The organism is Pseudomonas syringae (assembly GCF_002157375.1).
Taxonomy (GTDB): Bacteria; Pseudomonadota; Gammaproteobacteria; order Pseudomonadales; family Pseudomonadaceae; genus Aquipseudomonas; species Aquipseudomonas syringae_T.
Window position 1 is genome coordinate 169404 of sequence record NZ_MTSA01000009.1, and the last position, 57019, is coordinate 226422.

56 protein-coding genes (2 of these 56 only partly in view) are annotated in these 57019 nt (G+C 58.7%); 28 read left to right on the plus strand and 28 right to left on the minus strand.

Annotated elements, in window-relative coordinates:
- Positions 1 to 411: the 5' portion of an ester cyclase gene (locus BW686_RS13590; protein ID WP_084917519.1), read on the minus strand. Its footprint begins 6 nt before the window's first position; 411 of the gene's 417 nt are visible here — the first part of the coding sequence; the start codon lies at positions 409 to 411; its stop codon lies beyond the left edge, outside the window.
- A 200-nt stretch (positions 412 to 611) separates the two neighbouring features.
- Here BW686_RS13590 and BW686_RS13595 point away from each other — a divergent pair, with 200 nt between their 5' ends.
- Together BW686_RS13595 and BW686_RS13600 are read left to right on the plus strand one after the other, a co-directional pair.
- A complete protein-coding gene (locus tag BW686_RS13595) occupies positions 612 to 2036 on the plus strand; it encodes a sugar porter family MFS transporter (protein ID WP_084917522.1) in 1425 nt (474 codons plus the stop codon).
- 28 nt (positions 2037 to 2064) lie between these two features.
- On the plus strand, positions 2065 to 2445 hold the full coding sequence (locus tag BW686_RS13600) for a glyoxalase superfamily protein (protein WP_084917525.1): 381 nt from the start codon (positions 2065 to 2067) through the stop codon (positions 2443 to 2445).
- 74 nt (positions 2446 to 2519) lie between these two features.
- On the opposite strand, the gene BW686_RS13605 is transcribed toward BW686_RS13600, so the two are convergent.
- A complete protein-coding gene (locus BW686_RS13605; RefSeq protein WP_024680906.1) occupies positions 2520 to 2753 on the minus strand; it encodes an integrase in 234 nt (77 codons plus the stop codon).
- Positions 2754 to 3038: 285 nt separating this feature from the next.
- Here BW686_RS13605 and atzF point away from each other — a divergent pair, with 285 nt between their 5' ends.
- The 10 genes from atzF to BW686_RS13655 are packed head-to-tail and all read left to right on the plus strand — an operon-like array spanning position 3039 to position 13022.
- Positions 3039 to 4844: an allophanate hydrolase gene (gene atzF, locus BW686_RS13610; protein ID WP_084917528.1), complete on the plus strand. Its 1806-nt coding sequence runs from the start codon at positions 3039 to 3041 to the stop codon at positions 4842 to 4844.
- A 14-nt stretch (positions 4845 to 4858) separates the two neighbouring features.
- On the plus strand, positions 4859 to 5968 hold the full coding sequence (locus tag BW686_RS13615; protein ID WP_084917531.1) for a BMP family ABC transporter substrate-binding protein: 1110 nt from the start codon (positions 4859 to 4861) through the stop codon (positions 5966 to 5968).
- A 9-nt stretch (positions 5969 to 5977) separates the two neighbouring features.
- On the plus strand, positions 5978 to 7087 hold the full coding sequence (locus BW686_RS13620) for an ABC transporter permease (protein ID WP_084917534.1): 1110 nt from the start codon (positions 5978 to 5980) through the stop codon (positions 7085 to 7087).
- Positions 7080 to 8000, plus strand: a complete 921-nt coding sequence (locus BW686_RS13625) for an ABC transporter permease (RefSeq protein ID WP_084917537.1) — start codon at positions 7080 to 7082, stop codon at positions 7998 to 8000. The genes BW686_RS13620 and BW686_RS13625 overlap by 8 nt, the downstream gene beginning before the upstream one ends.
- Positions 8001 to 8024: 24 nt before the next feature.
- On the plus strand, positions 8025 to 9053 hold the full coding sequence (locus BW686_RS13630) for a formamidase (protein ID WP_084917540.1): 1029 nt from the start codon (positions 8025 to 8027) through the stop codon (positions 9051 to 9053).
- The gene (gene biuH, locus BW686_RS13635) at positions 9046 to 9732 is read left to right on the plus strand and encodes a biuret amidohydrolase (protein ID WP_084917543.1); all 687 of its coding nucleotides are present in this window, start codon (positions 9046 to 9048) and stop codon (positions 9730 to 9732) included. Before BW686_RS13630 ends, biuH begins: the two co-directional genes overlap by 8 nt.
- Before the next feature lie 2 nt (positions 9733 to 9734).
- On the plus strand, positions 9735 to 11270 hold the full coding sequence (locus BW686_RS13640) for an ABC transporter ATP-binding protein (protein ID WP_084917546.1): 1536 nt from the start codon (positions 9735 to 9737) through the stop codon (positions 11268 to 11270).
- Positions 11267 to 11944 (plus strand): cysteine hydrolase family protein, encoded by a 678-nt coding sequence (locus BW686_RS13645; RefSeq protein WP_084917548.1) that lies wholly within the window; start codon positions 11267 to 11269, stop codon positions 11942 to 11944. Before BW686_RS13640 ends, BW686_RS13645 begins: the two co-directional genes overlap by 4 nt.
- Complete coding sequence (gene hpxZ, locus BW686_RS13650) at positions 11944 to 12339, plus strand: oxalurate catabolism protein HpxZ (protein WP_084917550.1); 396 nt, start codon at positions 11944 to 11946, stop codon at positions 12337 to 12339. Before BW686_RS13645 ends, hpxZ begins: the two co-directional genes overlap by 1 nt.
- A complete protein-coding gene (locus tag BW686_RS13655; protein WP_084917553.1) occupies positions 12336 to 13022 on the plus strand; it encodes a GntR family transcriptional regulator in 687 nt (228 codons plus the stop codon). The genes hpxZ and BW686_RS13655 overlap by 4 nt, the downstream gene beginning before the upstream one ends.
- Positions 13023 to 13033: 11 nt before the next feature.
- On the opposite strand, the gene BW686_RS13660 is transcribed toward BW686_RS13655, so the two are convergent.
- Positions 13034 to 14155 (minus strand): HWE histidine kinase domain-containing protein, encoded by a 1122-nt coding sequence (locus tag BW686_RS13660; protein ID WP_084917556.1) that lies wholly within the window; start codon positions 14153 to 14155, stop codon positions 13034 to 13036.
- Positions 14156 to 14317: 162 nt separating this feature from the next.
- On the opposite strand from BW686_RS13660, the gene BW686_RS13665 reads away from it, so the two are divergent.
- Together BW686_RS13665 and BW686_RS13670 are read left to right on the plus strand one after the other, a co-directional pair.
- Positions 14318 to 14614, plus strand: a complete 297-nt coding sequence (locus tag BW686_RS13665) for a hypothetical protein (protein ID WP_084917558.1) — start codon at positions 14318 to 14320, stop codon at positions 14612 to 14614.
- A gap of 286 nt (positions 14615 to 14900) precedes the next feature.
- Positions 14901 to 17147 carry a putative bifunctional diguanylate cyclase/phosphodiesterase gene (locus BW686_RS13670; RefSeq protein WP_084917561.1) on the plus strand — a complete coding sequence of 749 codons (2247 nt, stop codon included), beginning with the start codon at positions 14901 to 14903 and terminating at the stop codon, positions 17145 to 17147.
- 24 nt (positions 17148 to 17171) lie between these two features.
- Here BW686_RS13670 and BW686_RS13675 read toward each other — a convergent pair whose 3' ends face one another.
- The 3 genes from BW686_RS13675 to BW686_RS13685 form a co-directional block, all read right to left on the minus strand.
- Positions 17172 to 17915: a zeta toxin family protein gene (locus tag BW686_RS13675; RefSeq protein ID WP_084917564.1), complete on the minus strand. Its 744-nt coding sequence runs from the start codon at positions 17913 to 17915 to the stop codon at positions 17172 to 17174.
- A complete protein-coding gene (locus BW686_RS13680; protein ID WP_084917567.1) occupies positions 17902 to 18174 on the minus strand; it encodes a hypothetical protein in 273 nt (90 codons plus the stop codon). Before BW686_RS13680 ends, BW686_RS13675 begins: the two co-directional genes overlap by 14 nt.
- 173 nt (positions 18175 to 18347) lie before the next feature.
- The gene (locus tag BW686_RS13685; RefSeq protein WP_084917671.1) at positions 18348 to 19718 is read right to left on the minus strand and encodes a GntT/GntP/DsdX family permease; all 1371 of its coding nucleotides are present in this window, start codon (positions 19716 to 19718) and stop codon (positions 18348 to 18350) included.
- A 362-nt stretch (positions 19719 to 20080) separates the two neighbouring features.
- Here BW686_RS13685 and BW686_RS13690 point away from each other — a divergent pair, with 362 nt between their 5' ends.
- Positions 20081 to 21358 carry a sensor domain-containing diguanylate cyclase gene (locus BW686_RS13690; RefSeq protein ID WP_084917570.1) on the plus strand — a complete coding sequence of 426 codons (1278 nt, stop codon included), beginning with the start codon at positions 20081 to 20083 and terminating at the stop codon, positions 21356 to 21358.
- Positions 21359 to 21390: 32 nt separating this feature from the next.
- Here the strand turns inward: BW686_RS13690 and BW686_RS13695 are convergent, their stop codons facing one another.
- Complete coding sequence (locus BW686_RS13695) at positions 21391 to 22407, minus strand: SMP-30/gluconolactonase/LRE family protein (protein WP_084917572.1); 1017 nt, start codon at positions 22405 to 22407, stop codon at positions 21391 to 21393.
- A 359-nt stretch (positions 22408 to 22766) separates the two neighbouring features.
- Between BW686_RS13695 and BW686_RS13705 the strand changes: the two genes are divergently transcribed.
- Together BW686_RS13705 and BW686_RS13710 are read left to right on the plus strand one after the other, a co-directional pair.
- Positions 22767 to 22976 carry a DUF2945 domain-containing protein gene (locus BW686_RS13705; protein WP_084917577.1) on the plus strand — a complete coding sequence of 70 codons (210 nt, stop codon included), beginning with the start codon at positions 22767 to 22769 and terminating at the stop codon, positions 22974 to 22976.
- Positions 22977 to 23158: 182 nt separating this feature from the next.
- The gene (locus BW686_RS13710) at positions 23159 to 24394 is read left to right on the plus strand and encodes a DUF1835 domain-containing protein (protein ID WP_084917579.1); all 1236 of its coding nucleotides are present in this window, start codon (positions 23159 to 23161) and stop codon (positions 24392 to 24394) included.
- 120 nt (positions 24395 to 24514) lie between these two features.
- Here the strand turns inward: BW686_RS13710 and sodC are convergent, their stop codons facing one another.
- The 3 genes from sodC to BW686_RS13725 form a co-directional block, all read right to left on the minus strand.
- On the minus strand, positions 24515 to 25033 hold the full coding sequence (sodC, locus tag BW686_RS13715) for a superoxide dismutase family protein (RefSeq protein ID WP_084917673.1): 519 nt from the start codon (positions 25031 to 25033) through the stop codon (positions 24515 to 24517).
- 253 nt (positions 25034 to 25286) lie between these two features.
- Positions 25287 to 26297 (minus strand): zinc-dependent alcohol dehydrogenase family protein, encoded by a 1011-nt coding sequence (locus tag BW686_RS13720; protein WP_084917581.1) that lies wholly within the window; start codon positions 26295 to 26297, stop codon positions 25287 to 25289.
- Between the two features lie 56 nt (positions 26298 to 26353).
- Entirely contained in the window at positions 26354 to 26662 is a 309-nt protein-coding gene (locus BW686_RS13725; RefSeq protein ID WP_084917583.1) for an ArsR/SmtB family transcription factor, read from the minus strand.
- 144 nt (positions 26663 to 26806) lie between these two features.
- On the opposite strand from BW686_RS13725, the gene BW686_RS13730 reads away from it, so the two are divergent.
- Positions 26807 to 27595, plus strand: coding sequence for a transporter substrate-binding domain-containing protein (locus BW686_RS13730; RefSeq protein WP_084917585.1), 789 nt, complete (start codon positions 26807 to 26809; stop codon positions 27593 to 27595).
- Between the two features lie 106 nt (positions 27596 to 27701).
- Positions 27702 to 28697 carry an ATPase gene (locus tag BW686_RS13735; protein ID WP_084917587.1) on the plus strand — a complete coding sequence of 332 codons (996 nt, stop codon included), beginning with the start codon at positions 27702 to 27704 and terminating at the stop codon, positions 28695 to 28697.
- Positions 28698 to 28831: 134 nt separating this feature from the next.
- Here the strand turns inward: BW686_RS13735 and BW686_RS13740 are convergent, their stop codons facing one another.
- From BW686_RS13740 to BW686_RS13785, 9 genes are all read right to left on the minus strand, one after another.
- The gene (locus tag BW686_RS13740; RefSeq protein ID WP_084917589.1) at positions 28832 to 29851 is read right to left on the minus strand and encodes a branched-chain amino acid aminotransferase; all 1020 of its coding nucleotides are present in this window, start codon (positions 29849 to 29851) and stop codon (positions 28832 to 28834) included.
- Positions 29852 to 30011: 160 nt separating this feature from the next.
- Positions 30012 to 30644 carry a CatB-related O-acetyltransferase gene (locus BW686_RS13745; RefSeq protein ID WP_084917591.1) on the minus strand — a complete coding sequence of 211 codons (633 nt, stop codon included), beginning with the start codon at positions 30642 to 30644 and terminating at the stop codon, positions 30012 to 30014.
- 43 nt (positions 30645 to 30687) lie between these two features.
- Positions 30688 to 31572 (minus strand): glycosyltransferase family 2 protein, encoded by an 885-nt coding sequence (locus BW686_RS13750; RefSeq protein WP_084917594.1) that lies wholly within the window; start codon positions 31570 to 31572, stop codon positions 30688 to 30690.
- Between the two features lie 240 nt (positions 31573 to 31812).
- A complete protein-coding gene (cyoE, locus tag BW686_RS13755) occupies positions 31813 to 32700 on the minus strand; it encodes a heme o synthase (protein WP_084917597.1) in 888 nt (295 codons plus the stop codon).
- A 10-nt stretch (positions 32701 to 32710) separates the two neighbouring features.
- Entirely contained in the window at positions 32711 to 33043 is a 333-nt protein-coding gene (gene cyoD / locus BW686_RS13760; protein ID WP_002552345.1) for a cytochrome o ubiquinol oxidase subunit IV, read from the minus strand.
- Positions 33043 to 33675, minus strand: a complete 633-nt coding sequence (locus BW686_RS13765; protein WP_084917599.1) for a cytochrome o ubiquinol oxidase subunit III — start codon at positions 33673 to 33675, stop codon at positions 33043 to 33045. The genes cyoD and BW686_RS13765 overlap by 1 nt, the downstream gene beginning before the upstream one ends.
- 2 nt (positions 33676 to 33677) lie before the next feature.
- Positions 33678 to 35690 (minus strand): cytochrome o ubiquinol oxidase subunit I, encoded by a 2013-nt coding sequence (gene cyoB / locus BW686_RS13770; RefSeq protein WP_084917602.1) that lies wholly within the window; start codon positions 35688 to 35690, stop codon positions 33678 to 33680.
- Between the two features lie 3 nt (positions 35691 to 35693).
- Positions 35694 to 36635 carry a ubiquinol oxidase subunit II gene (gene cyoA / locus BW686_RS13775; RefSeq protein ID WP_084917605.1) on the minus strand — a complete coding sequence of 314 codons (942 nt, stop codon included), beginning with the start codon at positions 36633 to 36635 and terminating at the stop codon, positions 35694 to 35696.
- 464 nt (positions 36636 to 37099) lie between these two features.
- Complete coding sequence (locus tag BW686_RS13785) at positions 37100 to 37609, minus strand: disulfide bond formation protein B (RefSeq protein WP_084917608.1); 510 nt, start codon at positions 37607 to 37609, stop codon at positions 37100 to 37102.
- A 598-nt stretch (positions 37610 to 38207) separates the two neighbouring features.
- Here BW686_RS13785 and BW686_RS13790 point away from each other — a divergent pair.
- The 3 genes from BW686_RS13790 (at position 38208) to BW686_RS13800 (ending at position 40510) form a co-directional block, all read left to right on the plus strand.
- Positions 38208 to 39104, plus strand: coding sequence for a chemotaxis protein (locus tag BW686_RS13790; protein ID WP_084917611.1), 897 nt, complete (start codon positions 38208 to 38210; stop codon positions 39102 to 39104).
- Between the two features lie 65 nt (positions 39105 to 39169).
- Complete coding sequence (locus tag BW686_RS13795) at positions 39170 to 39643, plus strand: GNAT family N-acetyltransferase (RefSeq protein WP_084917614.1); 474 nt, start codon at positions 39170 to 39172, stop codon at positions 39641 to 39643.
- A 114-nt stretch (positions 39644 to 39757) separates the two neighbouring features.
- Positions 39758 to 40510, plus strand: coding sequence for a YkgJ family cysteine cluster protein (locus tag BW686_RS13800; RefSeq protein ID WP_084917617.1), 753 nt, complete (start codon positions 39758 to 39760; stop codon positions 40508 to 40510).
- A gap of 17 nt (positions 40511 to 40527) precedes the next feature.
- Here BW686_RS13800 and BW686_RS13805 read toward each other — a convergent pair whose 3' ends face one another.
- The 7 genes from BW686_RS13805 to BW686_RS27315 form a co-directional block, all read right to left on the minus strand.
- On the minus strand, positions 40528 to 40752 hold the full coding sequence (locus BW686_RS13805; protein WP_084917620.1) for a hypothetical protein: 225 nt from the start codon (positions 40750 to 40752) through the stop codon (positions 40528 to 40530).
- 104 nt (positions 40753 to 40856) lie between these two features.
- Positions 40857 to 41849 carry a fimbrial protein gene (locus BW686_RS13810; protein WP_084917622.1) on the minus strand — a complete coding sequence of 331 codons (993 nt, stop codon included), beginning with the start codon at positions 41847 to 41849 and terminating at the stop codon, positions 40857 to 40859.
- 1 nt (position 41850) lies between these two features.
- Entirely contained in the window at positions 41851 to 42633 is a 783-nt protein-coding gene (locus tag BW686_RS13815; protein WP_084917624.1) for a fimbrial biogenesis chaperone, read from the minus strand.
- The gene (locus tag BW686_RS13820; protein WP_256898411.1) at positions 42630 to 45101 is read right to left on the minus strand and encodes a fimbria/pilus outer membrane usher protein; all 2472 of its coding nucleotides are present in this window, start codon (positions 45099 to 45101) and stop codon (positions 42630 to 42632) included. Before BW686_RS13820 ends, BW686_RS13815 begins: the two co-directional genes overlap by 4 nt.
- Positions 45102 to 45303: 202 nt before the next feature.
- The gene (locus tag BW686_RS13825) at positions 45304 to 46059 is read right to left on the minus strand and encodes a fimbrial biogenesis chaperone (protein WP_084917629.1); all 756 of its coding nucleotides are present in this window, start codon (positions 46057 to 46059) and stop codon (positions 45304 to 45306) included.
- A gap of 62 nt (positions 46060 to 46121) precedes the next feature.
- The gene (locus BW686_RS13830; protein WP_084917632.1) at positions 46122 to 46706 is read right to left on the minus strand and encodes a fimbrial protein; all 585 of its coding nucleotides are present in this window, start codon (positions 46704 to 46706) and stop codon (positions 46122 to 46124) included.
- Positions 46707 to 47001: 295 nt separating this feature from the next.
- Entirely contained in the window at positions 47002 to 47382 is a 381-nt protein-coding gene (locus BW686_RS27315; RefSeq protein WP_084917634.1) for a hypothetical protein, read from the minus strand.
- 289 nt (positions 47383 to 47671) lie between these two features.
- Between BW686_RS27315 and BW686_RS13840 the strand changes: the two genes are divergently transcribed.
- The 5 genes from BW686_RS13840 to BW686_RS13860 all read left to right on the plus strand — a co-directional run bounded on the left by BW686_RS13840 (position 47672) and on the right by BW686_RS13860 (position 55661).
- A complete protein-coding gene (locus tag BW686_RS13840) occupies positions 47672 to 48838 on the plus strand; it encodes an efflux RND transporter periplasmic adaptor subunit (RefSeq protein WP_084917637.1) in 1167 nt (388 codons plus the stop codon).
- Positions 48835 to 51939, plus strand: a complete 3105-nt coding sequence (locus BW686_RS13845) for a multidrug efflux RND transporter permease subunit (protein ID WP_084917639.1) — start codon at positions 48835 to 48837, stop codon at positions 51937 to 51939. The genes BW686_RS13840 and BW686_RS13845 overlap by 4 nt, the downstream gene beginning before the upstream one ends.
- 10 nt (positions 51940 to 51949) lie before the next feature.
- Entirely contained in the window at positions 51950 to 52627 is a 678-nt protein-coding gene (locus BW686_RS13850; RefSeq protein WP_002552331.1) for a heavy metal response regulator transcription factor, read from the plus strand.
- Entirely contained in the window at positions 52617 to 53981 is a 1365-nt protein-coding gene (locus BW686_RS13855) for a heavy metal sensor histidine kinase (RefSeq protein ID WP_084917641.1), read from the plus strand. Before BW686_RS13850 ends, BW686_RS13855 begins: the two co-directional genes overlap by 11 nt.
- A 147-nt stretch (positions 53982 to 54128) precedes the next feature.
- Positions 54129 to 55661: a sensor domain-containing diguanylate cyclase gene (locus BW686_RS13860; RefSeq protein WP_084917643.1), complete on the plus strand. Its 1533-nt coding sequence runs from the start codon at positions 54129 to 54131 to the stop codon at positions 55659 to 55661.
- Between the two features lie 68 nt (positions 55662 to 55729).
- On the opposite strand, the gene BW686_RS13865 is transcribed toward BW686_RS13860, so the two are convergent.
- Positions 55730 to 56200, minus strand: a complete 471-nt coding sequence (locus BW686_RS13865; RefSeq protein WP_084917646.1) for a PA2169 family four-helix-bundle protein — start codon at positions 56198 to 56200, stop codon at positions 55730 to 55732.
- Between the two features lie 217 nt (positions 56201 to 56417).
- On the opposite strand from BW686_RS13865, the gene BW686_RS13870 reads away from it, so the two are divergent.
- A complete protein-coding gene (locus tag BW686_RS13870; protein ID WP_007248394.1) occupies positions 56418 to 56657 on the plus strand; it encodes a DUF3820 family protein in 240 nt (79 codons plus the stop codon).
- 152 nt (positions 56658 to 56809) lie between these two features.
- Here the strand turns inward: BW686_RS13870 and BW686_RS13875 are convergent, their stop codons facing one another.
- Positions 56810 to 57019: the final stretch of a bifunctional 4-hydroxy-2-oxoglutarate aldolase/2-dehydro-3-deoxy-phosphogluconate aldolase gene (locus tag BW686_RS13875; RefSeq protein ID WP_084917649.1), read on the minus strand. 465 nt of this gene lie beyond the right edge of the window; only the last 210 of its 675 coding nucleotides appear in the window; its start codon lies off the right edge, out of view; it ends in the stop codon at positions 56810 to 56812.

Here is a 57019-nt window from a genome sequence, read left to right on the forward strand (position 1 = left end):
GCTTCTGTCACCGGGGGCTGGCGCTGACTCTCCACGAAGTTCGCGCTCCACTGCGGCCTTGTCAATGATCGACCAGACGTCGCTGATCCTGCCGTCGCAAAACGTGTACAACACATTTTCTGAAAAGGTGATGCGCCGCCCGTCTGCCTCAAGCCCCAGAAAGCGGCCTTGTGGCGAGCAGTTGAACACCAGCCGGGCAGCCACGTGCGAGGCATCAACGACCAGCAGGTCAATGACAAAACGCAGGTCGGGAATGAGGCTGACATCGGCTTCCAGCATCTTCCGGTAGCCGCACACACTGATCTTTTCACCGTTGTAACGCACATCGTCGTCAACGAAGTGGCCCAGGTCATGCCAGCGACGGTCGTTCAGGCATGCGATATAAGCGCGATAGTGCTCGTCCAGATTCATTATTTTCTGACCCTTTGCGAAATGTTCAAGGCATGCCGGTGCGGCATATGACGTCAAACCGTTGGACAGCGCGCAGCGCTGAACTCATCACGATTCTTTATCCAACCGTGTTTGCAGGGAACTAGCACGGCAGACATCGCCCTAAGCCTGACATCTATGTACTGGCGCGACGCTGGTTTCAAGCGAAGGACTTCAGATTCATGTCTTCAGGTAGCACTTCATCATCAGCGGCTGATCTACAAGGTCGGCAAAACATCTCACCCAACAGGCTCATTTTCATCTCCGTGCTGGTGGCAACCATGGGCGCGCTCGCGTTCGGTTACGACACCGGCATCATTGCGGGTGCCCTGCCCTTCATGACGCTGCCTGTCGATCAGGGCGGGCTGGGTCTGGATGCCTACAGCGAAGGGATGGTCACCGCTTCGCTGATCGTCGGCGCGGCATTTGGCTCACTTGCCAGCGGCTACATCTCGGACCGTTTCGGGCGACGTCTGACGCTGCGTCTGCTGTCGGTGCTGTTCATCGCCGGTGCGCTGGGCACCGCCATCGCGCCCTCCATCCCGTTCATGGTCGCTGCGCGCTTCCTGCTGGGTATCGCAGTGGGCGGCGGCTCGGCAACGGTGCCGGTGTTCATCGCCGAAATCGCCGGGCCATCGCGTCGTGCGCGGCTGGTCAGCCGCAACGAACTGATGATCGTCAGCGGCCAGTTGCTCGCCTACGTGCTCAGCGCGGTCATGGCGGCGTTGCTGCACACACCGGGTATCTGGCGCTACATGCTGGCCATTGCGATGGTGCCGGGCGTGCTGCTACTGGTCGGCACATTCTTCGTACCGCCTTCGCCACGCTGGCTGGCGTCCAAGGGACGTTTTGACGAAGCGCAGGAAGTGCTGGGGCAGTTGCGCACCAACAAGGAAGACGCGCAGCGCGAAGTGGACGAGATGAAAGCTCAGGACGAACAGGCTCGCAACCGTCCAAAAGCAAGAGAACTGCTGCGCCAGCGTTGGGTCATCAAGTTGTTGCTGATCGGCATAGGCCTGGGCTTCACCGCGCAGTTAACGGGTGTGAACGCGTTCATGTATTACACCCCGATCATCCTCAAGAACACCGGGATGGGCACCAACGCCGCACTGACCGCCACCATCGGCAACGGCGTGGTCTCGGTCATTGCGACCTTGTTGGGGATCTGGGCCATTGGCCGTTACGGGCGTCGGCACTTGTTGATGACCGGCCTGGTGATCGTGATCCTGATGCAGGCAGCGCTGGGTTGCGTGTTGCAATTCATGCCGCAGAACCTGACTCAGAGCTACACGGCCCTCGCTTGCATTCTGGTGTTTCTGCTGTTCATGCAGATGTGCATTTCCCCGGTGTACTGGCTGCTGATGTCAGAGCTGTTCCCGATGCAGGTGCGTGGATTGCTGACGGGCACAGCGGTATCGATGCAGTGGCTGTTCAACGCATCGGTGGCGTTTACCTTCCCGATTGCAGTCGATACTATCGGCAACCCGACGTTCTTTATCTTCGCGGCCATCAACGTCGGCTCGCTGATCTTCGTGTTCCTGTGCCTTCCGGAAACCAAAGGGAAGTCGCTTGAACAGATCGAGAAACACTTGAAGAAAGAGCTTTGACCAGCACTGACCCACTAAAGGAATAGACATGTCTGTAACCGAGCAAGCCGGTGTCACGTTCAACAGTGCCATCCCGATCCTGCGGATGTTCGATGAGCGCAAAGCGCGTGAGTTCTACCTCGACTTTCTCGGTTTCAGTGTCGAATTCGAACATCGTTTCGAGGCCGACCTGCCGCTGTACCTGAGCATCAGCCGCAACGGGCTGCATTTGCATCTTTCCGAACATCACGGCGATGCCTGCCCGGGTGCGGCGGTGTTCGTACCGACCCAAAACATCGAACAGCTGCGCGATGAGCTGATTGGCAAGCAGTACGGGTATGCGCGCCCGGACATTGTTCAGCAGGGCTGGGGCAAGGTGCTGGAAGTCTGTGATCCTTTCGGCAACCGGATCAGGTTTTGCGAGGGCTGAGATAACGTCTGGCGCGACCATCAACCTGATCGCGCCAGAATATTGCTCTACGACGCTTAATCAACGGCACCGAATCAACGCAGGATGAACACCGCCGCTATTGCCACCACGGCCACCACGCCAAACACCATGCGTGCTATCCAGGGCGCGGTCAGCCAGACACCGGTCGCACCGGCTATCTGACCGACGTTTTTCTCTGTCAGCCGGAAACGAGATTCGGGCTCACGGAACGGGTTGCCACAATGAGGGCAGGCATAAGCCTTGTCGGAAATACGGGCAGAGCATTCGGGACAATCGATCATACTCATTGCACAACCTCAACGTTGGCTGAACCGGGTATCAAAAAGACTGCATATTTCGCATTTTGTTCTGAGCCTGCTGAAAAAGCAGGTGAAACAGACTCACCCCTGCGCCGGTTAAACCTGTGACCCATCGTTGGGCAGCGTGATGCTTTCAGGCGCAACGATGACGCATAAAAGTGCCAAGCACAGTTGCCCAAGCGCTCTTCACCCCTCTTGAATCAACGTTTAGCCAACCTTGGCCCATTACGTGCAAATGTGTTTTTCATCTTGTATACATGAATGAACACCACCATGATCGCACTCGATATTTCTGAGCTTCAGTCAGCGTTACGCTCGGGCACAACGACCTTGGCAACGCTTGTGCAAACCCTGACGGCGCACATTGATGCAGATGATCGCCCGGAAGTCTGGATTTATCGTGTGCCTGCTGCGGACCTTTTTGACAGGGCGGCAGCGCTGGAACGTATGGCCGATGCATTGGGCGACGCGGTTTACGAACGGCTCCCGCTGTTCGGCGTGCCGTTTGCGGTCAAGGACAATTTCGACGTGGCAGGGCTGCCAACCACGGCGGCATGCCCGGCCTTCGCCTATGTCGCCAAGGAAAGCGCTCATGTTGTAGAGCGGTTGCTCGACAGCGGCGCGATTCTGATCGGCAAGACCAACCTCGATCAGTTCGCGACAGGCCTGGTAGGCGTTCGCTCGCCTTACGGTGCGGTGCGCAACGCTCATGATCCGGCCTATGTGAGCGGCGGTTCCAGCTCGGGGTCGGCGGTGGCGGTGGCGCGCGGCTACGTCAGTTTTGCACTGGGCACCGACACCGCAGGGTCGGGGCGAGTGCCCGCAGGCTTCAATGGCATCGTCGGGCTCAAGCCCAGCCTGGGCCTGTTCAGCAGTCGCGGTGTCGTGCCCGCCTGCCGCACGCTGGACTGCCCGTCGATCTTTGCCACGGACGTGATGCAAGCCTGGCAGGTGGCGCAGGTCATTGCCGTCTGCGATCCGCTGGATCCGGGCAGCGTGGCCGTGCAAGCCTTGCCGGTGCAGCGCCGGACCAGGCGTGTGGCGGTTGCCCGGCAGTGTGAGTTTTTTGGCGATACTCAGGCGCAGGCGGCGTATTCAAAAGCGCTGGCAGCCCTGCATGACGACCCGTTGCTGACCATCAAAGAGATCGACTTTGACGTTTTCGCCGAAGCGGCGGCCCTGCTTTATCAAGGCCCGTGGGTGGCTGAACGCCGGGCAGCGGTCGGCAGGTTCTTTACCCAGAACGCCGCTGATGTCCACCCGGTGGTACGCGGCATCCTGCAAAGCGCTGCGTCCTTCGATGCCGTCGACACATTCAACGCCCGCTATCGTCTGGCCGACCTGACGCGGGCCGCCGAGCAGTTACTGGCCGATGTCGACGCACTGGTGGTGCCGACCGCACCGTGCATGCCGACCATCGACGCGGTGCTGAAAAACCCGGTCGAACTCAATTCACACCTCGGCTACTACACCAACTTCGTCAACCTGATGAACATGTGCGCCATCGCCATGCCGGCAACCGCGCGCGCTGACGGCTTGCCTGCGGGCATCACCTTGATCGGGCCAGCGGGTGCCGATCAGCGTCTGGCAGAAATCGCCGCAGGCTGGCAATCACGGTTTGGCAAGGCAGACCAGAGTGAAGCCATCGCGATGGCGCCCCTGCCCTACAACAGCCCGACGGTTCAGGTGGCCGTGGTCGGCGCGCACCTGGTCGGTCAGCCGCTCAACTGGCAACTGCTCGAAGGCAGTGCCCGCCTGCTGCGCACCACCACAACCAGCGCGGATTACCGCCTGTATGCACTGGCCGGCACCTCTCCGCCAAAACCGGGCCTGGTGCGAGTCGCAGCCGAAGGCGCGAGCATCGAGGTCGAGGTCTGGGAAATGCCGATGAGCCAGTTCGGGGCCTTTGTCGCCGCGATTCCTGCGCCGCTGGGCATCGGTTCCCTGCAACTGGCTGACGGGGCGTGGGTCAAGGGCTTCATCTGCGAACCGGGCGGCCTTGAAGGCGCGCTGGATATCACGAATTTCAAAGGCTGGCGTGCCTACCGCGCCGCGCAAACATCTTCCACCGCTCATTGATCAGGGGTAGCACCATGTCGAATGTTGATCGTCGCAGTTTCATCAAGTTGGCGGGCATTATCGGCCTGAGCGCGGCGCTGCCTTTCGGGCGCGCCTATTCAGCCGATGCACCGCTGGTGGTCGGGTTCATCTACGTCGGCGCTCGCGACGACTTCGGTTATAACCAGGCCCACGCCCAGGCTGCCGCCATTATCAAGACGCTGCCCAACGTCAAAGTGATCGAGGAAGAAAACGTCCCGGAAACCGTGGCTGTGCAGAAGACCATGGAAGCCATGATCCGCCAGGACGGCGCGACGCTGATTTTCCCGACCTCGTTCGGCTACTTCGAACCGCACGTGGTCAAGGTCGCCAAAAAATACCCGGACGTGCGTTTCGCGCACTGCGGCGGCCTCTGGCAGAAAGGTCGCGACCCGATGAACGCGGGCAGCTTTTTCGGTTACATCGACGAAGCTCAATACCTGAACGGCGTGATTGCCGGGCACATGAGCAAGAGCAAAAAGCTCGGTTTTGTGGCCGCCAAGCCGGTGCCGCAGGTGCTGCGCAACCTCAATGCCTTCGCCATGGGCGCGCGCTCGGTGGACCCGAGCATCGTCACCACGGTGATTTTCACTGGCGACTGGTCGTTGCCGGTCAAGGAAGCCGAAGCGGCCAACGGCTTGATCGACCAAGGCTGTGACGTACTGACCTGCCACGTCGATGGCCCCAAAGTGATTGTCGAAACCGCTGAAAAACGCGGTGTCATGACCTGCGGCTACCACGCCAGCCAGGCTGCACTGGCGCCCAAAGGCTACCTGACCGGTGCCGAATGGAATTGGGAAACCCCTTATCGCGCCCACGTCGCAGCGGCCCAGAGCGGCGCACCGATGATCAATTTCCTGCGCGGCGGCCTCAAGGAAGGCTTCGTCAAGACGTCTGCCTACGGACCGGCCGTCAGCGCCCCCGCAAAACAACAGGCGGACGCCATCAAGGCGCAAATGCTGGCGGGCCAGTTCGTGATCTTCAAAGGCCCGCTCAAGGACAACAAAGGGTCCGTGGTGATTGCCGATGGCGTAGCACTCACCCAGACCGACATCGCTCTGGAGAGCATGAATTACCTGGTCGAAGGTGTGCTTGGCCAGATCTGAGGAACGTTCATGAGTCCATCCACACGCCTGCGTCGCGTTATCAGCGCGCTATTGCCGGGGCTGCCTACGCTGCTGGCCGTGTTTTCCTCGTGCGTGCTGTTCGGGCTGTTTCTGGCGGTTCAGGGCAAGCCCGCCTGGCAGGCGCTGCAACTGGTCGGTGAAGGCGCGTTCGGTTCGTGGTTTGCGCTGGAAAACACCTTGCAACGCGCAGCGCCGCTGATGCTGACCGCGCTCTGCGTCGCCCTGCCCGCAAGGGCCGGGCTGATCATCATCGGCGGCGAAGGCGCGCTGGTACTCGGCGGACTGGCGGCGGCGGTCATGCCGTTGTGGCTGGGACATCTGCCTGCCGGGCTGATGCTGGTCTGCATGGCACTTGCGGCGATGAGCGTGGGTGCGTTGTGGATCGGCTTGAGTGGCCTGATGCGCCAGCGCCGTGGGGTCAACGAGACGATCAGCAGCCTGCTGCTTTCCTACATCGCTCTGGCGCTGTTCCGACAACTGGTGGAAGGCCCGCTGCGCGATCCGGCCAGCCTGAACAAGCCCTCTACTCCGCCGCTGGACGATGCCTATCTGGTCGGCACCCTCAGTGATGGTTTTGAAGTGCATTGGGGGCTGGTGGCGGGTGTGGTCGCCTGTTTGCTGGCGTATGTGCTGGTACACCACAGCATCAAGGGCTTTGCGCTCGCGGTGGTCGGCGGCAACGTGCGCACGGCATTGATGATCGGCTTGCCCGTGGACCGCCTGATTCTGCTCAGTTGCCTGTTGGGCGGCGCGGCGGCGGGTCTGGCCGGCATGTTCGAGGTCACGGCGGTGCAAGGCAGCGCAAATGCTGCGCTGATTGCAGGCTACGGCACCAGCGGCATTCTGGTCGCCTTCGCTGCTCGTCATCATCCGCTGGCCATTATCGTCTGCGCCATTTTGCTGGGAGGGCTGGAAGCCAGCGGTGGACTGCTGCAGCGCAGGCTTGGCCTGCCGGATGCGACCACACTGATTCTGGAAGGGCTGCTGTTCACCAACCTGCTGCTGTGGGAAGCCCTCGGCGGGCGCATCGCAGCCTGGAAAATCAGGCTGACGACGCCGCACACGCAGGCGAATAAAGGAGCGCTACAACGTGGCTGATATCGACCTGGGCACCTTTCTACTCGCGCTGCTGGCCGGGGCAATCCGTGTCGGCACGCCGTTTCTGTTCGTCAGCCTGGGCGAGTGCCTGACCGAGAAAAGCGGCCGGATCAACCTCGGGCTGGAAGGCATTCTGGTGGCCGGGGCGATGTCCGGCTATGCCGTGGCGTGCCTGAGCGGCTCGGCCTGGCTGGGCGTCGGCGCTGCTGCCGGGGTCGGAATTGTGCTGGGCCTGTTGCACGGCCTGGCCTGCTCGCTGCCTCGGGTCAACGACATTGCGTTCGGCATCGCACTGATTCTGCTCGGAACCGGGCTGGCGTTCTTTCTCGGTAAAGCGTTTATCCAGCCACAAGCGCCCATGCTGCCGTCGCTGGCCTTGGGTGCCTGGAGCGACGAGGAACGCGTGCGTTCGGCGCTGAACATCAATGTGCTGTTCTTTGTCGGCGCTGCGCTGGCGTTCGTTCTGCACTGGGGGCTGCGCACCACCCGTTGGGGGCTGATGCTGCGGCTGGTCGGCGACCATGCCGACACCGCACAGGCGCTGGGCTATCGCCCGCTCAAGGTACGCATTCTGGCCACGGCCGTCGGCGGCGGGCTGGCCGGCATTGGCGGGGCCTATCTGTCGCTCTACTACCCCGGCAGCTGGAACGAAGGGTTGTCCAGCGGTCAGGGCCTGATGGCGGTGGCACTGGTGATTTTTGCGCGCTGGCGGCCATTGGCGTGCCTGTGGGCGTCGCTGCTGTTCGGTGCCGCTGGCGCCATCGGCCCGGCCTTGCAAGCCGTGGGCATCAGCGCCGGCTATTACCTGTTTGCCGCCGCGCCTTATGCACTGACGCTGGTGGTGATGTACGCCACCTGCCGCCGTGGCCGCACGCTGAACGGCGCACCCGGCGAACTCAGCCTGACGCGATGAACTGATCTTTCGAGGAGGCATGACATGGCCAGTGGTCTTGGTGGTTTGAACAAGTCGCCCAACGGCGTGGTGATCGGTCTGGCGCAACTGGCGCTGCCCGATCCCCACACGCGCGAGGCGTTGTGGGCGCAGACGCAGAAAGTGGTCGGCATGGTGGCCAAGGCGCGGCGCAGCAATCCGGGCATGGACCTGATCGTGTTTCCTGAATACTCCCTGCACGGCCTGTCGATGAGCACCGCGCCGGAGATCATGTGCAGCCTCGACGGGCCGGAAGTCATGGCGCTGCGCGAGGCGTGCAAGGAGCACCGGATCTGGGGCTGTTTCTCGATCATGGAGGCCAACCCCCACGGCAACCCGTTCAACAGCGGCCTAATCGTCAATGACCTTGGCGAAATTCGCCTGTACTACCGCAAGCTGCATCCGTGGGTGCCGGTCGAACCGTGGGAGCCGGGCGATCTCGGCATACCGGTCTGCGACGGCCCGCGCGGCAGCACGCTGGCGCTGATCATCTGCCACGACGGCATGTTTCCGGAAATGGCCCGCGAGTGCGCCTACAAAGGCGCCGACATCATGCTGCGCACCGCCGGTTACACCGCACCGATCCGTCATGCGTGGAAAATCACCAATCAGAGCAACGCGTTCACCAACCTCATGCAAACCGCGAGCGTCTGTATGTGCGGCTCCGACGGCACGTTCGATTCGATGGGCGAAGCCATGTTTGTCGACTTCGACGGCACGGTGATGGCCGAAGGGGGTGGCCGGGCGGACGAAATCGTCTGCTGCGAACTGCGCCCCGATCTGGTCCGCGAGGCCCGGGTGCATTGGGGTGTCGAAAACAATGTCTATCAGTTCGGCCATCGCGGTTATGTGGCGGTCAAGGGCGGCGCCCGCGATTGCCCTTACACCTACATGCACGACCTGACCAAAGGCCAGTACCGTCTGCCCTGGGAGAACGACGTGGCGCACACCGACGGCAGCGCCTGCGGTTTTGCCGCCCCCGAACGCGAATTCAAACCCGTCCCCAGCAGCTGGAAGGAGTCACGCCATGAGTGAACATCATATTGCTTCGGCGCCCTACCCCTGGCCCTGGAACGGCCAACTGCATGCGCACAACACTGCATTGATCGTGATCGACATGCAGACGGATTTCTGCGGCGTCGGTGGCTACGTGGACAGCATGGGCTATGACCTGGCGCTGACCCGCGCGCCCATCCAGCCGATCAAGGCCTTGCTGGCCGTGATGCGGCCGCTGGGTTTCACCATCATCCACACCCGCGAAGGCCATCGCCCGGACCTCAGTGACCTGCCGGCCAACAAACGCTGGCGCTCGCAGCGCATCGGCGCCGGAATCGGCGATCCCGGCCCGTGCGGGAAGATTCTGGTACGTGGCGAACCGGGCTGGGAAATCATCGACGAGCTGGCACCGCTGCCCGGCGAAATCGTGATCGACAAGCCCGGCAAAGGCTCGTTCTGCGCAACCGACCTGGAGCTGATCCTGCGCACACGCGGCATCGACAACCTGATCCTGACCGGCATTACCACGGACGTGTGCGTCCACACCACAATGCGCGAAGCGAATGACCGTGGCTTTGAATGCCTGCTGCTCGAAGATTGCTGCGGCGCCACCGACCCCGCCAACCATGCCGCAGCACTGAGCATGGTCAAGATGCAGGGCGGGGTATTCGGTGCGGTGGGCCATTCCTCGATGCTTTGCGACCTGTGGGGAGCCTGAACATGCGCGCCCCGAGCCTGGAAACGATTGGTGCCAGCAAGTCTTTCGGCAGTTTTTGCGCACTGGACGAGGTGTCATTCAAGGTCCGCGCCGGGACGGTCCATGCCCTGCTCGGTGAGAACGGCGCCGGCAAGAGCACACTCGTCAAAGGCATCATCGGTTACAGCCCGCTGCAATCAGGCAGCATTCTGGTCGATAACCGGGAGCAGACGATCAACAGCCCGCGCGACTCTCATCACTTGCAGATCGGCATGGTGTATCAACACTTCACCGTCGCGCCGGGCCTGAGTGTCGCCGAAAATCTGGTGCTGTCGCGGGGTGATCTGCCGTGGCGCATCAACTGGGCCAGCGAGCACGAACGCCTGGAAGCCTTCATGGCGAGCATGCCGTTCCGGCTCGACATTCACCGACAGGTGAGCAGCCTCGCCGCCGGGGAAAAACAGAAGCTGGAGATTCTCAAACAGCTGTATCTGGAGCGGCGACTGGTCATTCTTGACGAGCCTACCTCGGTGCTCACGCCCCAGGAAGCCGATGAAGTACTGGGCCTGATGCAGGCGATGGCGCACCGTGGCGATCTCACGGTGCTGATGATCACCCACAAGTTTCGCGAAGTCAGCACTTACGCCGATGACGTTACCGTGCTGCGCAAAGGCCGTTGGGTCGGCACGGCAGCCGTGGCCGACACCACCACTCAGCAAATGGCCGCCTGGATGATGGGCGAAGCACAGGTCTGTGGCGTGAGCACTGATCGTCCGGTATCGGCGCCCGGCGCGCCGCAGTTGCAGGTCGAACGCCTGGACGTGCCGGGCGACAAGGGGACGCTGGCCGTGAAAAACCTGTCTCTGGCGGTGTACCCGGGGGAAATTGTCGGGATCGCGGGTATCTCCGGCAATGGTCAGCGCGAACTCACCGAAGCGCTGCTCGGTCAGCGCTCATTCAGTGCCGGCCAGATACGGGTCGACGGCCAGCCTTACCACGCACGGCGTGAGCAGATGCAGCGTCTGCGCGTGTTCAGTCTGCCCGAAGAACCCTTGCGCAATGCCTGCATCGGCAGCTTCAGCGTGGCTGACAATCTGGCCCTGCGCAACTTTGACCAGCCGCCCTTGTGCCGTCAGGGCTGGCGCCTTGATCGTCGTGCGATAGACGCACAGGCGCGCACGTTGATCGAGCAGTTTCAGGTCTCGCCCAACGACCCGAACCGGCCGATCGGCACCTTGTCCGGGGGTAACGTGCAGCGCGCCGTGCTGGCCCGCGAATTGCCCCGTGACGTCGCCGTGCTGGTCGTTGCCAACCCGGTGTTCGGCCTGGATTTCGCCAGTGTGGCGCTTATCCATCAGCGCCTGATCGATGCCCGCAACAGCGGCACAGCGGTGCTGCTGCTCAGCGAGGACCTGGACGAACTGCTCAGCCTGGCCGACCGGATCGTGGTCATTCACGACGGCGAGCTGGTCTTTGAAACCCGTGCAGCGGCCGCTGACCGTACCGAACTGGGCCGTCACATGGCCGGTGCCGAACAGCCTTCGCAGGCGTCGGCATGATCAGTCTAAGTGCGCACCCCGACCGCTTCACTTTCGAGCCATCGCGCACTGCGGTGGTGATTATCGACATGCAGCGTGATTTTCTTGAACCCGGCGGCTTTGGTGCCGCGCTGGGCAACGACGTCACGCTGCTGCAAGCCATCGTGCCCGCCGTGCAGAACCTGCTGACGCTGGCTCGCGAACAGGGTCTTGCCGTGATTCATACCCGCGAGTCACACCACCCGGACCTGTCCGATTGCCCGCCGGCCAAAATTGAACACGGCTCGCCGGGATTTCGTATCGGCGACCCCGGCCCGATGGGGCGTATCCTGATTCGCGGCGAGCCCGGCAATCAGATCATCGAGGCCCTGACGCCGCTGGCCGGCGAGTGGATCATCGACAAACCGGGCAAGGGCATGTTCTTCGCCACCGACCTTCATCGGCGGCTGAGCGATGCCGGTATCACGCACCTGATCTTCGCCGGCGTCACCACCGAAGTCTGCGTGCAGACCAGCATGCGCGAAGCCTGCGACCGGGGTTATCGCTGCCTGCTGATCGAAGACGCCACCGAAAGCTACTTTCCCGCCTTCAAACAGGCCACCCTGGACATGATCACCGCGCAAGGTGCCATTGTCGGACGAGTCGCCTCGCTTGCCGACCTGCAACAGGCGCTGCTTACAAGGAGTACGCACTGATGGACATCAACCTTCCCCACGTGGTCGCCGAAGTGACCCACGCCTTCACTGACTACGAACGCGCCCTGCTGGCCAATGAACTGACCACGCTGGATGCGTATTTCTGGCATTCGGAACAGACCGTCCGCTATGGCGTGGCCGAGAATCTGCACGGCGCCGACGCCATCGCGCAGTATCGACGTCAGTGTCAGCCGATCGGACCCGGCCGAACGTTGCTGCGTACGGTGGTGAGCACCTTCGGAGAGGACTTCGCCACGGTCAGCACCGAATTTCACGATGGCGTGACTCAGCGTCTGGGGCGGCAAATGCAGACCTGGGCACGCCTGGAAGGCGGCTGGAAAGTAGTTGCTGCACATGTCAGCATTGACCTGAGCAGTCTGGAGCCACGCCCTTGAATTCCCCGAACACCACCAACGCACTGGCAGAAGACGTCTATCGTCGGCTCAAACAGGAGATTTTCGACTTCTACCTGCTGCCCTACGACCGGTTCACCGAAACGCAACTGGCAGACCGTTATCAAGTCTCCCGAACCCCGGTGCGCGACGCACTTTACCGCCTGCAGCGCGAGGGCTATCTGGACGTCGAGTTCCGGCGTGGCTGGTCAGTCAAACCGCTGGACTTCGATCAGATCGACCAGCTCTACGACCTGCGCATCGTGCTTGAATGCGCGGCGGTCGAACGTATCTGTGCCTCTGCCGACGTGCATCCGGAACTCCATGTCCTGCGAGAACACTGGCTGATAGACCGTGCTCATCAACAGACAGACATGCAAGTCGTCGCTGACCTCGACGAACAGTTCCACACCCAGCTGGTCGCGGCTTCGGGCAATCTGGAAATGGCCCGTATCCACCAGGAAGTCACCGAACGCATTCGCATCGTCAGGCGGCTCGACTTCTTCAAAAGTGCCCGTATTGAACACACTTACCTTGAACACGCCGCCATCCTCAATGCACTTCAGGCGCGCAAGCGAGACGAAGCGCTATTGCTGCTGCGCGCTCACGTGGAAATCAGCAAACTGGAAGTGCGCAAACTGACCATCTCCATGCTCAGCGATGCGCGACGGCGGTATGAGGCATGAAGCGCTGACGTCTATCGGATGCTTCTGCCGAGTTTGCGGGTGAACGGTGCGGATATCTCGCACTTCAGGCCGCCAGGTTCGTAGAAGAACGTTACCGCACCGTCAAACGCATTACTCAGGCTGCCCTTGATCATCGCTGTGCCATAACCCTTGCGGCTCGGCGGCTCGACACACGGGCCGCTGCTCTCCGCCCAGACAAGCCTGAACGTGGCGTCGAGATCATCGATACCCTGACTGACAATCCACCACTGTATGTTCAGTTCTCCCGTGTCCCGGGACAGCGAGCCGTACTTGGCGGCATTCGTGCCCAACTCGTGTATCACCAGCGCCAGCGCCGACGCCGCTTCCTGAGTCAGCAAAATATCAGGGCCGGAAAAACGGATAGCACAGTCTTTTTGATACGGCGCGAGCATGTCCTGCAGCAACGTGGCCATGTCGATTTCGCAGGTGCTCAATGCCAGTGAATGCGCGCGATGCATCATCACCAAGCGCTCACCAAATACCGCCTGGAACTGCTTCGCTTCGGGGTATCGTTTCAGGGTCAGGCTGGCTACGCCACCCATGGTCAGGAACAGATTGCGAATACGGTGCTCAAGCTCACCCAGCATGAGGGTGTTGGACTCTTGAGACCTGCTGTACGCACAGATGCGGGCACACAACGATGATGCCAACTGCAGAAACTCGCGCTGCTCAACAGTCAATGACATGCCCGAAGGGTGGATGATTGCGATGCTCCCCTGGGCATTTTTATCAGCGCTCAATGCCGGAATCGAAATCATCGCTTTTAAATCATGCTGGGCGAAAAGCGCTTTCCACGCTTGCGAAAAGCGGGGGTCAGTTGCCACATCCGGTACTTCGATGTTTTTTCCGGTCAGTATGCCCAGCCCGCAAGAGCCGTGCTTGCCGGTAATGATGTTACCCACCAGCGCTTGAGAAAACCCGGACGGCAGATTCGGGAAAATAGACTGACGAAAGGTTCTGCCTGCTTTATCCAGCACATTGATGCCCACGATGACACCGGGCAATCGGGCCTGCAGCGCTATGGCAAAATCCTCAAGAAGCGACTCAGCGGGTAAGGCTGATGACATGACGTCCAATGCGCGATCACGAAAACCCTCTAGAAACTCACGCATGGCAGCCGCATCCTCAGGTGCGAAAAAGTGCAAGCATCATACACTGGCGAACAACGTGAGACGCTTGAACGGGTTGAAACGCTGCTCATCGGCAGACAGCGTACACGTCGTCATTGAGTCGTTAGCGCTATCCTCAACACTTTCAGGGAAGGGAGGCCTTCAATGACACGAGCCGTACTGTTGGTGCTGTTGATCTTCGCGATTGCATGGCTTGCACAAAGCGGTGATGGCGACGAACGGCATTGCCCCGATAAAGACGCAGACTTTTTTGCTGACGCCATCAACGCCTATTTCGACAAACACCCACCCAACGCCGGAAAAGCCGTGAACATCGTCGACGGTGCGCGATACGACGATCGAACCCACTGGTGGACAGTGCCGGTCGACGTCGGTACTGAAAAGTTACAGGCACTGTTGAGCTGTGACGGGCACCTTGAACTCTCCAGGCGTACTGAATAAGCCGCCTCACCCAAGCGCGACGTGTCGCGCTCGCAATGAGTAATCGCCAGCCCCATCGCCAGGTCATGATCAAGACAATGGGCATGGTGGAACAGGCCGTCCCCGAATGCTGAAAACTGACAGCCGACAACGGCGCAAGGGCCATCGGGGCACCTCCCGTCTTTTGCAACCTTTCCACCACCGTCAGGTCGGAATACTCAGCAATTGATGGCATTTAGTTATCAGCCTGCACTTGGCCAAGTGCATCCCGGGCACCGGTCAGTGCGAATTACAGGAAGAGTCATTGATGAATCATCAGGGCGATGAGCGCGACCCGATCACACCGTTGAACCAGGATCGCATTACAGAGGTGTTGAAGGCCGCCGCTCACTCCGCATCGTGTTCGTCAGGCTCGCTGATAGTGTCCGGGGCATCCGGTTGGGAACACGTTGCAGGCTTTGGCTCCTGCCATCATTCTGTCGATGAGGTGTGGCTGAGGACACTGTCGTCTTACGGCGATGTGGTACGTGTGGGTCACGATATCCCCACTGAACACCTGGACGCTGGCAGCGACAGAGGCAACTGGATCTACGTTGCCATACGCGGTTCCGTGCATGAACTGCTGGGCGCACTGCTGCTGAGTAGCACCGACCCCGAAGCCGTATTCAGCGCTGCGCAACGTTACGCGCTTCAGACCCATGCGGCTCACCTGCGCACTTATCTGCAACCTGGTCGCGAGCCGGAAACGGCCAACCCGCTGGTGGGTTCTATCGAAAGGCTGCGATTGCTTGAGTCCGTGGTCATCAATGCCAATGACGCCATTCTTATTACTGAAGCCGAGCCGATTGACCTGCCGGGGCCTCGCATCGTCTATTGCAACCCGGCCTTTCTGGCGATAACGGGTTTCACCGAAGAGGAAGTCATAGGCCGCACGCCACGCATACTTCAGTGCGAAGACACTCGTCGCGAAACACTGGATGTTATTCGCGATGCACTGACTCACTGGAGGCCGGTGGAAGTCGAACTCATCAATACGCGCAAGGACGGCAGCCAGTTCTGGGTCGAACTGAGCATTGTCCCGGTGGCCAACGAAAAAGGCTGGTTCACCCATTGGGTCTCCGTGCAGCGGGATATTACCGAGCGCAAGGATTCTCAGCACCTCGCTGACCGGGCGCGTCTGGCGTGGGAAGAAAAGCTCGCCTTGCAAAGTCGGCTGGAAGAGCGCGAGCGGATCTCCGAAGAGCTGGCCTACATCGCGTTCCACGATGAACTGACGGCACTTTTCAACCGCGCCTATCTCATGAACGAGTTGACCAAGGCGTTCGAAACCCTTGACCCTCGTTATGAACGCGCCACTGTGCTCTTTCTGGACCTGGATGGGTTCAAGGTCGTCAATGACAGCATGGGGCATCTGGCCGGCGACCAGTTACTGAAACGCGTTGCCAATCGATTGCAGAATTGCGTGCGCTCGGATGATGTTCTGGCGCGAATTGGCGGTGATGAGTTTGCAATTCTGTTGATGGGCAAGGATCAGCCGGAAACAGCGGTAAAGATGGCTGAACGCATTGTCAGTCAACTGCACACGGCCATTCAGATTGAAGGTCAGGACATCTTCATATCCTGCAGCATAGGGATTGTCACCGCCGGCGACAGCCATTCGAAACCCGAGGACTTGCTGCGTGATGCAGACGTGGCGATGTACGCGGCCAAGAAACAAGGCAGAGGACGCTGGAGCATCTTCAATGCCTCGATGCGCGAAGCGGCGATTGATACGCTGATGATCCAGAATGCGCTGCGCCAGGCCCTCGAAGACAAGGATTTCCTGGTGTTCTATCAGCCCATCTACAGCGGGAGCAGCGAGCACCTGGTCGGCGTCGAGGCGCTGGTGAGATGGGATCATCCGGTCATGGGAATCATTTCACCGGATGCGTTCATCCCCATCGCAGAAGACCTCGGCATCATTCACGCACTGGGCGCATGGGTCATGCACAGAGCCTGTAGCGAGGTTCAAGCCTGGCGCAAGAAGTTCTCGCACCTGGACCTGAGGCTTAACGTGAATGTGTCCGGAAAAGAACTCAGCCATCCCGGATTCGTCGAGCAGGTGACCCGGATCATTGCATCGACCGGGTTGCCTGCAACACAACTTCAGATAGAAGTCACCGAATCGGTTTTTCTCTATCAACCTGACGCGATAGCCGAAATTCTTCGGCAGATTCGTGAACTGGGCGTGCGCGTGGCGCTTGACGACTTCGGCACGGGATACAGCTCATTGGGCTACATCGACCGTTACCCGATAGATGCCGTGAAAATAGACCGGTCCTTCGTCTCCAGAATGATGACCTACAGCCGGAGCGAGGCCATTGTCAGCAGCATCCTGTCTCTGGGCCGGGCACTGAGTCTGGACATAACCGCTGAAGGTGTGGAAACCGTGGAACAATACAATCGCCTGCAGAACATGGGATGCCCGTATTTCCAGGGTTACTTCCTGAACCGGCCAATGCGACCGGAAGCCCTGGAGGAAATCATGAGGTCGGTTGCAGAGTGCAGTGTCTGATTCAGGTATCCCGCACCCAGGCTGTCAGGTAGGGGTAACAAGCCGCTCGAGCGCATCAACTGCTGCACTGCACCACTCAGTCACCTCATCGAATTTGTACTCAACTGCGGAGGCGTCGGTGATTTCAACTTCAAGCTCTGCCTTCGACCCGGAGTTGTCGAACAAGTACGCTCGACTTGACGCCTGAATAGCTTCAGGGAGCAATGCCAGACACCTCTGATAACGGGCACGTATCCTGTCTGGCGTAACGTTATGCCCACCTTCGCCAACACGAATGGCAACCCGGTTGATATTGATTTCCGGATTTTCAGTAGCAACGAAATACAGGTAGGTACGGTATCCCAGCGATTTGGCTCTTCTGATGAAGTCAACCTTCGAGCGGTCGGACATCACCGTCTCAAAAGTGAAACTGGCGCCCTGTTCAAGCAATTGATGCCGGATAAAGTCGGCGACGACAGATGAGTGATACGAATTCACCTGAATCGCATCAATCATCAAAGACTGACCGACAACAGTGAAATGCCCAGCCTGAGCCACCAGTTGTTCTCTGACAATCAGCGAATGAGACGAGAAAAAATCTTGAAACACCTGATGATCAGGGGTGATTGCGAAAGGCGAAAAATCTATGAAGCCGTTATCGATCGCCTCACGCTCAAGGTCGTCAGCATTAACGTATGTATAGATTAAATCAGAAGCAAGAAGACGCTTGATGGTGCTTTTGCCGGAGCCGTTAGGCCCGGCGAATACCCGGAGCCTAGGAACCGGCACTGTTAGAAGCCCCAGAGCCAATCTTATAGCTGACGCCCGCTGTTACCTTACGACGGGGTTTGGAAGCACAAACGATTTGTTCGGTACCGTCTGCGCGCTCGGCGACGATAAAGCCACCCTTGGAAAGCACCACGGTCCGACCTGCCGCTTTGGCTTTCTCGTACGCCATGCGGGTGGCAAGGGAAGCCTGAGCAGGAATCAGCGCTTCGAGCTTTTGAGTGGCTTCTTCAGACAGCACGTTGTTGGCGGCTTTAGGCATGGTTCCTCCTGATCAATCTGCCCCGGATGAGCGTGAACGATTTCATAGTAGCCCGAAAAACTGCTTTTCGACACGGAACACACTACACCTTGTTTACCGGATGTGGCGTGGACACAGAGCCTGCCCCACCGGCGCCGTTCGCATCATCGGCCACCTGCTGAAGACTGCGCACGTCACACCAGCCAGTGCCACAACAGCAAGGTGCCGATAAGCCCGACCACCGAAACAATCGTCTGCAACACAGACCAGACCCACAGGGTCTGTTTCAGTTGCAGGCCGAAATATTCGCGGACCATCCAGAAGCCGGCATCGTTTACATGGCAGAAAAACACCGAACCGGCCCCGATCACCAGCGCGATCAGCGATGCCTGGACCGGTGCAAGTCCGGCCATCATGGGCGCAAGGATGCCCGCCGTGGTAGTGGTCGCCACGGTGGCTGAGCCGGTGGCCTGACGCAGTGCGACGGCGATCAGCCAGGCGAGCAGCAGGTACGGCATGTGCGCGCCTTCTGCCACCTTGCTGATGGTCTGACTGACCCCGGCATCCAGCAACGTCTGCTTCAGGCCGCCCCCGGCACCGATGGTCAGCAGCAGAACAGCGATGGGGGCAAGGCTTTTGCGCAGCGTTCCGCCGACATGGTCACGCGACAATCCATTTGCCCAGCCCAGGCAAACCGTTGCCGCCAGTACCGCAATGCCCAGGGCTACCAGCGGTTCGCCGAGAAACTTCAAGGTCAGCGCGATGTTGCTTTCAGGCTCCATCGTGATTTTCGCCAGGGTACTGCCGAGCATGAGAATCACCGGCAGCAGGATGATCAGCAGCGAGATACCGAACCCTGGCTGGCGACGGGTATCGGGTTTGGCGCTGAACAACTCGCCCAGCTCGGCGGGTTCTTCAATGTGCATGCGCCTGGACAGCCAGTTGCCGTAAAGCGGGCCGGCGAGAATCACCGCAGGCACGGCCACGCACAACCCCAACAACATGGTCAGGCCCAGGTCCGCGTGCAGGGCACTGACTGCGATCAGCGGTCCTGGATGTGGAGGCATCAACGCGTGCAGCGTGGTCATGCCGGCCAGCGCCGGAATTGCAATTTTCAGCAGCGGCTGCCCGGACTGACGCGCCATCACGAAGATGATCGGCACCATCAGGACCAGCCCTACTTCGAAGAAAAGCGGCAAGCCGATGACCATTGCCACCAGCGCCATGACCCAGGGCAGCGCCCTGCCCTTGCCCAACTTGAGCAAGGTAGACGCGATCCGGTCGGCAGCGCCGGACTCTGCCATCAAGGCCCCCAGCATCGCGCCCAGCGCAATGATGATCCCTGCTTCGCCGAGAATGTTGCCCGCGCCTTTGCTGAATGCCTTGGCAACCGATTCGGCAGGCAGACCCGCCCCTATGCCAGCGATAAATGTGCCCACAAGGATCGAGAGAAAGGGAGGAAGCCGGGTGGCGCTGATCAGCACGATGATCGTGGCGATGGCAATCAGGCAAAAAATAATCATGCGAGTGTCGTGAAACACCCAGGCAGCAGACGACAAATCCAACACAGACCCCCTATCGTTCGTTTTACGGTCAGGCGCTTTTCAGCGCGCTACCTCAAAGAGAACCGAAACAATTAGTTTCAATTTTCCGAACAATACCGGAACAGGAGCCTGCGCCGCAGCTAAATATTCGGTCAGCCAGCACTGTCCTAATCAGCAAACCCGACGTTCGCAGAAACGGCTCGGGCAAAAATACCACCCGCTTCGGGCAAGATGCACCACACAAGTGATGTGGGTATAGTGCGAATGCAACGAGCGTTCAATGTGTGCGGTCCAACCGACAGAATCAGCGATAAGCCGGCATTGCGTCACACACTAGCTGATCAAGCCACGATCAACTAACGGATCACTCGACAGGAAATCAGATGACCTCATCCAGCCAGCGTCTTGCCTTGCTTGAAGCCGTCGTCGAGCAGTCTTTCAATGCGGTCTTGATCACCGACGCCACGCTGACCGATGGCGGCCCGTTCATCGTGTACGTCAATCCGGCATTTTGTGCGATGTCGGGGTATACGGCAGAGCAACTGATCGGCCTGTCACCGAGAATTCTGCAAGGGGCGGACACCGATCCTCAGGTGATCGAGCGGATGCGCCAGTGTCTGGGCGAAAGCCTTTTTTTTGAAGGATCGACCGTCAACTACCGCGCCGACGGCAGTCCGTACATCGTCGAATGGAAAATTTCTCCGGTGCATGATGAGGCGGGCACCCTCTGCAACTTTGTTTCGGTGCAGCAAAACATCAGCCCGCGCATCCGGGCGGAGCGCGAACAATACTTGCTGGCGCAGGCGCTGAATGCGGCGCTTGATCCGATCATCATCACCGACTGCAATTCCCTTATCGTGTTTGCCAACCAGGCTTTTCAGCAGGTCACGGGGTACAGCGCAGTTGAAGTCATGGGTCAGAACCCTCGAATGCTGCGCTCTGGCAAACACGATGATGTGTTTTACGGGCAGTTCAAGGAAGCGCTGGCAAGCGGCGAACCCTTTCGGACCACGTTCATCAACAAGCGCAAGGACGGCTCGCTGTTTTATGCCGAACACAGCATCTCCCCGCTGCGCAACGTAGAAGGCACGATCACGCATTACGTCAGCATCAGTCAGGACGTGACCACGCGCCTGGGTCGTGAACAGAAGCTACTGGAGATCGCCCACAGCGACACGCTCACCGGGCTGGATAATCGAAGGGCGGCCGAGCACACTCTGGAGCGCATGATCAGTACCGCATGGATATCGGGTAACTCATTCAGCCTGATCATTTGCGATATCGACCATTTCAAGCAGGTCAACGACCGATACGGTCACCCGGCGGGCGACGCCGCACTGAAAAGCGTTGCGTCCATATTCAAACACCAGATTCGAACGTTTGATGTGGCTGCACGATGGGGTGGGGAAGAGTTTCTGATCATGGTGCCCGACAGTTCACTGGAACAGGCCGTTGAACTGGCGGACCGCATTCGCAAAGGCATAGAGCGTCTGGAAATACCGGAAACAGGCTCGGTGACCCTTTCTCTGGGGGTCGCAGAACTGGGCCCGGGAGAAACTGCAGCGAGCCTTATCCAGCGAGCGGACAAGGCGCTCTATCAAGCCAAACGCCTCGGACGTAACCGCGTCGAGGCGGCGAGGACTGACAACGCGGCTTACTGATACAACCGCGCGTCGCAATCAACAGCCCGGTTTCACGGCTGGCTGCCGGCAACCAGCACCGGCACTCTCAGCACTTTATTGGCCGCAGTGATGTACACCCAGTGCCGGGAGCCTGCCGAGCAAAACGCGAGATTGCCCGTGTCCTTGGCCTCCACCAGCAGCTTGCCCAGCAAGTCGCCGTTGGCCGAAAACACCTGAACACCTTCTTTGCTGCTGCTCCAGACATTGCCTTGCGCGTCGACCTTGACCCCGTCCGGGATCCCGGACGCAATGTCGGCAAACACTTTACCGTTGCTCAGCGCGCCATCACGCACGTCGTAGACCATGATCCTGTGCGCCAGCTTCGGGTTTTTGAAGTCGTGAGCCAATTGCGAGTCGGCCACATACAGCAGGCGCTGATCAGGCGAAAACGCCAGGCCATTGGGCGAGTGAAGTTCAGGCGTGTTCATCCTGACCACGGTGTCGCGCTCCGGATCGTAACGGTACACATACTCCCCGCCCTGCTCCGGTTTGCCCCCGTAACTCTCCGCCTTGTTCAGGACCCCAAATGTCGGATCACTGAACCAGACACCGCCGCGCTTATCGACGACCACATCGTTCGGGCTGTTCAAACGCTTACCCTGGTACTTGTCGACCAGCGTGCGCCACTGGCCGTCGAGCTCCTGACGCACGATCGCGCGCTCACCGTGCGAGGCGGCGATGATCCGGCCCTGGGCATCGCGAGCATGCCCGTTCTGGTAATGAGCAGGGTCCAGCCACGTACTGACGCCACCGTGCTCTTTCCAGCTCATGACGGTGTTTGCCTTTACATCACTCCAGATCACGCCACCGTCGGGCAGGCACAAAGGGCCTTCCGCCCACTTTGCCTCAGCGGTCAGCACGAGTGCCTGCGCATCGGGCTGAACAAGTGTCGAAAACCGGGGGTTATTGGCTTCGATTTTCAGAGGCGACGCTGCATCGGAGGCCATCACCGCACCGGCAGTCAAAAGCGCACCGCCCAGTAACAGCGCTGAAGTTTTCTTGCCTGGATGACGTGAAACTCGATTCATACACTTCGTCCTGTCAATCAATCGGCACAAGGGCCAGAGATACGTTGGGCAGCAGCGTCAGGCCTGAGTTTCACGATGAGCGGAATGTCGGGGTGGCGACTCACTCACAGGCATGCTCGCAGCCCTCGACAGACTGGAGCCGATCCACGCCGAACTTGAGAATGACGCCCAGTCCATAAGATTTCTTGCCAACGATGGAAAGAAGTCCCGTGGGCAACCATGCCTGACGGGGTGCGCGGGGGGGCATGCGTGGTTCGATGAGTCTGAACCCCTCCTCAACCCCACTGAATTTTTCCGCTCGCGGCAACTCCGAACAGTAACGAACAGCAATCGATGATCACTCACCGGAGGAAACCTCTATGACCACTGCATTCAAGGTTGGCGACGCCGTACGCTGGAATTCCGAAGCGGGCGAGGTACACGGCAAGGTCACCAAGGTGCATGTAAAAGACACTGAATTCATGGGCAAGCACCGGCCCGCGTCCAAAGAGGCCCCTCAATACGAAGTGAAGAGCGACAAGACCGGACATTCAGCGATGCATCATGAAGACGCGCTCAAACACGTTTGACCCGACGCTAATCACACGTGCGCGCTGACCGCGTTGCAATCAGCCGCTCGATTACCTATATTCCAGCCCGGCGCTGTCTACGCCACCTACCGCGGAAAGGGCTGCGCCCAGGATTCTGATTCAATATTTCGTCCCTACGACTCCCGACCTTCAAGCGGACAAGGTGTGTACAAGGAGATCGTATGTCCAGCCGTAACAAGTCCTCGTCCCATGATGGCCGTATCAACCTTGAGCAGCAGCGTAAACGTGCCAAGGAGCTTCTGCTGCGCCTGAAAAACGGCAGTGCGCCTGATCAGCTCGCATTGCTCGGCAACACCCTCCCCACCTTGTCAGACGCTCAATGGCTCATCGCCAGGCAGTCGGGTTTCAGCAGTTGGCCCAAATTGAAAGCGCATGTCGATGCGGTCGAATTTGCGGCACGACACGCGGATTTCGAGGCAAGTGACGACACAAGCACCGTGCATTGGCGATGTGGCAATGACATCGCGCACAGCCTGAAACTTGCAGGCTTCAAAGGCGCTTTCAACATGCTGGCAGACCCTATGTGCATGGGGCCGGTTCAGGACCTGCCTGACGATACGTACCAGGCGATGCGTAGCCAGTACATCAGTCAGGCATTTGGTCTGGACAAAACGGATGCCGCACGCAGGTTTAACGACGAATACTCGAATCTCAAGCAATTGGGCGGTTCTCATCACAGCGTGCTGTGGTGCGAGGCGGATGCGTACAACCAGCTGTTTCTGATTCGCGTACTCGCCAGTCTCGAGCAGTTACCCGCCAGGCTCGAGCTTATCGAAGTAAACCGGGTGCCCGGCGTCGAGCGTTTCATCGGTATAGGTCAACTGGCGCCTGATTTACTCGCATGGTTATGGCCACAGCGCAGGCCAGTGACGGAAGACATGCGGCAAACAGCCTGTCAGGCATGGCAGGCCTATTGCGCCGCCTCGCCAGTCGCGCTTGCCGAACTGGCCCATACGCCACAGCCAGCCTTGCCCTTTCTGTCCCCGGCCCTGTTGCGTCAGTTGCAGGAATTGCCGGGCGTCGATGACGGCCTGTCCCTGACTGAACGCCTGACGTTGCAATACATTGCCGAAACCGGATCGGTAACATTCGGTGAAGCCTTTGCCGAGCTGACAGGCAAGCGAGAGCCATTGCCGTTTCTGGGCGACATGATGTTTCACGCACTCCTGCGCCCCCTGATCGATTGCCCCACTCCCTTGCTGAACGAATCCGACACCCACCTGGAATGGCTGCGTCGCTCACTCACCCTGACGCCACTCGGGCACGCGGTGTTGGCAATGAAAGCGTACTGGCCCGATCATGCCGGTCACACCCGCTGGGTGGGCGGTGTCTGCGTGCAACCCGGCAAGCCTCACTGGGCAATAAACGCCAATGTGCGCCCGGTGTGGCGTGGCTGACAGAAGCGCTTCATTCGCCCCCACGCAACACTCACGAGGGCTCGCCCGAAGCCGGTGATAGCGTGCTGGCGCTATGGGTACTCCCAAAGCGCCAGGCATCGGTTCAGCAGACTGCCCGCATCAGATCACGCCGCACGCAGCGCGATCACCGCCACCGCCCAATGGCTTGGGCATATCGGAGTGGTTATCGCCGCCGGCATGAACCATCAGCGCATGGCCTTTGATTTCAGACAGCTTTTTCAGGCGTGGCGCCAATACCGGGTAGTTCGCGGCGCCGTCAGCCGTAACGTATAGCGCCGGCAGGTCGCCGAGGTGACCCTCAGCGTACGGGCCAAGGTGCTTACCGGTCTTGGCCGGATCGAAGTGGCCGCCGGCCGCCAATGCCGCAACCTTCACGCCATCCTTGGTGCCGGCTTCGCAGCTGCCGTTCTCATGCACATGAAAACCATGAACGCCTGCGGGCAGATCAGTCAGTTTCGGGGTGAACAGCAAACCATATTCCGTTTCGCTCACCGTGACGCTGCCGATGGGTTTGGGTGCGCCGTCAGCGCTGACCAGATTGATCGGAACGTCCAGCGATGCAGCCTGAACACCGAAGGAAAATACGCCAAGCAGGCCTAGCCAAAGATGAGGTTTCATAGGTTTCAATGCGTCCCTGATCAGGTAATCGAATGGAGCATCGCCGGCACGGTGAATCTGCATGCCAGGCAACGCTCTTGAGGTCACAGAGGGTGTGACCACAGGCCGGCGCCATTCGATGCAAAAAGATGAGCGAGGACCGCTCGGGAAAGTAATGCAAAACATCACAACCGACCTGCCGACACCTGTCGGCAGGTCAGTGATCGAGGCCTTTACGTGGCTACGACGTCAGGCACCCGGTGCTGAAACGTACTCAGATATCCAGGCAGATCTTGCCGAAATGCTGGTTGGTTTCCTGGTACTTGAACGCCTCGACAATGTCGGTCATCGGGAACGAACGGTCCATGACCGGACGCATGCCGTTGGCATCGATGGCGCGAATCATGTCCTGCTGCTGGCTGCGGCTGCCCACCAGAACACCCTGCATACGAAGCTGTTTGACCAGCGCAGGAACGAATTCCAGCTGGCCGGCGACACCGCTCAGGATTCCGATCACCGAGATATGGCCCGCGACTCGTGCGGCGTTCATGGAATGCTGCAACGTCGATGGACCGCCAACGTCGATGATGTGGTCGACACCCCGACCGCCCGTCAGCTTGCGAGCGGTCTCGCCCCAGTTGCTGTCTTTGCGGTAGTTGATCAGGTGATCGGCACCCATCGCTTGCAGACGCTCCAGCTTTTCGTCGCTGGAAGAGGTAGCGATCACGGTAGCGCCTACCATCTTGGCGAACTGCAAGGCAAAGATCGACACGCCGCCAGTGCCTTGCACCAACACGGTGTCGCCGGCTTTCAGCGCATCATCGACCATCAGCGCACGCCACGCGGTCAGGCCGGCAGTGGTCAGTGTGGACGCTTCAGCATGGCTGTAGCCCAACGGTGCATGGGTAAACGAGGTGGCGCGGGCAGTAACTTGCTCACGGGCATAACCATCGACGCCATCGCCCGGCACTGTGACAAAGCCTTCAACCAGCGGCTCACCGCTGATCCATTCAGGGAAGAACGTGCTGACCACCGAATCCCCGACCTTGAATTCGCTCACGCCATCGCCTACGGCGGTCACGACACCTGCACCGTCGGCCATGGGAATGCGTTTTTCGCTCGGCGCCCACATGCCGGTAACAACGGCGAAGTCATGGTAATTGAGTGAGTTGGCATGCAGACGCACGGTGATTTCACCGGTTTTCGGCGCCAGCACTTCGCTTTCACCAACGCTGACCTGATCGTAGCCGCCGCCGGCCTGCACGTAGATGGTGGTATTGCTCATGGTCAATCTCCTATCAATTCAACATTACGCAAAATGACGAAATGTATAACTAAAACTTATAACTCTTTCTTGAGCCGATCGGCGAACCGGTCGATGGCCTGCTCATCACGGCGGAAGTAAGTCCACTTGCCGATCCTCGTGGCCTGGACCAGCCCGGCACGCTGCAGAATGGCCAGGTGTGCGGATGCGGTGGAGGCCGACAGATTGGCTTTGGCCTGGATATGCGACACGCACACCCCTATCGCCGGATCACCGTGGTCCTGTGGAGGGAAATGGGCTTGCGGGTCTTTCAGCCACTCCATGATCAACATGCGAGTGTCATTGCCGACTGCTTTGATTTGCTCAAGAATCATGGGGCACAACATTACGCTTTTTTACGAAATGTTCAACCCCTCATGCAAGAGAAAATCACGTGGCACCGAAATTGATTACTGCTTCACATCGATATGACAAATGAAGCACTCTGTCGACCTTATAAAACCAAATGCACTGCCGCGAGCACCCCGCCCATGATCAATCTGAAATACAGCGCACTGGCCGTCCTGCTTCTGGGCATGACAGGCATGGCCCAGGCTCAGGAAACGAACTCTCACCTGGACAAGGTTTTGCAGGACGGTCAGTTGTCGGTCTGCACCACGGGTGATTACAAACCGTACACACTGCTGCGTGAGGATGGCGAATACGAAGGCATCGACATCACCATGGCACGCTCGCTGGCCAAGAGCCTGGGGGTCAAGGTGCAGTGGGTTCCCACGACGTGGAAAAACCTGATGCCAGACATGGTTGCCGGCAAATGCGACATCGGCATGGGCGGCATTTCAGTCAGCCTGGAGCGACAGAAGAAAGCCTTTTTCAGCAATACCCTGGATGTCGACGGCAAGATTCCGCTGGTGCGCTGCGAAGATCAGCCTTTGTACCAGACCGTCGAACAGATCAACCAGCCTTCAGTGCGCCTGATCGAACCCGCGGGCGGCACCAACGAAGCGTTCGCCCGCGCTCATCTGCCGAAGGCCTCCCTGGCTTTTCACGACAACAAGACCATCTTCCAGGCGTTGCTGGACAAGAAAGCTGACGTGATGATCACAGACGCCTCCGAGGCGCTTTATCAACAGAAACGCATGCCAGGCTTGTGCGCCGTCAACCCGACCCGGTACATGCAATACGGTGAAAAGGCGTACCTGTTGCCGCGCGACGATGTGACCTGGAAAAGCTATGTGGATCAATGGCTGCATCTGAGCAAAGCCACCGGCGAGTATCAGCAAGCGCTGGGAGAGTGGCTGGCCGTCCCTTCCGAATAATCCTTCAGGGAAGTGAGCGGCCGCTTCTCTGATGCACAACGGTTGCAAGGCGTGTCCGGGTGAAATAGCTTGTTGCAGATCAATCACTGGAAGGCAGTCCACGAGCATGAAGCCCAGCAAGCCCATCACCCGCGCGTTTTGCGTCGAGCTGCAACAAGAGCTGTCGATTGCAGCTGCCCGGCGTGAATACTTTTCTCAGGAGCCGCCCCGCAAGCGCTTCGAGTTTCTCTGCTCCAACGAAGCCTGCCGTGTACTGGGTGCAAAAGTAACCGGTGTTCGCTATGACGTGAAGCCGCAGGACAATCCGACGTTCGTCGCCGCGCACTTTCGCGCCAACCCGCATTACGATCACCACCCGGATTGCGAGTGGGTGGACGAGGCCGCTGACGAGAAGCAAGAAGACCCGGTCGAAGAAACCGACGTCCAGACGCGCCTGCGCAAGGCCAAACGCAAGCTGGACGACTACATTGATATCTTCGACCCGACGATCAAGGACCCGGCCAAAGACAAGTCCGGGGTAGAAAAGGCGGGCACACGCGCCCCTCAACCGCCCGCGGCCAATCCGCCGACGGACACCACAACCCCCAAGGCTCCCCGCTACAGCGAGACCCGCACCAACAACCTGGAGCGACTGGTAGACAGTTATCGACAGGCCAAGGCCGAGCTGTCGCTGGACGATTTCAAACTGCTGAAACTGAAAATTCCCGGCCAGGGCGAGCTGTCCTTGCGCTCCTATTTTCGGCACATCAAATACGCGCAATTGGGCGACAACGAACGCGTCCTGTTTGGGGGCGGGCTGATCGAACAGCGTTACGGGCTGGGATTCAAATTCAAGTTCTTCGACCGCCTCGAAGGCAAGCTGGTGACGCTGTACGTATCCCCCGCACAAATGCAGGCTTACCGTTCCAGCCGCTACATCAGCGAATTGCTGAGCCACGCCGATAACGTAAAGTTCTTCACGGTCTATGCACTGGGAACGCTCACTCAAAGCCCGTCAGGCAAGAGCTACAGCGTCGAAGTCGATGACCTGCGGCATCTGGCAATTGTGCTGGGGCCTGCGAAAGAACCCGTCGAGGAAGAGACCGTGCCTGCTTCCACTTAACCCGCGCCCCACACGATGAGTCGCAGTGGAACGCGGAACGTGACCAACGCCATGCCAACACGAAGTGCATTGGCATGAGCGTCAGTGGTCAGGGTTTGCATCGTTGGCAGATAAGAAACGATCAACCCACCCGATCAGACCTTCACAATCCAGCCTTCTGGCGGCTCGATGTCGCCGGATTGAACGCCGGTCAGTTCCTTGTACAGGCGCTGGGTCACCGGGCCGACTTCGGTCTGGCTGTAGAACACGTGCAGGTTGTCGTTGTAGGAAATCCCGCCAATCGGTGTGATCACCGCAGCCGTTCCGCAGGCGCCTGCTTCTTTGAACGTGTCGAGCTGATCGATGAACACATCGCCCTCTTCAACGGTCAGGCCCAGACGAGACTTTGCCAGTTCGATCAACGACAGACGGGTGATCCCCGGCAGCACCGAAGGTGACTTGGGCGTCAGGAACACATCGTCGTGAGTGATGGCGAAGAAGTTGGCCGAACCCACTTCTTCGATCTTGGAGTGGGTCTGTGGGTCGAGGTAGATGCAGTCCGCGAAACTGTGTTTCTTGGCTTCGGAACCGGGCATCAGGCTGGCGGCGTAGTTGCCACCGACCTTGGCGGCACCCGTGCCGTTTGGCGCGGCGCGGTCGTAGCCGGAGATCACGAAGTTGTTCGGTTTCAGGCCGCCCTTGAAATAGGCGCCAACCGGAATGCAGAAAATCGAAAAAATAAACTCAGGCGCGGTGCGCACGCCGATGTTGTCACCCACACCAATCACAAACGGGCGCAGGTAAAGCGCGCCGCCGGAACCGTAAGGTGGAATGAAACGTTCGTTGGCTTTGACGACCTGCTTGCAGGCCTCAATGAAAACATCGGTCGGAACATGGGGCATCAGCAGACGAGAGCAGCTGCGCTGCATGCGCTGTGCATTCTGGTCAGGACGAAACAGGTTGATCGAACCGTCTTTGCAACGATAGGCCTTGAGCCCTTCGAAGCATTGCTGGCCATAGTGCAGCGCAGTCGAGCCCTCACTGATGTGCAGCACATTATCTTCGGTCAGCGTTCCCTTTTGCCAGGCACCGTCTTTCCAATGAGAAAGATAGCGTTTGTCAGTCTTGATGTAATCGAAACCCAGCGTGTCCCAGTTGATGCTTTCTTGACTCATAACGCCCTCTATCATTTTAGCGACTGCCTGGACGAGTCAGGCCAATGCCTTATTCTGCCAGATCAGTCAGCGTCTGAGGCTTGAAATAAATGCAAACTGACATGGCATTTATGAGGCGCAGCCAAAGGCCGGCGCCCTCGGTGCCCAACGGTCATTCAACTCACGGAAGCCGAGATGCCTGACGCTGGCGAATGTAGTCAATAAACGTATCTATGTCCGGGCTGCACAATGTTCGCGCCACGGATTTGACCTCTTCCATCGGCCAGTCCCACCAGGCGGCCTGCAACAACAGTTCGCGAACGTCTTCTTCAAAACGCCACCGGATGAACTTGCAAGGGTTGCCGCCTACAACTGAATAAGGCGCCACATCCCTTACAACCATTGCACCTGCACCCACAATGGCGCCGTGACCGATGGTGACACCCGACACAATGACGGCGTTGGCGCAGATCCAGCAGTCGCTGCCAATGACCACATCGCCCTTGCTGGGCGCGTAATCCTGAATATCCGCCACCTGCTTGACCATCGCCGGAAAGGGATAGGTCGTGATCCAGTCTGTGCGGTGTTCGCCGCCCAGTAGAATCTTCACGCCTTCAGCAATCGAGGTGTAAGACCCGACCCTCAATATCGAGTCGTCACCAAAGTCGACAATGTCCGGGATGCCATAAGTCCCTATCCCCACTACCGCTCGTGGATACTTCAACCTGATCTTTTCGGCATGCCTCTCCAGCTTGTCCATGTTGCGCAGCTGCCTGCGCACTTTCCTTGTTTTCAGAAGCTCGATGAATTTCATGATTACCTTGAATCAGATCGATGTTCGAACAGCCGGGTGCCCCTCACCGATAACTGAGGAGTAAACGCTTGCAGCGCCGCCAGGTTGTTCGATTGGCATATCTAAAGGGGATGGAGAGCAACAGGTTCCAGGCATACCGCTTGTCTTCAACCGCTGCGTATTTGAGGGCCTTGTTGACGAGCATCGTCCTGCCCCTCTGATACTCAGGATGGCTGCGGTAAGGCTCGATAGTCTTCAGGTCGGCGTCCAGCAGGACTTTGTACTTGCGTGAAAGATTGTTCGGGTGACGGCGATAACGCGTCACGACTTCGGGAATGACGTGAATTTCATGACCCAAGTGGGCAATTCTCAGCGTCGCCTGAAAATCCTGAACCTTTATCTCCGGGTTGTAACCCTGCGCGTCGCGCATGGCCTGCATCCGGTAAAGCGCGACCGGCGCCCCGACAACAATTGCACCTCGTAATATGTCGTCGAACGTCAGCCGTTCGATATGGTCCCGCGACTGGCATTTGATTCTGTTGCCGTCACAGTCCATGTAACTGATGAGCGCGCCAACGCAGCCCACCTCAGGGTGCTTGTCCAGGTACTCAGCGCGGATGCGCACCGAGGACGGCAGCATGATGTCATCGAGATCGGGAGTGGAAAGATAGACACCTTTCGCGTACTTCAGACCGTGATTCAGCGCAGCGCTGACACCCTGATTGGCCTGGCGATAGAGTTGGAACGGATAGCGCTCCTGCAAGGCCTCAAGCATCGCGATGCTATTGTCAGTGGAGCCGTCGTCGACAACGATGACTTCAAAATTTTCGTAGTCCTGAGCAAAGATGCTCTGAATCGCGGCCTCCAGAAAACGCTCGGCGTTGTAGCAAGGGGCAATGATAGAGACCAGGGGTCTGGACGTACGAATCTGACTTTCCGGAAAACTCATGGGTACCAGCCATTTATCAAAGATCAGCCCTGAAGACCGGAGGTCAGATCTGCCAGGAGAGTGTTAAAAATTCGTTACATCATGCTGCAAATGGATACATTTTGCCATCCCAAGCGCTTACACCTTTCATCAAGCGCACAGCAGCCTTTGCTCAACACTCACATCAGGGGAGTGAAAATCCGAACCAAAAAAAACCCCATTCTTTGCAGAATGGGGTTCAGGGCGTTGCGTCAGGTGGAATCAGAAGGCGTACGTCACCAGCAATTCCTTTGTCACCTGAAAGTCCACCGACATCATCACGCTCAAGGCCGTGATGGTGAAGATGGAGAACACAAACAGCTTGCGAGCCCAGACGGTGTCGTCAACGGCCTTGTAGCCCTTCCAGGCCATGTACAACCAGTACATGCCCATGCCCGCTGCGACAGCGAGATAATTGAGGCCCGCATAACCACCTACCGTCAGCATCAGGGTCGCTACGAGGAACGCCAGAATGTAGAGCAGGATGTGGCGTTTGGTGACCAGAATGCCGCGCTTGACCGGCAGAACCGGAATCTTCGCCGCACGATAGTCGTTGAAACGGAAAATGGCGATCGCATACGAATGCGGCATCTGCCAGAGGCTGAACATCACCAGTAGCGTCAACGCCGCGAAATCGAAGCTGTTGCTCACTGCGCAGTAACCAATGACCGGAGGCATCGCCCCCGACAGGCTACCGACGAGTGTGCCGTGAACGGATCTGCGTTTCAGGTACAGGCTGTAGAAGCCGACGTAGATGACAAACCCGATCACTGCAAACAGCGCAGCCAGTGGATTGGCCTCGGTGTACAGCAGGGCAACGCCTGCAACACCGAGCAGGGTTGCGTAGAGCAAGGCGAGTTTCAATGAAACCAGGCCCTGCACCAGAACCCGGTTACGGGTCCTTTCCATTCGCTGATCGATATCGCGATCGATGCAGTTATTGAACACACAACCGGACGCAACCACCAGGGAAGTACCAATGACTGCGGCGAGGAACACGCCGAAGTCGATATTTCCCTTGGAAGCCAGAAAAAAGCCACCTGCCACCGAAAGCACGTTACCGAAAATGATCCCCGGCTTGGTGATTTGGATAAAGTGCTTCAGTGACATCTGGTATTCCTCAATGCGCCATCATTTCGCGGTGGACGCTGAAAATGATCCACAGCGACAAGCCAACCAGCAGGACGATAACCATCGTGGTAAAGGCGAAGGCCATCACGTTGTTGCGCTGCACGCTCGTGAAGTCCAGGTGCAGGAAGTAATGCAAATGCACGAGGATCTGGATGATCGCGAAGACCAGGACGATTGCGATCGTCATGTCCTTCGGCAGCGAAGGCGACATCACCAGGGCAAACGGAATGGCGGTCAGAATGATCGACAGTACGAAACCGATGATGTACGACTTCACGGAGCCGTGACTATTGTCTTCAGCGGAGTGATGCGAATTCGACATTACAAAGCCCCCATCAGATAGACAACGGTGAACACGCCGATCCAGACAACGTCCAGGAAGTGCCAGAACAGGCTCAGGCAGCTCAGGCGCGTCTTGTTGGTATTGGTCAGGCCCTTTTTCTGGACCTGGAACATCATGATTGCCATCCAGATCAGACCGCTGGTCACGTGGACGCCGTGCAGACCGACCAGCGCGAAGAACGCTGACAGGAAGCCACTGCGGCTCGGACCGAAGCCTTCATGGATCAGGTGATGGAATTCATAGATTTCCATCCCGATAAAGGCAGCACCGCACAGGAACGTCAGCGCCAGCCAGCCCAGCACCTGACTTTTCTTGCCCTTGTACAGCGCCAGCATGGCAAAGCCGTAGGTGATACTACTGACCAGCAGGAAGGCGGTTTCCACGGCCACGAATGGCAGCAGGAAGATGTCCTGGCCGGACGGGCCACCCGCAACACTGTTGACCATCACGGCGTAGACCGCGAAGAACGAAGCGAACAACACGCAGTCGGTCATGAGGTACAGCCAGAAGCCGTAGACCGTCATGCCACCGCTGTCGTGGTGATCGTCATGCCCATGATCATGGTCGTGACCGTGATCGTGGGCTCCGGAGTTGATAGCAATATTTGACATGTTTAAACCTGTTCCAGCGAGGACTTGACAGGAGTGTATGCACCGTTGGCCGCCAGGACCTTGTGATGCTCACCTTCAATACGCGCTACATCTTCAGCAGGCACCATGTAGCCCTGATCGTCGCGTGCAGCATGAGCAACGAAGACGGCGATGGTTGCTACCAGGCTTGCGCCTACCAGCCACCAGATGTGCCAGATGAATGCAAAGCCGAAGACCGTCAACAACATACCCATGTACAGGCCGGTGGCCGTGTTGTTAGGCATGTGGATCGCCGAGTAGCGAGCAGGAACCTGATAAGCGGTACCGGCACGTTTGGCATCGGTGAACGGGTCGATGTCGTCAGCCTTTGGCAGCTCGGCAAAGTTGTAGAACGGCGGTGGCGACGAAGTGGACCATTCCAGGGTATGGCCATTCCATGGGTCACCGGTCAGATCACGATTGCTGTCGCGGTCACGGATGCTCACGAACAACTGGATAAGCTGCGAAGCGATACCCATGGCGATCAGCACGGCACCGAACAGTGCGACGTCCAGGTAGATGTTCCACTCTGGCATGTCGGTAGCGTTCAGACGACGGGTCATGCCCAGGAAGCCCAGCGCGTAAAGCGGCATGAACGCGACGAAGAAGCCGACGATCCAGAACCAGAACGCTGCCTTGCCCCACTTCTCGTTCAGGGTGAAGCCGAACGCTTTAGGGAACCAGAACGCGAAGCCGGCGATGTAACCGAAGACCGCACCGCCGATGATGACGTTGTGGAAGTGAGCGATTACAAACAGGCTGTTGTGCAGTACGAAGTCAGCACCTGGAATCGCCAACAGAACGCCGGTCATGCCGCCGATCGAGAAGGTGACCATGAAACCCAGGGTCCAGAGCACTGGCGCGGTGAAACGCAGACGGCCCTGATACATCGTGAACAGCCAGTTGAACAGCTTCACACCCGTCGGGATCGCAATGAGCATCGTCGCCAGGCCGAAGAAGGCGTTGACGTTGGCACCCGCACCCATCGTGAAGAAGTGGTGCAGCCAGACCATGAAGCCAAGGATACAAATCGCACCGGAAGCAAAGATCATCGACTTGTGGCCGAACAGACGCTTGCCGGAGAACGTGGAGATCACTTCCGAGAACACACCGAAGGCCGGCAGGATCAGGATGTATACCTCAGGGTGACCCCATGCCCAGAACAGGTTCACGTACATCATGGGGTTACCGCCCATTTCGTTCGTGAAAATGTGGAAGTCCATGTAGCGGTCAAGGGTCAGCAGCGCCAGGGTAGCGGTCAGGATCGGGAACGAAGCCACGATCAGGATGTTGGCCCAGGTGCAGGTCCAGGTGAAGATCGGCATGTCCATCAGTTTCATGCCGGGGGTACGCATTTTCAGCACGGTCACGAGGAAGTTGACCCCCGTCAGCGTCGTACCTAACCCGGATAACTGTAGCGCCCAGATGTAGTAGTCAACCCCCACGCCAGGGCTGTATTGCAACCCGGAAAGAGGCGGATACGCGACCCAGCCGGTCTTGGCGAACTCACCGACACCCAGAGACAGGTTGATCAGCAGCATGCCTGCCACCAGCAGCCAGAAGCTCAGGGAGTTCAGGAACGGGAACGCCACGTCGCGAGCGCCGATCTGCAGAGGCAGAACGATGTTCATCAGGCCCGTGAAGAACGGCATCGCCATGAAGATGATCATGATCACACCGTGAGCGGTGAAGATCTGGTCATAGTGCTCAGGCGGAAGGAACCCTTCAGCACCGTTCTGGGCCATCGCCAGTTGGGTACGCATCATGATTGCGTCGGCAAAGCCGCGCAGCAGCATGACCATGGCGACGATGATGTACATCACGCCGATTTTCTTGTGGTCAACGGACGTGAGCCACTCAGACCACAAGTACGTCCACTTGCGGAAATAGGTGATCAACCCGACAACCGCAATACCGCCGAGCGCGATCATGGCAAGGGTCACCATGACAATCGGCTCGTGGAACGGTACCGCTTCCAGACTTAATTTGCCAAACATCGTTTACTCCTCTGCCCCAGCAGCTGAATTTTTGCCTTTTTCCGCACCAGCGTCACCGGCCACTTCTTTCTCACCGACGACGACCTTCTTGCCTGGATTCATACCTTCATACTTGTCGATGACGATCTGGAACAGGTTCGGAGTAACCGAGGAAAACAGTTCGACAGGGTTGCGTTCGCTCGGCTTGATCAGCTCGGCGTACTCAGCAGTGCCAAGCTTTTTAGGTGAGTTCTTGACTTCGCTGACCCAGGCGTCGAAATCAGCCTGGCTTGTAGCGGTAGCCTTGAACTTCATACCGGTAAAGCCCGCGCCACTGTAGTTGGCCGACATACCGTTGAACTCGTGATTCTCGTTGGCAATCAGGTGCAGCTTGGTGTGCATGCCCGCCATCGCGTAGATCTGACCACCCAGACCCGGGATGAACAGCGAGTTCATCACACTGTCCGACGTGACCTGGAAATTGATCGGGGTCTTGGCAGGGAATACGATCTTGTTGACCGTGGCGATGCCGTAGTCCGGATAGATGAATACCCACTTCCAGTCAACCGAGATCGCCTGAATGGTGACCGGTTTGACGTCTGACTCAAGCGGACGGTAAGGGTCCAGTTCGTGCGTCGAGACGTAAGTGATGTACCCCAGGAAGACCAGCAGCAGCATGGGTACGCCCCAGACTGCGATTTCGATCTTGGTGGAGTGCGACCAGTCCGGCGTGTACTTGGCAGCCTTGTTCGAAGCGCGATACTTCCAGGCGAAGATCAGGGTCATCAGAATGACCGGGATCACGACGATCAGCATCAGCAACGTAGCGATTACGATCAGGTTGCGTTGCTCAATACCCACCTGCCCTTTTGGATCGAGCAGAGGTACGCCGTCGCATCCAGTGAGCAGAAGCATACCGAAAAGGGCCAAGAAGCCAAAAAACCTGGGGTACCTTTTTTTACTCATTTCACGACCTCTAAAAGCAGCTTGCGCGGTGCAGTTGGGTTTCGACCGCCAACACTTCGCCCTGCCAGTGCCGGCTAATTTTTTTGAATTGAACAAGGGCCTGCCAGTACGCACAACGGCATATCGACAAGTCCGGGTTGAGCTATGGATTCTTGTTTTTTGAGTTGCTGGAACTGCCCATCATTCAGGGCAGACGCTTTCGACGCGGCCATTATACGCCCTCCGAGGCAAGCGTTGCGCTGCCTGTTCAGAGTACACAGGGGACGCTCCAAGCCTCAAAATGCTGATCGTTCAGCCAGGCTGGACGACAAGTGCTGGGGATTGTAGATATGTAAATTTTTAATGACTATGCCTAATTTTGTAACAGTTAATCTCCAAGGGCGTAACAATAGCCTTGAAAACCCGCTATCCGGCCAGAAAAAAGCCCCGTGATCACGGGGCCATTTCAACGAAAGCCCCTGTATTTAGTAAGGTTTGCGGCGGTTGCGGATAATGCATGCCGGGACCAGAACGGCGGTCAGTACGAACGCTACCAGCGCCCATTGCGCGAGTGACAATCCGAGTACTGGCGGATATGGCGTCGTGCAGAAACCGCTGACCTGAAAACCTGTAGGAAACAGTGTAGCCAATGGCAAGCCGTCGACAATGGGTTGCAGGACGTCGATCCCGCAACTGTCGGACGGATGGGCAAGGATCCAGACGTGGCGGCCAGCGGCGGCAATACCGCCGAGCGCACTCACGGTTACCAGGGCTTCGCACACTGTGACACCCCGGCGCCCGGACAGGGCAGCGCCGATGAAGGCAAAAATCGCGATGAACAACAGCGCGTAGCGCTGCAGGATACACAGCGGGCATGGCGCCTCGCCCAATACGATCTGCATGTACAGAGCGCCCCCGATGAGGGCCAGACAGATGATGCCCAGCAAGACCAGAAAGCGCTTTTCGCGTCTTAGATACAACGTGTTGTCGCTCATTCACATACCTTACTGAACTGATGAAGTGGTTTGCCAAAGCCGCCCGACCTGCGGGCCAGGGCTTGAACAGGGGTGTACGGCCCGGCCGGCACGGGTGAGTGCGCGATGATCATCTGTCTGGACAGGCAACTCAAGCATTCCCCAGCCGTACGGGCTCATTTGCCAGCCGGGTGGTCTTCGCGAAGGCATCCGGGAAGCAGGCTGGCTGCTTTTCGCCAAAAACCGAAATCGATCCCTTCTATATATAGAGGGGTGCGTCAGATTGTCGCACCACCTCTTCTATATATAGCTGCGGTATTTTGCCGCAGGGCCGGTTTTGGTCAATAAGTCAGGCTGTGGGAAAGCAGGACGCAGCCTGTCGGACGGTGAAAAGCGACAACGTGTCGCACCCCTGCGTGGTTTGACGCCGCAGAAACCAGAGTGCCACTATTGGCGCCTGACCGGATAGCTCAATCAAGAGATCGCGCCTCGCCGTTTCAACGGTGCATACAGCTGAGGGTTAAAAATCCTCAAGCCTGCACGCAGCAGGTCGATAACCTGTCATAGAAAGTTGTTTGCCGCCTCCAGGCGACGAAACACCTACAGCCAGAAGGTTACTATGTCCAAGAACGTCCGAGCAGATTCACTTTCGCTGCTCCTCTTCACGTTGCGCAGCGGCAAGCTGATGGCGATCAACCTGCTCAAGGTCAGTGAGATCATCCCCTGCCCTCCCCTTACCCATCTTCCAGAATCACACCCGCACGTCAAAGGCATCGCGACATTGCGCGGTTCATCGCTGTCGGTCATTGACCTGAGCCGTGCCATCGGCGAACGCCCACTGGCCGACCCCGACGGCGGTTGCCTGATCGTTACCGACGTCAGCCGCTCGAAACAGGGTCTGCACGTTCAGGCCGTAAGCAAGATTGTGCATTGCCTGACCACCGACATTCGCCCGCCACCTTACGGCTCCAGCAGCAAGTCGTTCATTACCGGGGTGACTCAGGTGGACGGTGTGCTGGTGCAGGTGCTGGATATCGAAAAAGTCATCCACGGCATTGCGCCGGCGCAGATCGCCGTGCAGTCAACGGAGCTGGCCAGAGAAGACGCCGAGGTACTCGGCAAGGCGCGGATTCTGGTCGTCGATGACAGCCAGGTGGCGCTGCAGCAGTCGATCATCACATTGCGCAACCTTGGCATCGAGTGCCACACGGCTCGCAGTGCCAAAGAAGCCATCGATGTGTTGCTGGATCTGCAGGGTACTGCGCGGCAGATCAACGTGGTGGTGTCCGACATCGAAATGTCGGAGATGGACGGCTACGCCCTGACCCGGACACTTCGGGATACGCCTGATTTCAGCGATCTGTATATCTTGCTGCATACTTCGCTCGATAGCGCGATGAACAGCGAGAAGTCGCAGATTGCCGGGGCCAACGCTGTTCTGACCAAGTTTTCGTCACCCGAGTTGACCAAATGCCTGATCGAGGCCGCACGTACGGTAGTCGCTCAAGGGATCTGACCCCCGGTGCCACCACCACGGCACGTCCGAACCCGACCGATGCATCTGCCGGACACTACTGGCTGATGCGTCGGGATCTTGCCCTGCCGATCCCCGCCACACACTGGCCGTCAGCGGTCATCCCCCGCGCGTTCACACTTGAACACGCCGCCGAGGTTCACAGGCTGCTGACACTGGGCTATAGCAGCAGCGAGGGCAGCGTCCCCGATTACCACACCTGGCTGACCGCGTTAGAGCGGAACCCGGAATCCGACCTCTCACGTTGTTTCCTGGCCATGCTCGATGACACCGTTGCGGGCGTGATCGTCTGCTGGACCAGCGCTTTCATCAAAGATCTGGTGGTACACCCCGAGCATCAAAATAAAGGAATCGGCTTCGCCCTGCTCAACCACCTGTTCACGCATCTGGCCAACCCTTTGAACCCGAATGGCGAAGCGTCGGTTGATCTTCATGTCATGGAAAGCAACCAGAGGGCACGGCATCTGTACGAAAAATCAGCCCTGTCTTACGTCCGGCGTTTTCCTGTCCCGGCCTCCTGATGCATCAATGGCCGAAATAGCACTGGCGCACAACTTGCTTCCTGAGTCGAATCAGCCACAAGGGAGACCGATTGTCGTCACCCGCCGCGCATTTTCGAACGGATCATTGAAACAATGGATACCAAGTTTTCCTGTGTGGGGTGCGGCGGGTGCTGCACTGATCATCACGTGCCACTCACGCTCGTCGAAGCCACGCAATGGGCGGCGGACGGGGGTAGCGTGATTGTGCTGACCGAAGCTTTTCTGAGTAATGGCTATGGGGTTTCGGAGGTGCAGCGAAACCACGCCACCCGCCGTTCGACCGAAGTCAGCAGTGGCAACACGACGGCCTTCGTTGCGATCACGTTCGCGGCCTACAACGTTGGACGCTGCCGGAATCTTGACGAACAAAACCTCTGCAAGATTTATGAGCGTCGACCGCTGGTGTGCCGGATCTATCCGATGGAGATCAACCCCCACATCCCGTTACGCCCGGAAAACAAAGGCTGCCCCCCCGAGTCCTGGGAAAAGGGCCCCGACCTGATCGTTGGCGACAGGCTGGTCGATACGCAACTGATGAGCCTGATTGAGCAGTCCCGCCAGGCTGATCGGGACGAGATCGCGGCCAAACAGTTGATCTGTCAAAAACTGGGCATCCGCACCACAGCGCTCAAAGGCAACGGATTCGTCGCCTACCTGCCGGACATGAGCGCGTTCGCGGCCGCCATCGAACAGCTCGCTGACAGCACGAACATCGTGGCAGGCCACGCAGACTGGGCGTTTCACGTCGCCGGACAGGATGCCCTGGCTGCCTTGCAGCAGGAAGGTGCGGAGGTGACCGATCGGGAACCGGCCTCCTACCTGTTCATTCCGCTGCAGGCGGCCTGAACAGGTTCACGCAGCGATCAGCGTTTACCCATCGACCTGCGGGTGCCTGCCGGGGCGACGCCTGGCGTCTTGTGATGACCGTGCTTGTTGGCTTTCTGATGCCAGGCCTGTTCCTTCTTGGCCTGGGCGAACTCCGAAGGCTTGAACGGAAAGCTGAAAGGCGCAATGACGGCCTTCTTCTCAGTGTCTGCAACGGAGTCGGTTGCGGCGTCTTGAACAGGGGGTTGTTCAGGCGTGGTCATGGTGTCACCAGAAAGTCGAATTGGCCGGGCACATGCCCGCGGTCGCGCAGCATACATCAAACGTCCGGCCACCGCGCGAGCCTCCTGTCCAGTCGTTGGTGCGCTCACTTGTAGAACAGATCCACTGCAATTTCGGCACTGAACGGTCCGGGTTGGCGCGGCTTGCCGGTCCAGAACAACCGGGCTTCGAAATTCGCCGTAGCCGCCTGTGTTTCGCCCAGTAAATCAGCCAGATGAAACACCTCGTTGTAAGGCATTACCTGCTCACTGACAGCGCTGTTGATCGTGAAGCCCACCGAGTCGTTATCAGCGGGAACCAGCAACTGCCCCTCCAAAGCACCCGACACAGGCCTGAAACGTGCATCGATGCTGAAGGGTGATTCACACTCCCGGCTGGTCGACAGGGCAAACAGCTGCTTGGCCACGGGTTCGTCAGTCCCCCCCTGCAACATCGCTACGTCGCCGAACTCCACATGTTCCGGAAGCACTTTCAGCTCGGCATCGCATGCCACAAAACGCAGCCCCCTCAGGTTATTGATGACATAACTCAAACTGCGCCCGGAAACCCTGTTCGGGTCTGTCTCGCCACCCAGTTGAAAGAACCGGTAGTCGAGCAGATCACTGGCCACGCCAGAGTGAGGCGTGGCGCCGAACTTCTGGATAAACACGGAAAACGGCAGGCTGAAACGCACTTTCGGGCAGTTCTCGATAATGCCACCTGCACAAATCGGCAGGCGATTACCGGTGCTGATTCGACCGCTGCCTTGCAGGTAGTCGGCGCCATTGAGGGTCAGGCCGGCGCGAATACCCTGGCCGATCTCACGGTTGTCCGGGTTCAGGTGGATGAAAATCTCGTCCTCGACCGGTTGCGAACCGTCTCGGGTGCATTCGACCTGAACAGCCAGCGATTCGGAACGCCAGACCACGTCTCCATTGGGCGTTGATTCCGGGATCGCCACCGTACTGCTCAGATCCTCATGAATCTCGGTGTCGCCCGATCCCTGAGTCGTACAGACCAGCGCAAAGGCGGAAGCCGGATTGAGCATCAACAGCAAGACAGCGGGGCACAGCCAGCGGCGGGCAGACAGTCGTTTCATATCAGCATTCATCCTGAAAAGCATTTTTTTCCAGCAGCCGAGCCTTGTAGGTCGCCTGCCCGTTCATCCGTGCGCAATAGCTACGCTGACCGCCGTAATCCGTCAGCGCTCTGTACGAAAAAAGAGCTTTTGACGAAGGCAAAAAGCGCTTTGGTAAAGCCAGGTCGAACTGTTCGCCAGGGGTCAGCAACAGGTACTCACTGAGCTGAACACCGTCCATGCTCAGGCCGTGCAGCGAAGCGTGATAAGGCGTGGGGTTAGTGACCCTGAGTACCGGGCTGTCCGCCCCGCGACGGGTCAAGGTCCATAGCAGCTTCGCGGCCGTGTCAGCCGGGTCGCCGTCAAGGCCGGGTGGCCGGTAGAACACGTTGATGCGCTGACGCACGGCGATGTTCAGTTGGTGAACACCTGGCTGGCGCCGAGGTATCTCAAGCACGTACAGGTGCAGCAAAGACTCATGCTGTTGCGGCAGGCCTGAGCCCTGATACAGCACACGCAGTATCTGTCGGCCGCCCACCGCCAATCGCAACAGAGGCGGTGTAATCACGAACGGCAGCGATCTGCGCAAATTCCGCGGAGTATTGTCGTCATCTCGCGGATCGCTCAGCCAGGTCTGAAGCAATGCCTCACCCTTGCCGCGATTGCGCACTTCAATGACAGCCTCTGGGTGCTGCCCATCGAAAATCAGCCGTGTCCCGCTCAACGACACGGCGCCTTGCGCATCGAAACCGCTGGCGAGCAGCGTGACGAGAATCACCCCGAACAGGCCGTGGGCGAGGTTCATTGGCACACCACCTTGACTCGCTCATAGGCGCGGGCCGGGTCTTTGGGAGGCAGCGAAAATGCTGCCTCGCAACGTTGACCGGACCAACGTACGTGCAAGCTGCCGACGTCGTGTTCGCTGAGCACCAACGCCTGACTGCCTGCATCGACCACTGCCAGCGCCCTGCCCTGCTCATCTTCGACACTGGCACCGAGCGGCACCCTGCTGCCGTCGGTGCGTACCAGTTCGAACTGCACACGTCGACCCGTTGCAGCCTTGAAGCGCACCACTGGAATGGCGCCACGGCGTGGCACGATCTGCGTGATGGCGTTTTCCAGGTCGACGTCAGCGCCCAGTTGCCGGGTGTCCAGGCTGACCCAGTTGCTCCGGTAGGCTTGCGCATACGGCAGAACGGCATAGCCGTTGCCGGCGGTTCGGACGTTGCTGAACGACCGGAGGCGGGCACCGCTGACACCCGGGACCTGAACCAGCGCAAAGGTTTCACCCAGCGCCGGCCCCAGATTGACACCACCGGCATGGGCCACCAGCGAACCTGACGCAGACAGGCTGAAGGCGTCGTAGTCCTGGCCCTGGCTGTAACCGGCTTCGAAACGACCGAACCCGGTTGAGGTGTTGATCTTGCCCGCGCCAAAACTGCCCGAACGGCTGTCATGCCCGGTCTGTACCGAATAGAACGTGTCGCGGTTCCCCAGCACCTGACCATTGAGCCCGGTCTGAAGGTTGTACTCGCCGGAGCTGTCACGCACCGCGTTGAACGACAGGCGTGAGGACGCCGAGCTTGAACCAAGGGGCAACGTCACGCTCAAGGCAATGCGATGGTCGGTGCGCGCTGCGCTGCCTCGACCGACATCCTCGTTGCGCTCGATGGACAGGGCGTAATTGACGGTATGCCAGGCCGCGTTGTAGGAAAGATAAAGCTGTCGCGTCTTGCCCGGCAGGTTCCAGTAGCGCTGCTCGGAGGCGGTCAGGCTCAATGAAGCGGCCTGGGTCGGCACGGTCTGGGTGATACTGAGTTCGAGTCGATCCCGAGCCAGCCCGCTGGACAGCATTTGCCGTAGCGGATCGGTCTCGCTGACGTGCTGGTTGAGGGTCCGGTAATCTTCGGTCGAATATCGATACCCGGCGACGGCCAGTGTCGTGTCGGTCACGTCCAGCGTGTTGGCGTAACGCGCCCGCAGGCTCTGGCCGCTACGGGACTGTTGATCCGGCTGGCTGACAGAGCGGGTGATGTCCAGCGACACCGCACCCAGCCCGGTATTGATGCCAACGCCCATGTTGGCGGCCTGATAATCCTCAGCCAGTTGTACGCCGCCGAAGCCGGTTATCCGTTCGGAAAGACCGTAGATCAAAGCCCCGCTGGTAAACCCCGGGGATGCCTGGCGATCATCGTTATTGTCGACCTGCCCGACAGCCAGGCTATAACGCAGCGATCCGGAAGGAACCATGATCGGCAGCGACGCGTAGGCCTGGGTGAACGACCGTATGCGCCCGTCAGCTTCAATGATCGATACCGACAGGTCGCCGTTGGAGCCGCTGGGATAGATGTCGGTTATTTCGAACGGTCCGGGCGACACGCTGCCGCTGTAGAGCAGAAAGCCGTTCTGGCGAACTTCCACCGTGGCGTTGGTTTCGGCACTACCGCGAATGACCGGGGCATAGGCCCGTTCACTGTCAGACAGCATGCCGTCGTCAGAAGCCAGCGCAGCGCCTCGAAAGCGAACGCTGTCGAACACGCGCGCGTCGGTAAAGGTTTCCCCCACCGTGAACTGGCTTTTCAACGACGTGATATCGCGTTGCGCAAAGGTCCGATTGCTGCGGTAACGCCAGGGTTGATTACTGCTCTGCACCAGTGAAGATTCGTTGCGCAAGCGCCAGGGGCCCAGGTTCAGGCCATTACGCAGCCCCAGATAATACTGATGCGTGGCCAATCCCTTGTTACGGCGCCGGCTGCCATTGAAGGTGTAATGGGTGAAGGCTGCCGTCGCGCCCTGCTCCCATAGCTCAGGAGACACATAACCGCGAGCACCTCGCGCCATCAATGCTTGCGGCACGCTGATGTTGAGTCGCAGCGCTCCGGGTTGATAATCGACGCGCGCAAACTCGACACGTGCAGGCAGGTCGAAACAGGCCTCGTCAGCCTGATCGCCCGCTGGCAGGCGATTCAGGTCCAGACCAAAGCTGCTCAGCATTTCAAGCGACAGACAGGGTTCAACAACGCCGGACACCGCGTTTTTTGAAAACGTGATATCGCGCCTGCCACTCAATGCCCGGTTGACGTAAATATCAACCCGATAAGTACCGGGCAATACGCTGTTGTTACGCAGAAAGGCCTGCACGTCCGGCGGCTGGTCACTGCCTTGAATAAAAGCCGTATTGAATCTGACCGGCCCATCGCTACGGGAAACGCCGGGCTGAGCGGCGAGCGCATTGATCGAAAACATCAACGTCAGTCCCATCCCGATGCGCAAATGGCAGCGACGGGGGTGAGCGAACACCACCCGTGCGAGGGCTTCCTTATCATCTTTTTTGCGCCATTCCATAGCGGTCTTTACTCTACTTCGGCTGTCTCACGCGCCGCGAAATCCTTTTACACAGGCGCAGGTCTGCCAGGCCGACTGGTGCGCAGGCCCAACGGTTTGAATAGTGAACGCAGGCGACTGATGCGCCAGGTTATCGGGATGACACCTTGCTCGCGTGGCCAGGTTCTTGAGCGGTCAGTGTGGCCTGATAAGGCACTTGTCCACCGTAGTCATTGATGCTGACGAAACTCAGTAACAGCGGTGTACTGCTGCCAGACGGGTGCAACAACGGAATGTTCAGGCGCTGATGAGGTGCAAGCATCTGACTCTCGACAGCGGCCAGTTCAATGCGTTGCTGACGTATGGAAATCCCCAACATGGAAACATGGTAAGGCCCCGGGTTTTCAACAGACAAAAAGTTGTTTGTCATTAACTGCCATTTCAACTGCTCGGGCGCCTGCTGTGGATCACCCGATAATCCGTCGGGCCGAAAAAATACTTTTATGCGCTGACGTATCGCAATCTGCAATGTGTTCTCGGCGGCGACCTGAGGTATTTCCTGAACATTGAGCCACAGTACGGATTCTCGATCCGTCGGCATATCGGCACCGGAATGAATGACGCGTAACAGTTGCCTTCCACCGCCCGCCATGCGCGTCAGTGACGGTGTCACAATAAACGGCACCGGCTGCGGGGCGCCCTGATCAACCGTTGCGGAAGTCGGCGGTTCAAGCCAGGACTGCAAGAGAATCTCGGCGCTGCCACTGTTGTGAACCCCCAGGCTGACTTCCTTGTCATTGCCCTGATAAATGACGCGTGTTGTGTTCAGCACGATGCCTGCCTGGGCCGAAGACACCGAGAACAGCACCGCGACCAGCGCCACGCAGCAAGAGAAGTAACGAAACATACTGACGTTCGCCTTGATTCGATAAAGAACAGGGCGAGCCATGCCCGCCCTGCCCGACACAGTTACTCGTAATCCATCACGAACGGCATGAAGCCATCTGCGTTACCTGGATTGGTCGGCGTTCCGTTGAGCACGTACACCGCGCCAAAGTTGATTTCTGCGGTCGCCCCACTGGCACTTTCTTTGATCAGCGTAGTGTCGATGGTTTCGCCGCCGCTCAGGTCCATCAGGACATTGGACGCGTTGAGCAGGCCGATGCCCACACCGTCCGCTGCTCCGGTAGTGCGCAGGAGTTTGGCATCGTTATTGTCCAGGCCACTGCCATTACGGGCGGTGAGGCGCATCTTCACCATGTTGTATTGTTCTGCGCCCGCGCTGCAGTTGACCAACAACTGGATAGGCGAAGCTGTTTCAAAACGACTTTCGCTGGAGAGACCGATGTCGGAAAAGGAAACGTTCCCCATGTCGATACTGATTTCACCCGGCTCGGCACCGGCGGTGACGCCCGTGCCCGGCCCCACATCGCAAGAGATATTGGTCAGTGTCCCGCTGAAGACCAATTTACCGTTGTTAGCCGCGCTGGCGACACCTGCCATCCCGCAGCCCATGACGCCCAGAACTGCCAATGTAAGAGAAAGCTTTTTCATGCTAACGACCTTCCTTGTGTTATGTCGTGTGTGCCCACTATCGGACGCCGACCACTATAGAGTCCGCGCTCTTTAATCGCTGTCAGGCCCATAACTTTTAGCCCGCAGACAACGCAACACAACGCGCAGGACGGGTCTGTAGGAATAACGAAAGAGTGCCCACAACCCCCCACACAAAGGCATTTATCCATAACAGAATAAAAACATCAGCGCACTGTTCGAGCGGACGTGCCTGCGCCTGAACTGTCACACCTGGCGGGTGACAGTTATAAAGAAAAACACAGGCAGAAAGGCGTTATTGATAGTTCAAGGTAATCAGGGCAGTGCGGGAAGGAGACGACGTTCCGTCAGGCTGAGGCGCGGCAGGCAAGCGTTGAAAATGCGCGACAAATGGAACAGCCTGCGCGCCACACGCATTGTAGTCGGTGCTGACATGCACCTTAATACCCGGTGCAACTTCGACACTCCGGGTGTGGCCAGCAGCCGGGTTCGCATCAAGGTATGAAACCCTGCAACTGCTGTTGACGACACTGCCGTGCAGGCTGAGCACACCGTCTTTTGCCAACGACACCGACGGGGCAACCATTAATGGAAGCATCACCAGGGCTGCCCACACGCTTTCAAGGCGGGGCAACGTTTTCAGAACGCCTTTCCGGCATGACTTTTCGCTTCTCATGGCGCTCTCCACTCACAGGCTCATCTATTGAGTTATGTCGACAGGAGAATCCGTTGCCAGAAGTGTGCCCGGTGCAGGTAGGATTTACCCTGGGACTTTATAAACATCTGGACAAATTGCCCTTCAACAAATATATCGTCCGAAGCCTGCATTTCTTGACTGAGGCCTCTGCCCGCGGAAGTTTGCTGACAAACCTGACAGCTGAAAGTCATTCTGCTGACCGGGTTTGCAGGCTATAAGTAAGCGGTAACGACTTTATTCCCATCGCGACTTTTGGCGTTTCCTTCACATGCGCAGACAGACCCTGACCGTCACCATTGTTGTCCTGCTGGTAGCGTGCGCTGCCGTGGCTGGCTGGAAGCTGACGCGCCCCGCCACAATCCCCAGACATGTTGCTTCGGCGGTGCCGGTCAAGGTGATCACGGTGAACGTCGAAGATGTGCCACATTTCGTGACGGGCATCGGCTCGGTGTTGTCGTTGCAAAGTGTGGTGATCCGCCCTCAGGTAGACGGTGTGCTGACTCGCGTGCTGGTCAAGGAAGGTCAGCAGGTCAAGGCTGGCGAGCTGCTGGCGACCCTGGATGATCGATCCATTCGTGCTTCGCTGGAGCAGACACGCGCCCAGTTGGCTCAGAGCAAGGCGCAACTGGACGTCGCACAACTGGACCTCAAACGCTACCGCCAGCTCACCGAAGACAACGGTATCTCACGGCAGACGTTCGATCAGCAGCAGGCGCTGGTCAAGCAACTGGCTGCCACTGCGCAAGGCAATGAAGCCAGCATCAATGCTGCGCAGGTGCAACTGACCTACACCCAGATTCGCTCCCCCGTGACGGGCCGTGTCGGTATTCGTAACGTTGACGAGGGCAACTTCCTGCGCGTCAGCGACGCCAGCGGGCTGTTTTCGGTGACACAGATCGATCCGATTGCGGTGGAGTTTTCCCTGCCACAGCAAATGCTGCCTACGCTGCAAGGACTGGTTGCCGAGCACACACCGGCGGCAGTCAAAGCCTATCAGGGCGATGGCGCAGCCAATGGCCTGCTGCTGGGCGAAGGGACGCTGTCCCTGATCGACAATCAGGTCTCGGCAGGCACCGGCACGATCCGCGCCAAGGCGCAATTCTCCAACCCTCGCGAACAGCTCTGGCCTGGGCAACTGGTGACCGTCAAGATCCAGACCGGCATCGAGCGCAACGCGCTTAAAGTGCCGCCTCAAGTGGTGCAGCGCGGCGTCGACCAGCATTTCGTCTACCGACTCACTGCCGATAACACCGTGGAGGTCGTGCCGGTCAAAGTGCTGTATCAGGACAGCGAGCAAACATTGATCAGCGGGCCTCAAGCGGGCGACACCCTGGTCAGTGACGGGCAGTCGCGGCTCAGGCCGGGCGCGACGGTCGAGGTGGTCAGCGCACCCGCCCCGGAAGTGGCGAGCACGCAACCGGAGCGCACACGATGAATGGCCGCGGTTCGGTCTCGGCCTGGTGCATCGACCACCCGGTCGCCACGCTGTTATTGACCTTCGCCATCGTGCTGCTGGGCGTCATTGCCTTTCCGCGGCTGCCGATAGCACCGTTGCCGGAGGCTGAATTCCCGACCATCCAGATTACCGCGCAACTCCCCGGCGCCAGCCCTGAAACCATGGCCTCTTCAGTGGCGACGCCGCTGGAAGTGCAGTTCAGCGCGATACCCGGCATGACCCAGATGACCTCGAGCAGCGCATTGGGGTCGACCAACCTGACGCTGCAATTCACGCTCAACAAGAGCATCGACACAGCCGCCCAGGAAGTCCAGGCCGCGATCAACACCGCTGCGGGACGCCTGCCAGCCGACATGCCCAGCCTGCCGACCTGGCGCAAGGTCAATCCGGCGGACAGCCCGGTGCTGATTCTGAGCGTCAGTTCCAGCCTGATGCCCGGCACCGAACTGAGCGACGTGACCGAAACCATTCTGGCGCGTCAGCTCAGCCAGATCGAAGGCGTCGGTCAGGTGTACATCACCGGCCAGCAACGCCCGGCCATTCGGGTTCAGGCAGCACCGGAAAAACTCGCTGCGCTGGGCCTGACCCTGGCAGACATCCGCCTGGCGGTGCAGCAGACCAGCCTGAATCTGGCCAAAGGCGCCTTGTATGGCAAGGACAGCATTTCGACCCTGTCCTCCAACGACCAGCTCTTCAAACCGCAGGACTACGCGCAACTGATTGTCTCCTACAAGAACGGCGCGCCCGTGCAATTGAAAGACGTGGCGCGGGTCGTTGCGGGTTCGGAGAATGCTTACGTCAAGGCATGGTCTGGTGATCAGCAGGGCGTCAACATCGCGATCTTTCGCCAACCCGGTGCCAACATCGTCGAGACAGTCGACCGCATCCAGCGCGAACTGCCCCGCTTGCAGGAAATGCTGCCCGCCGCCGTGGACGTTTCGGTGCTCAACGACCGTACCCGGACCATTCGTGCGTCGTTGCACGAAGTGGAGCTGACCCTGCTGATTGCGGTGTTGCTGGTGGTCGCTGTCATGGCGCTGTTCCTGCGCCAGCTGTCGGCCACGCTGATCGTCAGCGCGGTGCTCGGCGTCTCGCTGGTGGCCAGCTTCGCGATGATGTACCTGTTCGGGTTCAGCCTTAACAACCTGACGCTGGTGGCCATCGTGGTCGCGGTCGGTTTTGTGGTGGATGACGCCATCGTCGTGGTGGAAAACATTCACCGCCACCTCGAAGCCGGGCAAGGCATGCGTGAGGCAGCAATCAAAGGCTCCGGGGAGATCGGCTTTACCGTCGTGTCGATCAGCTTCTCGCTGGTGGCCGCGTTCATTCCGCTGCTGTTCATGGGCGGTGTGGTCGGACGGCTGTTCAAGGAGTTCGCACTGACCGCCACGGCGACCATTCTGATTTCGGTGGTGGTTTCCCTGACCCTCGCCCCGACGCTGGCAGCGTTGTTCATGCGCGCGCCCACACACAATCAGCATCAGAAGCCGGGGTTCGGCGAGCGTTTGCTGGCCTCCTATGAACGGGGTTTGCGCAAGGCGCTGGCTCATCAGCGGCTGATGCTGGGCATATTCGGCCTGACCCTGGCGCTGGCGGTGGTGGGCTACATTCTGATTCCCAAGGGGTTCTTCCCGGTTCAGGACACGGCGTTCGCACTGGGCACCAGTGAGGCTGCTGCCGATATTTCCTACCCGGACATGGTGGAAAAGCATCTGCAACTGGCGAAGATCGTCGGTGCGGACCCTGCGGTGCTGGCGTTCTCTCATTCGGTGGGCGTGTCAGGCAGCAACCAGACCATTGCCAACGGCCGCTTCTGGATTTCGCTCAAGCCACGGTCCGAGCGCGATGTGTCGGTCAGCGAGTTCATTGACCGCTTGCGCCCCAAGCTGGCGAAAGTCCCCGGCATCGTTCTGTACCTGCGTGCCGGGCAAGACATCAACCTCAGTTCAGGCCCGAGCCGCAGCCAGTATCAGTACGTGCTCAAAAGCAATGACGGCGCCCTGCTCACCACCTGGACCGAACGGCTGACCGAGAAACTGCGCAGCAACCCGGCGTTTCGCGACATGTCCAACGACTTGCAGCTGGGCGGCAGCGTGACCCACATCGATATTGATCGCAGTGCTGCCGCACGCTTCGGCCTGACCACGGCCGATGTCGATCAGGCGTTATACGACGCGTTCGGACAGCGGCAGATCAGCGAATACCAGACCGAAGTCAACCAATACAAGGTCATCCTCGAACTCGACGCCCAGCAGCGCGGCAAGGCGGAAAGCCTGGCCTACTTTTACCTGCGCTCGCCACTGACCAACGAAATGGTGCCGCTGTCGGCGCTGGCCAAGGTCAGCGCTCCACGCATGGGCCCGTTGTCGATCAGCCACGATGGCATGTTCCCGGCTGCGAACCTGTCGTTCAACCTGGCGTCGGGCGTCGCATTGGGCGACGCGGTGCGCATGCTCGATCAGGCCAAGAACGAAATCGGCATGCCGGCCTCGATCATCGGCAGTTTCCAGGGCGCGGCACAGGCGTTCCAGAGCTCACTGGCCAACCAGCCGTGGCTGATCCTCGCGGCACTGGTGGCGGTCTACATCATTCTGGGGGTGCTTTATGAGAGTTTCGTGCATCCGCTGACCATCATTTCCACCCTGCCCTCGGCAGGCATCGGCGCACTGTTGCTGTTGTGGATGATGGGGCAGGACTTCTCGATCATGGCGCTGATCGGGGTGGTGCTGCTGATCGGCATCGTCAAGAAGAACGGCATCCTGCTGGTGGACTTCGCGCTGCAGGCACAGCGCGAGCAAGGCCTCTCGCCGCAGGACGCGATTTATGAAGCCTGCATCACACGCTTCCGACCGATTATCATGACCACCCTCGCCGCCCTGCTCGGTGCCTTGCCATTGATGCTGGGTTTCGGGGTGGGTGCCGAGTTGCGCCAGCCCTTGGGGATTGCGGTCGTCGGCGGTCTGCTGGTGAGCCAGATGCTGACGCTGTTCACCACACCGGTCATCTACCTGCAACTGGAGCGGCTGTTCCATCGACGCCACCCGGCGCCCGCCGCACCGGCGCTGGCCCTGAACAAGTGAGAGTCGCCCGATGCGCGTGCTGATTATCGAAGACGAGGAAAAAACCGCAGACTATCTGCGCCGGGGCCTGACCGAACAGGGCTATGCCGTGGACGTGGCCCGCGACGGCATCGAGGGCCTGCACCTGGCTCTGGAGAACGACCACGCGATCATCATTCTCGATGTGATGCTGCCAGGCCTCGACGGTTTTGGCGTGTTGCGTGCGCTGCGTGCGCGCAAGCAGACGCCGGTGATCATGCTGACCGCCCGCGAACAGGTCGATGACCGTATTCGCGGCCTGCGCGAGGGGGCCGATGACTATCTCGGAAAACCGTTTTCGTTTCTGGAGCTGGTTGCCCGCCTGCAAGCGCTGACCCGTCGCAGCGGTGGTCACGAGCCGGTGCAGATCACGATCGCCGACCTGTGGATCGACCTGATCAGCCGCAAGGCAACCCGCGCCGGAATGCGCCTGGATCTCACTGCCAAGGAGTTTTCTCTGCTCAGCGTGCTGGCCAGACGTCAGGGCGACATCCTGTCCAAGACGTCGATTGCGGAGATGGTCTGGGACATCAATTTCGACAGCGATACCAACGTGGTCGAAGTCGCCATCAAGCGCCTGCGCGCCAAGCTCGACGGCCCCCACGAACACAAACTGCTGCACACCATTCGCGGCATGGGCTACGTGCTGGAGAACCGCAGTGCGGGTTGACTCCATTGCCCTGCGCCTGAGCGGGCTGTTCGCGCTGGTCGCTCTGTCAGTGTTCATGCTGATCGGCTGGGCCTTGTACCTGCAGGTCGACAAGAGCCTGGACCTGCTGCCTCGCGCCGAAGTCGATGCGCGCTACAGCGTTTTGGAATCGGCGGTGGGGCGGTATGGCAACCCGGAGCACTGGGGCAAGATCAAAGCAAAACTGAAGTTGCTCAGCGAGGAAGACAAGCGCCTGCGTTTCTGGGTGGTCAGCGAAGATCCAGCCTATGAGTTCGGCAATCCGGGGGCGGATATCCGCCGCTTCGCGTTGGGGCCGTTGGGCATGCACGACCTGAAACTGGCGGACCACCCTTTCGCCTTCAAGGTGCTGGTCAGCGAGTTTCCGGCCAAGGAGCAACGCCCGGCACTGCGCTTTCTGACCGCCATCGACACCGAGACGTTCTGGCACACTCAACACTCGCTGCTGGTCGCGCTGATCAGTCTGGCGACAATCGGCGTTCTGCTGGCGTCGGCGCTCGGTTACTGGGTCGCGCGCATCGGCCTGCGTCCGTTGACCAGCCTCTCGCAGGAGGTCCGGAAGCTGGCGCCGCCACGTCTTTCCGGTCGCTTGCAGCTCTCGCCGCTGCCTCCCGAGCTTGAACAATTTGTTGCGTCCTTCAACTCGACGCTGGAGCGTGTCGAGCAGGCTTATTCACGCCTGGAGTCGTTCAACGCCGACGTGGCTCACGAGCTTCGCTCGCCGCTGACCAACCTGATCGGCCAGACCCAGGTGGCCCTGACCCGTGGCCGTTCTGCCGAGCATTATTTCGAGGTGCTTCAATCCAACCTCGAAGAGCTGGAGCGGCTACGCTCGATCATCAATGACATGCTGTTCCTGGCCAGCGCCGATCAGGGCACCAAAGTCCAGGCGCTGACCTGCGCGTCACTGGCTGAAGAGGTGGCCACTACCCTCGATTATCTGGATTTCATTCTGGAAGACGCGCAAGTGCGGGTGGACGTCAAAGGCGACGCCAGCGTACCTGTCGAAAAAGCTCATCTGCGCCGTGCGCTGATCAACCTGCTGCACAACGCCGTGCAGCACACCGACGCGGGCATGGTCATTTGCGTGTCTATCGAATCGCACGCCGAGTACGTCAGCATTGCCGTCAGCAATCCGGGCAGGCAAATTGCGCCGGAACATTTGCCCCGCCTGTTCGAGCGTTTTTACCGGGTCGATGCCTCGCGCAGCAACAGCGGCGCCAACCATGGACTGGGCCTGGCCATCGTCAAAGCGATTGCCTTGATGCACGGCGGCACGGTGTTTGTTAACAGCCATCAGGGCGCCAATACATTTGGTCTCCAGCTGCCTCGCTGACGGGTTGCTGTACGTTTCTTATATATATTCATATCCCCGTCTTATAAGAACACAGGCGGCGTGTTATATAGCCTGCTATACACTCATCCACACAAACACTTTTGATCCCGTCACGTTTCAGCACCTTTTTTGCAGGTAGAGCAACCGATGATGTTGTCTGCGTCCTCTCGGCCGGACCGGCCCCACTGGCCCCGCCCTGAGCTCATGTTGATCCTCGGCAGTTTGCTGGCGATGCTTGCCATTCTCGCCATTGTTGCCTCTTTGCTGCTCAGGGAGCGTGACGATGCTGCACAGACGGCGGCGCGTGCAGCGGCCAACATCGTGCGACTGATTGACGCAGACGTCATGCACAACGCAGAACTTTACGACTCTTCCCTGCAAGGCATGATCAGCAGTTGGCAGCGCCCCGACTTGAAGAATCTGTCACCCGAGCTCAAGCAACTTGTATTGTTTGACCGTTCCACGGCGGCCTCTTACAAGGGCGACCTGGTGTTGCTCGATAACAAGGGAGACATATTGGCTGACTCGTTGTCGATCACGCCGCGTGTCGATAACTTTTCTGACCGCTCCTACTTCAAAATCCATGCAACAGATCCTTCGACGGACCTTCACGTCAGTACCCCGTATAAAACCCGTTGGGGGTACAAGGACTGGTGCATCAGTTTCAGCCGAAGAATTTCAGGCCCCGACGGTGAGTTTCTGGGGATTGCCAGCGCAGCCATGCGCCTGGTGTATTTCAAAAATCTGTTCATGAGCCAGAACCTGGGCGCCGGGAGCAGCATAAATCTGATCAATGCCAATGGCATTCTCATTGTCCGCTACCCGGACCTGGACGGTCAGGATTTGATCGGCAAGGACTACAGCCACACCTCAAACTTTCAGCGCATTCTCAAGGAAGGTGATGGCAGCTTTACCGCCCTCTCCACTCAAATGAATGCAAAGCGCCTGTATACATTTTCGCGGGTTGGCAACCTTCCGCTGATCGTGGTGATCGGTCAGTCCGAGGAAGAAGTCTATGCCGTCTGGACGCGCAACGCCTGGCTGGTCGCAACGGCCACCGGCGTCTTGTGCTTCGGGATTCTATGGCTGACCTGGCTGCTGTCTCGCGAACTGCGTCGCCGACGCCGCGCCGAAGATGCGCTGGCCGACCTCGCAGCGACGGATGGCCTGACCGGACTCGACAACCGTCGCCAGCTTGACGAAGCAATGGACACCGAATGGGCACGGGCGCAACGCTCCGGCAAGCGTCTTTCGTTGCTGATGATCGATGTGGATCATTTCAAGGCGTTCAACGAGCGTCATGGGCACCAGGGCGGAGACGAGGCGCTGCGACTGATTGCGCAGACCATTTCGTACAGCATTCGCCGACCGGGTGATCAACTGGCGCGCTATGGCGGCGAAGAGTTTGTGGTGGTCTTGCCGGAAACCGATCTGAAGGGCGCCATGATGATTGCCGAAAACATCCGCCACTCAGTCGAAGCATTGCCGCGGTTCGCGAATGCAGAACATTCGATTACGGTCAGTATCGGAGTCGTTTCAGAGATTGTGCGACCCGGGGACAAACTGGAATCGTTTTTCGGAATAGCCGACAAAGCGCTTTATCAGGCCAAGAACAATGGTCGCAACAGGGTTGAGCAACGCGCTGCGGCTACGGGCTCAGAGAACCTGAGTCAGGCCTGACAGGCTGAGAATAGGCATAAAAAACGCCAGACTGGCTGGCGTTTTTCTATTACCGCAGGAGCATCGAATTACGATGCAGCGCGGGCTGCGTTACGCAGTGCTTTGACTTCGTCGTGGTTTTTCAGAACGCCTTCGTACTGCTTTTCGATCACGGCGATCACGTCAGAGGAAACACCCTTCTCACGCGATTTCTTGATAGCGTCGGCATAGGCTTTCTTGGCGACGTCTTCGCCACGTTCCGCTTCTTCCAGCACAGCCAGGTCATCATTGCTGGTGAAGACGGTTTTCAGCTTGACCCACGCCTGGTGCAAGTCAGCTGACATGCTGGAGGAGTCTTCTGGCTTGCCGCCCAGTTGCTTGACATGCTGCTGCAGTTCGGTAACTGCGGCGCCAACTTCAGCAGAGCGACGTGTGAAAAACTCTTTCACCGATGCGGTCTTTGCATTTTCTGCGCTGGTGGCAAACCCTTCTTTGCCGTCGATGCTGGTTTCGATCAGGTCATTCAGGATAGAGATCGTTTCTTTGTTGATATCAGTCATTTGATAATTTCCTAATGGCAGGTTGATACGAAAGTGTTAGATGAATAGGTAATTGCAGGCGCCGTGCCAGTTTCTGATGCAGATATATTCAAATAAAATCAAACACTTACGAAATTTTCACATTTATCGGGTCGTGACTTCTGCATGAACTGTCGTTTGGCCTGCATGCAGAATGCACGTATTGTGATGGGCGAAATAAATACAGAGCCGTTCATACATGAATCCCGAAAAACTCAAGCTGCTGGTCACTCAGGAAATGCCGTTCGGCAAATACAAGGGACGGCTGATTGCCGACCTGCCAGGGCATTATCTGAACTGGTTCGCACGGGAAGGCTTTCCCAAAGGCGAACTGGGTGGCCTGCTGGCGCTGATGCAGGAAATCGATCACAACGGGCTGAGCGCGCTATTGGACCCGCTGCGGACGCGTCCACGGCAGTCATTCAAGGACAGGGGATAAAGAAGAGGAATACGCAAAAGAAGAGAACAGTCCGGTCAGAAAAAATCGGTGCTCCGGACCAGGGAGCACCGCAAAGCCATACGACTTGCAACAACTTCTTTGTCAGAATCAGCCGCAACGGCTGACTCCAGAAAGTTTTTCAATCAGAACAATCAGTCAAACAGCGCCAGTGCCTGAGCCGTGGCTTCCTGAATGCGGCCCCAGTCGCCGTTCTTGACCCAGGCGTTATCGATCATCCAGGTCCCGCCAACGCACATGACGTTAGGCAACGCCATGTAACTTTTGAGGTTCTGCTCGTTGACCCCACCGGTTGGGCAGAAACGCACTTCATTGAACGGCGCACCCAAAGCCTTGATGGCCGC

Coding starts and splice junctions, on each gene's coding strand:
- BW686_RS13860 (WP_084917643.1), top strand. CDS start 54,129: ATGATGTTGTCTGCGTCCTCTCGGCCGGACCGGCCCCACTGGCCCCGC.
- BW686_RS13810 (WP_084917622.1), bottom strand. CDS start 41,849: ATGAAACGACTGTCTGCCCGCCGCTGGCTGTGCCCCGCTGTCTTGCTG.
- cyoA (WP_084917605.1), bottom strand. CDS start 36,635: ATGAGTAAAAAAAGGTACCCCAGGTTTTTTGGCTTCTTGGCCCTTTTC.
- BW686_RS27315 (WP_084917634.1), bottom strand. CDS start 47,382: ATGAGAAGCGAAAAGTCATGCCGGAAAGGCGTTCTGAAAACGTTGCCC.
- cyoD (WP_002552345.1), bottom strand. CDS start 33,043: ATGTCGAATTCGCATCACTCCGCTGAAGACAATAGTCACGGCTCCGTG.
- BW686_RS13630 (WP_084917540.1), top strand. CDS start 8,025: ATGGCCAGTGGTCTTGGTGGTTTGAACAAGTCGCCCAACGGCGTGGTG.
- BW686_RS13795 (WP_084917614.1), top strand. CDS start 39,170: ATGCGTCGGGATCTTGCCCTGCCGATCCCCGCCACACACTGGCCGTCA.
- BW686_RS13690 (WP_084917570.1), top strand. CDS start 20,081: ATGACCTCATCCAGCCAGCGTCTTGCCTTGCTTGAAGCCGTCGTCGAG.
- BW686_RS13825 (WP_084917629.1), bottom strand. CDS start 46,059: ATGTTTCGTTACTTCTCTTGCTGCGTGGCGCTGGTCGCGGTGCTGTTC.
- BW686_RS13620 (WP_084917534.1), top strand. CDS start 5,978: ATGAGTCCATCCACACGCCTGCGTCGCGTTATCAGCGCGCTATTGCCG.
- cyoE (WP_084917597.1), bottom strand. CDS start 32,700: ATGTCACTGAAGCACTTTATCCAAATCACCAAGCCGGGGATCATTTTC.
- BW686_RS13865 (WP_084917646.1), bottom strand. CDS start 56,200: ATGACTGATATCAACAAAGAAACGATCTCTATCCTGAATGACCTGATC.
- BW686_RS13750 (WP_084917594.1), bottom strand. CDS start 31,572: ATGAGTTTTCCGGAAAGTCAGATTCGTACGTCCAGACCCCTGGTCTCT.
- BW686_RS13850 (WP_002552331.1), top strand. CDS start 51,950: ATGCGCGTGCTGATTATCGAAGACGAGGAAAAAACCGCAGACTATCTG.
- BW686_RS13645 (WP_084917548.1), top strand. CDS start 11,267: ATGATCAGTCTAAGTGCGCACCCCGACCGCTTCACTTTCGAGCCATCG.
- biuH (WP_084917543.1), top strand. CDS start 9,046: ATGAGTGAACATCATATTGCTTCGGCGCCCTACCCCTGGCCCTGGAAC.
- BW686_RS13735 (WP_084917587.1), top strand. CDS start 27,702: ATGAAGCCCAGCAAGCCCATCACCCGCGCGTTTTGCGTCGAGCTGCAA.
- BW686_RS13660 (WP_084917556.1), bottom strand. CDS start 14,155: ATGCGTGAGTTTCTAGAGGGTTTTCGTGATCGCGCATTGGACGTCATG.
- BW686_RS13680 (WP_084917567.1), bottom strand. CDS start 18,174: ATGCCTAAAGCCGCCAACAACGTGCTGTCTGAAGAAGCCACTCAAAAG.
- BW686_RS13665 (WP_084917558.1), top strand. CDS start 14,318: ATGACACGAGCCGTACTGTTGGTGCTGTTGATCTTCGCGATTGCATGG.
- BW686_RS13730 (WP_084917585.1), top strand. CDS start 26,807: ATGATCAATCTGAAATACAGCGCACTGGCCGTCCTGCTTCTGGGCATG.
- BW686_RS13615 (WP_084917531.1), top strand. CDS start 4,859: ATGTCGAATGTTGATCGTCGCAGTTTCATCAAGTTGGCGGGCATTATC.
- BW686_RS13785 (WP_084917608.1), bottom strand. CDS start 37,609: ATGAGCGACAACACGTTGTATCTAAGACGCGAAAAGCGCTTTCTGGTC.
- BW686_RS13600 (WP_084917525.1), top strand. CDS start 2,065: ATGTCTGTAACCGAGCAAGCCGGTGTCACGTTCAACAGTGCCATCCCG.
- BW686_RS13720 (WP_084917581.1), bottom strand. CDS start 26,297: ATGAGCAATACCACCATCTACGTGCAGGCCGGCGGCGGCTACGATCAG.
- hpxZ (WP_084917550.1), top strand. CDS start 11,944: ATGGACATCAACCTTCCCCACGTGGTCGCCGAAGTGACCCACGCCTTC.
- atzF (WP_084917528.1), top strand. CDS start 3,039: ATGATCGCACTCGATATTTCTGAGCTTCAGTCAGCGTTACGCTCGGGC.
- BW686_RS13640 (WP_084917546.1), top strand. CDS start 9,735: ATGCGCGCCCCGAGCCTGGAAACGATTGGTGCCAGCAAGTCTTTCGGC.
- BW686_RS13745 (WP_084917591.1), bottom strand. CDS start 30,644: ATGAAATTCATCGAGCTTCTGAAAACAAGGAAAGTGCGCAGGCAGCTG.
- BW686_RS13870 (WP_007248394.1), top strand. CDS start 56,418: ATGAATCCCGAAAAACTCAAGCTGCTGGTCACTCAGGAAATGCCGTTC.
- sodC (WP_084917673.1), bottom strand. CDS start 25,033: ATGAAACCTCATCTTTGGCTAGGCCTGCTTGGCGTATTTTCCTTCGGT.
- BW686_RS13605 (WP_024680906.1), bottom strand. CDS start 2,753: ATGAGTATGATCGATTGTCCCGAATGCTCTGCCCGTATTTCCGACAAG.
- BW686_RS13815 (WP_084917624.1), bottom strand. CDS start 42,633: ATGAACCTCGCCCACGGCCTGTTCGGGGTGATTCTCGTCACGCTGCTC.
- BW686_RS13800 (WP_084917617.1), top strand. CDS start 39,758: ATGGATACCAAGTTTTCCTGTGTGGGGTGCGGCGGGTGCTGCACTGAT.
- BW686_RS13845 (WP_084917639.1), top strand. CDS start 48,835: ATGAATGGCCGCGGTTCGGTCTCGGCCTGGTGCATCGACCACCCGGTC.
- BW686_RS13765 (WP_084917599.1), bottom strand. CDS start 33,675: ATGTCAAATATTGCTATCAACTCCGGAGCCCACGATCACGGTCACGAC.
- BW686_RS13695 (WP_084917572.1), bottom strand. CDS start 22,407: ATGAATCGAGTTTCACGTCATCCAGGCAAGAAAACTTCAGCGCTGTTA.
- cyoB (WP_084917602.1), bottom strand. CDS start 35,690: ATGTTTGGCAAATTAAGTCTGGAAGCGGTACCGTTCCACGAGCCGATT.
- BW686_RS13840 (WP_084917637.1), top strand. CDS start 47,672: ATGCGCAGACAGACCCTGACCGTCACCATTGTTGTCCTGCTGGTAGCG.
- BW686_RS13740 (WP_084917589.1), bottom strand. CDS start 29,851: ATGAGTCAAGAAAGCATCAACTGGGACACGCTGGGTTTCGATTACATC.
- BW686_RS13595 (WP_084917522.1), top strand. CDS start 612: ATGTCTTCAGGTAGCACTTCATCATCAGCGGCTGATCTACAAGGTCGG.
- BW686_RS13830 (WP_084917632.1), bottom strand. CDS start 46,706: ATGAAAAAGCTTTCTCTTACATTGGCAGTTCTGGGCGTCATGGGCTGC.
- BW686_RS13725 (WP_084917583.1), bottom strand. CDS start 26,662: ATGTTGTGCCCCATGATTCTTGAGCAAATCAAAGCAGTCGGCAATGAC.
- BW686_RS13670 (WP_084917561.1), top strand. CDS start 14,901: ATGAATCATCAGGGCGATGAGCGCGACCCGATCACACCGTTGAACCAG.
- BW686_RS13805 (WP_084917620.1), bottom strand. CDS start 40,752: ATGACCACGCCTGAACAACCCCCTGTTCAAGACGCCGCAACCGACTCC.
- BW686_RS13705 (WP_084917577.1), top strand. CDS start 22,767: ATGACCACTGCATTCAAGGTTGGCGACGCCGTACGCTGGAATTCCGAA.
- BW686_RS13790 (WP_084917611.1), top strand. CDS start 38,208: ATGTCCAAGAACGTCCGAGCAGATTCACTTTCGCTGCTCCTCTTCACG.
- BW686_RS13710 (WP_084917579.1), top strand. CDS start 23,159: ATGTCCAGCCGTAACAAGTCCTCGTCCCATGATGGCCGTATCAACCTT.